Source organism: Bacillus sp. mrc49 (genome assembly GCF_002803435.1).
The window spans coordinates 57,672-111,790 of record NZ_PHNG01000691.1 but is presented as its reverse complement, the minus strand read 5'-3'; the positions used below and the strand labels follow the sequence as shown (position 1 = coordinate 111,790).

At 42.6% G+C, this 54,119-nt stretch carries 43 protein-coding genes, 1 pseudogene and 1 riboswitch (1 of these 45 only partly in view); of the genes and pseudogenes, 38 read left to right on the top strand and 6 right to left on the bottom strand.

All coding sequences use genetic code 11. The features are described 5' to 3' along the window. The 9 genes from yjfF to CVN76_RS14715 form a co-directional block, all read left to right on the top strand. Positions 1–913: galactofuranose ABC transporter, permease protein YjfF (gene yjfF, locus CVN76_RS14755; protein ID WP_100531893.1), on the top strand; the 913-nt coding region annotated here is incomplete at its 5' end. Positions 914–1,313: 400 nt separating this feature from the next. Further along, entirely contained in the window at positions 1,314–4,691 is a 3,378-nt protein-coding gene (locus CVN76_RS14750; protein ID WP_100531892.1) for a PA14 domain-containing protein, read from the top strand. 253 nt (positions 4,692–4,944) lie between these two features. Continuing rightward, on the top strand, positions 4,945–6,441 hold the full coding sequence (locus CVN76_RS14745; protein WP_100531891.1) for a UDP-glucose--hexose-1-phosphate uridylyltransferase: 1,497 nt from the start codon (positions 4,945–4,947) through the stop codon (positions 6,439–6,441). A 30-nt stretch (positions 6,442–6,471) separates the two neighbouring features. Beyond that, a complete protein-coding gene (locus CVN76_RS14740; protein ID WP_100531890.1) occupies positions 6,472–7,674 on the top strand; it encodes a galactokinase in 1,203 nt (400 codons plus the stop codon). A gap of 409 nt (positions 7,675–8,083) precedes the next feature. Continuing rightward, entirely contained in the window at positions 8,084–8,680 is a 597-nt protein-coding gene (locus tag CVN76_RS14735; protein WP_100531889.1) for a TlpA family protein disulfide reductase, read from the top strand. A 124-nt stretch (positions 8,681–8,804) separates the two neighbouring features. Then, positions 8,805–12,308 (top strand): family 16 glycoside hydrolase, encoded by a 3,504-nt coding sequence (locus CVN76_RS14730; protein WP_198512563.1) that lies wholly within the window; start codon positions 8,805–8,807, stop codon positions 12,306–12,308. Positions 12,309–12,500: 192 nt separating this feature from the next. Beyond that, positions 12,501–12,579: riboswitch (ZMP/ZTP riboswitch) on the top strand. A gap of 147 nt (positions 12,580–12,726) precedes the next feature. After that, entirely contained in the window at positions 12,727–13,926 is a 1,200-nt protein-coding gene (locus tag CVN76_RS14725) for a phosphoglycerate dehydrogenase (RefSeq protein WP_100531887.1), read from the top strand. Positions 13,927–14,287: 361 nt separating this feature from the next. Further along, positions 14,288–15,349 (top strand): M4 family metallopeptidase, encoded by a 1,062-nt coding sequence (locus CVN76_RS14720; RefSeq protein ID WP_100531886.1) that lies wholly within the window; start codon positions 14,288–14,290, stop codon positions 15,347–15,349. Between the two features lie 33 nt (positions 15,350–15,382). Next, a complete protein-coding gene (locus tag CVN76_RS14715) occupies positions 15,383–15,703 on the top strand; it encodes a protealysin inhibitor emfourin (RefSeq protein ID WP_061140790.1) in 321 nt (106 codons plus the stop codon). A gap of 50 nt (positions 15,704–15,753) precedes the next feature. Here the strand turns inward: CVN76_RS14715 and CVN76_RS14710 are convergent, their stop codons facing one another. Next, positions 15,754–16,284 (bottom strand): DUF4309 domain-containing protein, encoded by a 531-nt coding sequence (locus CVN76_RS14710; RefSeq protein ID WP_232732245.1) that lies wholly within the window; start codon positions 16,282–16,284, stop codon positions 15,754–15,756. A gap of 524 nt (positions 16,285–16,808) precedes the next feature. Here CVN76_RS14710 and CVN76_RS14705 point away from each other — a divergent pair. The 3 genes from CVN76_RS14705 (at position 16,809) to CVN76_RS14695 (ending at position 19,635) form a co-directional block, all read left to right on the top strand. Further along, a complete protein-coding gene (locus tag CVN76_RS14705; RefSeq protein WP_100531884.1) occupies positions 16,809–17,909 on the top strand; it encodes a DNA sulfur modification protein DndB in 1,101 nt (366 codons plus the stop codon). Continuing rightward, the gene (locus CVN76_RS14700; RefSeq protein ID WP_100531883.1) at positions 17,896–18,927 is read left to right on the top strand and encodes a DNA sulfur modification protein DndB; all 1,032 of its coding nucleotides are present in this window, start codon (positions 17,896–17,898) and stop codon (positions 18,925–18,927) included. The genes CVN76_RS14705 and CVN76_RS14700 overlap by 14 nt, the downstream gene beginning before the upstream one ends. Before the next feature lie 150 nt (positions 18,928–19,077). Next, the gene (locus CVN76_RS14695; protein WP_100531882.1) at positions 19,078–19,635 is read left to right on the top strand and encodes a competence protein ComK; all 558 of its coding nucleotides are present in this window, start codon (positions 19,078–19,080) and stop codon (positions 19,633–19,635) included. Positions 19,636–19,686: 51 nt separating this feature from the next. Here CVN76_RS14695 and CVN76_RS14690 read toward each other — a convergent pair whose 3' ends face one another. Then, positions 19,687–20,583 (bottom strand): LysR family transcriptional regulator, encoded by an 897-nt coding sequence (locus CVN76_RS14690; RefSeq protein WP_100531881.1) that lies wholly within the window; start codon positions 20,581–20,583, stop codon positions 19,687–19,689. 321 nt (positions 20,584–20,904) lie between these two features. Here CVN76_RS14690 and CVN76_RS14685 point away from each other — a divergent pair, with 321 nt between their 5' ends. The 8 genes from CVN76_RS14685 (at position 20,905) to CVN76_RS14645 (ending at position 31,681) form a co-directional block, all read left to right on the top strand. Then, positions 20,905–22,218: a GntP family permease gene (locus CVN76_RS14685; protein WP_100531880.1), complete on the top strand. Its 1,314-nt coding sequence runs from the start codon at positions 20,905–20,907 to the stop codon at positions 22,216–22,218. Positions 22,219–22,254: 36 nt separating this feature from the next. Then, positions 22,255–22,686, top strand: coding sequence for a lipocalin-like domain-containing protein (locus CVN76_RS14680; protein WP_100531879.1), 432 nt, complete (start codon positions 22,255–22,257; stop codon positions 22,684–22,686). 37 nt (positions 22,687–22,723) lie between these two features. Continuing rightward, a complete protein-coding gene (locus CVN76_RS14675) occupies positions 22,724–23,479 on the top strand; it encodes a 3-hydroxybutyrate dehydrogenase (protein ID WP_185113016.1) in 756 nt (251 codons plus the stop codon). Positions 23,480–23,749: 270 nt separating this feature from the next. After that, on the top strand, positions 23,750–24,019 hold the full coding sequence (locus CVN76_RS14670) for an excalibur calcium-binding domain-containing protein (RefSeq protein WP_100531878.1): 270 nt from the start codon (positions 23,750–23,752) through the stop codon (positions 24,017–24,019). Positions 24,020–24,214: 195 nt separating this feature from the next. Then, complete coding sequence (locus CVN76_RS14665; RefSeq protein WP_100531904.1) at positions 24,215–25,192, top strand: 2-hydroxyacid dehydrogenase; 978 nt, start codon at positions 24,215–24,217, stop codon at positions 25,190–25,192. Between the two features lie 422 nt (positions 25,193–25,614). Next, on the top strand, positions 25,615–27,954 hold the full coding sequence (gene helD / locus CVN76_RS14660) for an RNA polymerase recycling motor HelD (protein ID WP_100531877.1): 2,340 nt from the start codon (positions 25,615–25,617) through the stop codon (positions 27,952–27,954). A 176-nt stretch (positions 27,955–28,130) separates the two neighbouring features. Continuing rightward, a complete protein-coding gene (gene sspL / locus CVN76_RS14655) occupies positions 28,131–28,262 on the top strand; it encodes a small, acid-soluble spore protein L (protein ID WP_061140778.1) in 132 nt (43 codons plus the stop codon). Between the two features lie 248 nt (positions 28,263–28,510). Then, positions 28,511–31,681 (top strand): ATP-binding cassette domain-containing protein, encoded by a 3,171-nt coding sequence (locus CVN76_RS14645; RefSeq protein WP_100531875.1) that lies wholly within the window; start codon positions 28,511–28,513, stop codon positions 31,679–31,681. A 69-nt stretch (positions 31,682–31,750) separates the two neighbouring features. Here the strand turns inward: CVN76_RS14645 and CVN76_RS14640 are convergent, their stop codons facing one another. Together CVN76_RS14640 and CVN76_RS14635 are read right to left on the bottom strand one after the other, a co-directional pair. Beyond that, complete coding sequence (locus CVN76_RS14640; protein ID WP_100531874.1) at positions 31,751–33,019, bottom strand: ATP-binding protein; 1,269 nt, start codon at positions 33,017–33,019, stop codon at positions 31,751–31,753. Positions 33,020–33,388: 369 nt separating this feature from the next. Beyond that, entirely contained in the window at positions 33,389–34,183 is a 795-nt protein-coding gene (locus tag CVN76_RS14635; protein WP_198512562.1) for a DeoR/GlpR family DNA-binding transcription regulator, read from the bottom strand. A 369-nt stretch (positions 34,184–34,552) separates the two neighbouring features. On the opposite strand from CVN76_RS14635, the gene CVN76_RS14630 reads away from it, so the two are divergent. The 10 genes and pseudogenes from CVN76_RS14630 to CVN76_RS14590 all read left to right on the top strand — a co-directional run bounded on the left by CVN76_RS14630 (position 34,553) and on the right by CVN76_RS14590 (position 43,982). Further along, the gene (locus CVN76_RS14630) at positions 34,553–35,677 is read left to right on the top strand and encodes an MDR/zinc-dependent alcohol dehydrogenase-like family protein (protein WP_100531873.1); all 1,125 of its coding nucleotides are present in this window, start codon (positions 34,553–34,555) and stop codon (positions 35,675–35,677) included. A gap of 81 nt (positions 35,678–35,758) precedes the next feature. Next, positions 35,759–37,024 carry an MFS transporter gene (locus CVN76_RS14625; RefSeq protein ID WP_100531872.1) on the top strand — a complete coding sequence of 422 codons (1,266 nt, stop codon included), beginning with the start codon at positions 35,759–35,761 and terminating at the stop codon, positions 37,022–37,024. A 149-nt stretch (positions 37,025–37,173) separates the two neighbouring features. Continuing rightward, on the top strand, positions 37,174–37,656 hold the full coding sequence (gene rpiB / locus CVN76_RS14620; protein WP_100531902.1) for a ribose 5-phosphate isomerase B: 483 nt from the start codon (positions 37,174–37,176) through the stop codon (positions 37,654–37,656). Next, a complete protein-coding gene (locus tag CVN76_RS14615; protein WP_100531871.1) occupies positions 37,640–38,644 on the top strand; it encodes a dihydroxyacetone kinase subunit DhaK in 1,005 nt (334 codons plus the stop codon). The genes rpiB and CVN76_RS14615 overlap by 17 nt, the downstream gene beginning before the upstream one ends. Positions 38,645–38,657: 13 nt before the next feature. Further along, on the top strand, positions 38,658–39,308 hold the full coding sequence (dhaL, locus tag CVN76_RS14610) for a dihydroxyacetone kinase subunit DhaL (protein ID WP_100531870.1): 651 nt from the start codon (positions 38,658–38,660) through the stop codon (positions 39,306–39,308). A gap of 146 nt (positions 39,309–39,454) precedes the next feature. After that, complete coding sequence (gene glpX / locus CVN76_RS14605; RefSeq protein WP_100531901.1) at positions 39,455–40,426, top strand: class II fructose-bisphosphatase; 972 nt, start codon at positions 39,455–39,457, stop codon at positions 40,424–40,426. A gap of 141 nt (positions 40,427–40,567) precedes the next feature. Further along, a pseudogene (locus CVN76_RS32395) lies at positions 40,568–40,873 on the top strand (transketolase-like TK C-terminal-containing protein); the annotation flags it as partial. Further along, positions 40,809–41,267 (top strand): SRPBCC family protein, encoded by a 459-nt coding sequence (locus CVN76_RS14600; protein WP_100531869.1) that lies wholly within the window; start codon positions 40,809–40,811, stop codon positions 41,265–41,267. The pseudogene CVN76_RS32395 and the gene CVN76_RS14600, both read left to right, overlap by 65 nt. A 574-nt stretch (positions 41,268–41,841) precedes the next feature. Next, complete coding sequence (gene hemA / locus CVN76_RS14595) at positions 41,842–43,074, top strand: 5-aminolevulinate synthase (RefSeq protein WP_100531868.1); 1,233 nt, start codon at positions 41,842–41,844, stop codon at positions 43,072–43,074. Then, the gene (locus tag CVN76_RS14590) at positions 43,071–43,982 is read left to right on the top strand and encodes a DMT family transporter (RefSeq protein ID WP_100531867.1); all 912 of its coding nucleotides are present in this window, start codon (positions 43,071–43,073) and stop codon (positions 43,980–43,982) included. The genes hemA and CVN76_RS14590 overlap by 4 nt, the downstream gene beginning before the upstream one ends. Before the next feature lie 201 nt (positions 43,983–44,183). On the opposite strand, the gene CVN76_RS14585 is transcribed toward CVN76_RS14590, so the two are convergent. Then, a complete protein-coding gene (locus tag CVN76_RS14585) occupies positions 44,184–44,957 on the bottom strand; it encodes an alpha/beta hydrolase (RefSeq protein WP_100531866.1) in 774 nt (257 codons plus the stop codon). 343 nt (positions 44,958–45,300) lie between these two features. Between CVN76_RS14585 and CVN76_RS14580 the strand changes: the two genes are divergently transcribed. From CVN76_RS14580 to CVN76_RS14560, 4 genes are all read left to right on the top strand, one after another. After that, the gene (locus CVN76_RS14580; protein WP_100531865.1) at positions 45,301–46,050 is read left to right on the top strand and encodes a methionine ABC transporter ATP-binding protein; all 750 of its coding nucleotides are present in this window, start codon (positions 45,301–45,303) and stop codon (positions 46,048–46,050) included. Further along, on the top strand, positions 46,043–46,705 hold the full coding sequence (locus CVN76_RS14575) for a methionine ABC transporter permease (protein ID WP_100531864.1): 663 nt from the start codon (positions 46,043–46,045) through the stop codon (positions 46,703–46,705). The genes CVN76_RS14580 and CVN76_RS14575 overlap by 8 nt, the downstream gene beginning before the upstream one ends. Positions 46,706–46,723: 18 nt before the next feature. Further along, positions 46,724–47,551, top strand: coding sequence for a MetQ/NlpA family ABC transporter substrate-binding protein (locus tag CVN76_RS14570; protein WP_100531863.1), 828 nt, complete (start codon positions 46,724–46,726; stop codon positions 47,549–47,551). A 725-nt stretch (positions 47,552–48,276) separates the two neighbouring features. After that, positions 48,277–48,603, top strand: a complete 327-nt coding sequence (locus CVN76_RS14560) for a hypothetical protein (protein ID WP_100531861.1) — start codon at positions 48,277–48,279, stop codon at positions 48,601–48,603. Between the two features lie 89 nt (positions 48,604–48,692). On the opposite strand, the gene CVN76_RS14555 is transcribed toward CVN76_RS14560, so the two are convergent. Beyond that, the gene (locus tag CVN76_RS14555; protein WP_100531860.1) at positions 48,693–49,886 is read right to left on the bottom strand and encodes an MFS transporter; all 1,194 of its coding nucleotides are present in this window, start codon (positions 49,884–49,886) and stop codon (positions 48,693–48,695) included. Positions 49,887–50,208: 322 nt separating this feature from the next. Here CVN76_RS14555 and CVN76_RS14550 point away from each other — a divergent pair, with 322 nt between their 5' ends. The 4 genes from CVN76_RS14550 to CVN76_RS14535 form a co-directional block, all read left to right on the top strand. Beyond that, entirely contained in the window at positions 50,209–52,077 is a 1,869-nt protein-coding gene (locus CVN76_RS14550; protein ID WP_100531859.1) for a T7SS effector LXG polymorphic toxin, read from the top strand. Between the two features lie 26 nt (positions 52,078–52,103). Continuing rightward, a complete protein-coding gene (locus CVN76_RS14545; protein ID WP_100531858.1) occupies positions 52,104–52,577 on the top strand; it encodes an SMI1/KNR4 family protein in 474 nt (157 codons plus the stop codon). Between the two features lie 166 nt (positions 52,578–52,743). Then, entirely contained in the window at positions 52,744–52,863 is a 120-nt protein-coding gene (locus CVN76_RS31805; protein WP_232732242.1) for a suppressor of fused domain protein, read from the top strand. A 1,083-nt stretch (positions 52,864–53,946) separates the two neighbouring features. Continuing rightward, on the top strand, positions 53,947–54,119 hold the start of the coding sequence (locus CVN76_RS14535) for an ATP-binding protein (RefSeq protein ID WP_198512561.1). It continues 1,957 nt past the right edge of the window; the window shows 173 of its 2,130 coding nt (coding positions 1–173); its start codon is at positions 53,947–53,949; its stop codon lies off the right edge, out of view.

The window sequence follows — 54,119 nt, the reverse complement described above, 5'->3', positions numbered from 1 at the left end:
TGATAATGCATACTTAATCATTGTAGCTACCGGTCTGGCCTTCGTCATCATTACTGGCGGGATCGACCTATCCGTCGGGGCCTTGGTTGCCTTCATCAGCATGGTTTCTGCCTCGTTGCTGGAAGCAGGCGTCAATGGGTATCTGGTGATGGCCCTTTCGTTACTGATTGGAATCGCCTTCGGTGCCTTCCAAGGCTATTTCATTTATCGTTTCGATCTCCATCCCTGGATCGTCACACTAGCGGGGATGTTCCTGGCAAGAGGTGCAAGCTTCCTCATCAGCACGGATAGCATCGTCATCACCAATGATACGTATAGTGCCATTTCGCAAGCGAAGGTCTATTTGATTGGCGATCATTACATTTCAATAGGGGCGGTCGTTGCCATCATGGTTGTGGCTTTTGCAGTTTATATCGCCAAATGGACGAGGTTTGGCCGCAATGTATATGCCATTGGCGGCAATGTCAAATCAGCTGCGTTAATGGGCTTGCCTGTTAAACGAACAACCATCCTGGTCTATGTTTTTTCAGGGTTTTGCTCGGCTTTGGGCGGCGTGGTATTTACCTTATATATGTTATCGGGATATGGTCTCCATTTATTGGGGATGGAAATGGATGCGATTGCAGCCTGTGTCATTGGCGGAATCCTTTTAACCGGGGGGTTTGGCTATTTAATCGGTCCGACACTGGGTGTAATGAGCATGGGGATCATTCAGACGATCATTATGTTTCAAGGTACACTCAGCTCGTGGTGGACAAAAATTGCAGTCGGGTTTTTACTGTTTGTATTCATTCTCCTCCAACGGCTCATCGTCATGAAAAGAAGGAAAAGGAAAGTCATTCGACTCAAGAAAGTACCTAGCCATGTAAAAGTCCAGTCTCCATCACAGTCAGTTTCAAGTGAATACAAGTAGGTGTTCGAATCAGCATCGTTCAGGAAGTCCCAATGCTCTATCATTGGGGCTTCTTTGCTTGTCGTTCCAATCGAGAGAAATGGCCGGCCTTCGCTGCGTTATTAACCGATGCTGCCAATGGACCTAGCACATGTCATCCACATTGGTGACACCGACCTATCTGTTGGATAACGATATGGGACCCCCGATGTGTTCAGGCGGATGGAGAAAAAACAATTATCTGAAAAGTGTAAAATGTAACTGCTTTTTACAAATAATTTTTCTTGAAGGCTTGGTAAAGTAGTAAGGGAAAGGAGTAGATATCGATGCATTAGTTGAGTGGTGTTTCGGATTATGGATTTGGAAGCGGTAACATAATGTTTTGGCAATGAACGTACTTAGGGGAGGGAAACATTTCATTATGAAGAAGACATTGATGGGTTGTTTATTCGTTAGTTCTATCGTGATCGGCGGCCTTAGTGGGTCACCTGCTTCAGCAGCCGGGGATGCTGATGATGGGAACCACGGGCTGAAAGGGGAGTATTATACTTCAACCAAAGCCGGAGTATTCGATTTCAATCAATTGAAAACGACAATAATGGATTACAATATCGACTTCTCGGACCTTAATCCAGCACTCCAGCAATTCACGGGGCAAAGTGATGCCGCAGCCGTGAGATGGACTGGGAAAATGATCCCTGAGCATTCGGAGGATTACACGTTTTATATGAAAGGCGACAACGGGTTCAGATTATGGATTGACGGAAAACTCGCCATCGATTTTTGGGAAGATAAATGGGACATTGAACAAAAAAGCAAGGAGATTGCGTTAGAAGCAGGCAAGGAATACGACATAAAAGTTGAATATTTCGAACATGAGGGCGGAGCGAATTTAAAACTATTATGGTCGAGCGACAGTGTGGCAAAACAGATCATCCCTAGCAGTGCCTTTTATTTGCCTGAAGACTATGAAATGGACGGGACGGTTCAATCTGCACAAGTCCTTGAAGATGGCAAACAAGTCGAGCTGACATTTGCAAACCCATTAGATAAATTGCCTCGAAATCTTAAAGATCATGTCGCTGTCAAATTGAACGGAAGAGATTGGGAAATTGAGGATGTCGCTTTTAAACAGGATAGTAAGTCTACTGTCGTCATTCACACTAAACAGCCTATTTACGAACGGACAGGCAATCAAGTCCTGATCACCTATGATGGAAAAGGTGCCTTGCGCTCGGGTGGGAAGGATGTTCCAGCCTTTTTGAATAGGGTGGAAAATCATTCACAATTCAACATTGAAACAAAATGGGCAGATAAGGTCAATAAGGAGAACGTGCTGCCAGAATATCCAAGACCCCAATTGGCCAGGAAAGATTGGCTGAATTTGAACGGCGAATGGGAATTCCAAAGTGCCGCTGAAGGAGATTCGCTGCCGACAGGGAAAAAATTAAAAGAGAAAATCCTCGTGCCTTTCCCAGTCGAATCAGCTTTATCCGATGTCGAGAGAATGGAAGAACATATGTGGTATAAACGTGATTTCACCTTACCGGATAAATGGAAGGGCGATCATATTAAATTGAATTTCGGAGCAGTCGATTGGAAATCCACCTTATATGTGAATGGGGAAAAGGTAGGGACCCACACAGGCGGGTATGATGCTTTCAGCTATGATATTACAAAGTATTTGGTGAAGGGAAAAAATGAACTGATCCTGGAAGTGCATGATCCAACTGGCGGCGGACAGGCGAGAGGTAAACAAACGCGTGTGCCAGAGGGGATTTGGTATACACCAGCATCAGGTATTTGGCAAACGGTATGGATCGAGCCCGTACCAAAGGCCAATATAGCTTCGTTGAAAACGACACCTGATATAGATTCCGAACAACTGAAATTAAAAGTAAACGCAGCCGGAGTGAAAAACGAAACCGTAGAGGCCATCGTCTATAAAAAAGGCAAAAAAGTGAGCACAGTAACGGGCAAGGTAGGCAAGGATATTGCCGTTCCTGTTCCCAATGCACGCCTTTGGACAACAAAGGATCCGTTTTTATATGACTTGGAAGTGCGTTTAAAAAAGAATGGCAAAACTGTTGATACAGTAAAAAGTTATTTCGGGATGCGGGAAATTACCATTGGCAAGGTAGATGGTAAGCTGCGTCCGTTAATCAATGGGGAATTTATATTCCAGATGGGGCCATTGGATCAAGGATACTGGCCAGATGGTAACTATACAGCCCCAACAGATGAGGCATTGAAATTCGACATTCGCAAGACAAAGGACCTTGGTTTCAATATGATCCGAAAACACATTAAAGTGGAGCCAGCCCGCTGGTATTACTGGGCAGACAAAATGGGCATGATCGTTTGGCAGGATATGCCGAGTCTAGAAGGCTCATCAGCTGGAGGAAAGGCTACTGCAGATGAAAGGAAGCAATATGAAAAAGAATTCAAGGAAATGATTCAAGAAAAGTACAACCACCCTTCCATTGTGCAATGGACCGTCTTCAACGAAGGATGGGGACAATATGACACGGTGCGTTTAACGAATTGGGTAAAAGGGCTTGATCCTACACGTGTCGTAACCAATGCAAGCGGCTGGACGGATTATCCTGTCGGGGATGTCATCGATTGGCACACCTATCCGAACCCAAGGTCACCGAATGTCGAGGAAGATAGAATTGCGGTCATTGGTGAGTATGGCGGTTTAGGATTGGATGCACCAGGCCATGAATGGGGTACAAGTGGCTGGAGCTATGCGAAGCAATCCAATAAGGAAGAAATTACGGATACGTACATCGAGTATATCGAATCATTAAAAGGATATATTCATGGCAACGGGTTAAGCGGGGCTGTTTATACGCAAACAACGGATGTTGAAGGTGAGCTTAACGGGTTGCTCACATATGACCGAAAAGTGACGAAAATGGATGCAAAAAGAGTGGCTGCGGCAAATCAGTCGCTAATAAAATCCGCTTCACCAAAATACGTATTAAAGGAAGAAATAGATAAAACGAAAGCGGTATTGAATAGCGCAAAAATGGGCAGCACGCCTGGAACCTATCCGAATACGGCAATCTTTTTCCTGAAGAAATCGATAAAAAATGCCGAGGCGGTCTATGACAATAAAAAATCTACATCTGAGGAATTCTTTAAGGCGGTAGATCAGTTGAAAAAGGATATCCAAAGCTTTAAATACGAGGTGAACTCACCGATTGCCAAAAAAGCGAAAGTGGACCAATTTGATGGTGAAGTGCTGGATAAAAAGTGGTCGGTGTTCAACGAAAGCCTGCCTAATTGGAGCTTGAAGGAAAATCCAAGTCACCTAACGATCACTGCCCAAGCTGGTGATTCATTTCAGGAAAGCAATACACTTAGTAACCTCTTCCTGCAGAAGGCTCCAGCAGGCGACTTTGAGATAACGACGAAAGTTCATGCAGCAAACAGGGATAACCATGAACAAGCAGGTCTTTATGTGTGGCAGGATCAGGATAATTACGTGAGGCTTGGTCATGTCTGGGACAATGGATTGAAACTGGAAACGGCAAAAGAAGAAGCGATGAAATACAGCAAAGCCCAAAATCCGGCATCACACCCTGGTGATGATACATTATTCCTGAAGATTAAAAGAGTTGGCGATGTCTACTCCACCTATTATTGGGTGAATGGGAAATGGGAGAAAGCGGCAGATCCGATTACTGCCAAGCTGAAGAATGTGAAAATCGGCATCTATGCAGCAAGTCCTGTCAGCGGGAAAAATGTGAAGGCGAATTTTGATTACTTCACTGTTCAGGATATTCAATAAGAGTTAGATAGACGCCCCATGTGAAACCGCATGGGGTTGAATAAATTAGTCAGCATTTCGAATCACTGGTGAAGGGAGACTCTTCAGAAACCTGGCGAGGTATCATGTGTTAGGAAGGAAATGTGCCAGTGCAGAACAAGGCCGAGTCACCTCATCGGGGGATATTTGAAATGTGTCGATCCTTAAATCACGGCAATTATTCGAGCGGTGATTTTAGAGGAATTTACAGTTATGGAAAACAGGGGTGTGGCCTGTGAATATCTATCCGGACATTCAAAGTTTACTGGAATACGGGAAGAACAGTGGGTTGTTTGCAAAAGAAGATGAAATATATGTGCGCAATCGGATTCTTTCCTTATTGCGCATTAGTGAATGGGAGGAAAGTGCAGCAAGATCACCAACCACCTCCCTCGATGTCATGCTGGATCGAATCATCGATTGGGCTTACGAGCATGGAGAGCTCAACGCAAATACATCGATCGAGCGTGATATTTTCGATACGGAAGTAATGAATTGCATGTTGGCGCGACCTTCTGAAGAAATACGCACCTTTTTTCTAAATTACGAACAAAGTCCGGAACAGGCGACTGGCCGCTTTTATGAAAGGTCGGTGGCGTCGAATTATATCCGTGCCGATCGAATTGCAAGAAATAAGCAGTGGAAGGCGGCGACTTCATACGGAGAGATGGATTTGACAATAAACCTGGCCAAACCGGAAAAAGTTCCGAAAGAAATCTCCTTAATGAAGGATTCCCAGGAAACAGCGTATCCAACGTGTCCTTTATGCATTGAAAATGAGGGATATCGTGGAACACTGCGCCATCCTGCGCGGGCGACACATAGGATCATTCCGATATCATTGAATGGTGAGGATTGGTATATACAATACTCTCCTTACGTTTATTATAACGAGCATTGCATCGTATTAAGAAAACAGCATATCCCGATGCAGATCACGCGGGCGACGTTCGACCGCCTCTTGGATTTCACGGAAAAGTTCCCCCATTATTTTATTGGCTCGAACGCAGACCTGCCGATCGTGGGCGGCTCCATATTAGCGCATGATCATTTTCAGGGCGGGAGTTATGTATTTGCCATCGAAAAAGCGGAAATCGAGGAAACGCTACGGCCATCGAGCCATCCTTTCGTAACAATGGGAATCGTCAAGTGGCCGATGTCGGTTATAAGGGTCTGTGGCAGCAAAGGGGATGTGGCGGATGTTTCGGAGCATATTTGGCGGAAGTGGCAGGAATACAGCGACATTTCCGTTGACATTTTGGCCTATACCGGCGAAACGCCCCATAACACGGTCACGCCGATCGCGAGACGACGCGGAGATTTATATGAAATGGACATAGTCCTAAGAAATAATCGGACATCCGCAGAACATGCCGATGGTATTTTCCACCCGTATCGCGAGCTCCATCATATTAAAAGGGAAAATATCGGATTAATTGAAGTAATGGGCCTTGCCGTTTTGCCGGGGCGCTTGGCTTTGGAGCTGGAACAATTAGGCGAGCGCTTAATCACCCCGGCCAAACGGACCGAATGGGAAGACACGCTCCTCAAGCACTGGGATTGGTACAAGGAAATCCAACAGAAATATGACAACATCACGACGGGAAATGTCATGGGAATATTGGAAATCGAGGTAGGTCACAGGTTTCAAAAGATTCTTGAGCATGCCGGTGTATTTAAACGAACGGAAGAAGGAAAGCATGCTTTTTCAAACTTTTTAAAAACACTCTAACAACAATGGATGGAAGGTAGGTTATGAATTATGGATGCAAAAGAATTAAGAGGAAAGTTTGCTGAAAGTTTTGGCTACGAGGCAGATGTCCGGACTTTTTTTGCTCCGGGCCGGGTCAATTTCATTGGGGAGCATACCGATTATAACGGTGGCTACGTCCTTCCGGCCGCCTTGACGTTCGGAACATGGGCGGCTGTATCCAGGCGTGACGATGGCGTATACCGCTTTCGCTCGACGAATTTTGAAATGCAGCTGGAGTGCGGCGTTCATGAGCTGGTTTATAAAAAAGAAGATGATTGGGCGAACTATCCAAAAGGTGTATTACATGAATTGATCCAGTTAGCCGGTACGGAAAGTTCCAAGCACTACCATGGTGCCGACATTCTATATCATGGCAATATTCCCAACGGAGCCGGCCTCTCTTCGTCTGCATCGATTGAATTGGTGACTGGACTTGCATTAAGCAAATTGGCAGGCTTTAATATTCGGATGATCGAGTTAGTAAAATTGGCACAGCGCGCCGAAAACAATTTTGTCGGGGTAAACTGTGGAATCATGGACCAATTTGCTGTTGGCATGGGGAAAGAAGGCCAAGCATTGGCTTTAAAGTGCGATACACTTGAATACCGTTATATCCCGGTTAATTGCGACGGATATAAGATTATCATCACCAACACGAATAAACGGCGGGGACTGGCCGATTCAAAATATAACGAACGCCGTAGCGAGTGCGAACAAGGTCTGGAAATGATAAAAAAAGTAATGCCGCATGTGCAGGCTTTAGGCGATCTTCGCTCTGATGAATGGGAAAAGGTCAGGCATGTGATAAAAGATCATGTTATTGGCCGGAGGGTAGAACATGTAATTACGGAGAATGAACGAGTTTTAGCAGCCATGAAGGTACTTGAAGCAAATGATTTAAAAGAGTTTGGTGAATTGATGATAGCATCGCATGAGTCGCTCCGGGATTTATATGAAGTAACAGGTATCGAGCTTGACACCATTTTTGAGGAAGCGTCAAAAATTGACGGCTGCATCGGTACGTGCATGACAGGTGCGGGATTCGGCGGATGCACCGTCAGCCTTGTAAAAGAAGGAGCCATCGATATGTTCAAAGAAAACGTGGCTGAAAATTATACAGTGAAAACAGGCCTTGTGCCAGCGTTCTACATTTGTGAAATCGGCGGCGGGGCAAAAGAAAAGCATGAGGAAGAGAAGCAAAGCCAATTGTAGCGAAAGATGGTAATGGCTAGACGCCATCCAGCCGGCTTACCGTATGGAAGCGAAGCCGAGATGCGAGGAAAAGCAGTAAACCAGGTAAAATAAGAGCTTCATAGTGAACCCTTTTCGCAAACAACTAGATCATCCGTAAAGGTGGAAGAAGTTGAGTGCAAGCCTCGTTCATTCTATTAGATAGGAAATGTCGAACCTTCGCACCCCTTACCGAACAAGTAGGGGGTGCTGAAAATGATAGTCGCGTCAAGCGTTCCTCCTCTTTCGTTTACACAGCCAAACATGGGCTTTTTTTATGCGGAAAATCATAAAAATTCTATGTTTATTGTAAATACTTACAGAAGGTAACCATTTATGATGGATGTAATTGATTGCACTGCCATTATTAGCGGGCGAAGGAAGGTTTTTTATGAAGAAAAACGTATGGCTATATATTGCTCTCTTACTCGTTGCATGCTTTGCTGGCTTCCAGGCTGTAAATAATTTGACAGCCACCAAGGCAGAAGTAGGCGAGTCTCATGGTTTAGATGCCGAGGGCTTGGAAAAAATCGTGAATCGGGCCAATTCCGGACAAAAAAGAAAATCAACAAATGTCAAAGCACCCTCATTTACACTGAAAGCATGGGATGGCTCCGAGTATGTGTCAATCGGAGGAAAAGGAAAAAAACCGGTCGTCTTGAATTTTTGGGCGAGCTGGTGTGATGCCTGCTCGGTCGAAGCTGTGGAGCTTAAGAAGCTTCATGAGCAGTATAAGGACCAGATCGATTTCTATGGAATTAATGTGACAACGGAGGAACAGCCCGAAAATATTAAAGCTTTCGTTACGGAAAATGAACTAAAATACCCTATTTTGCTAGATGAGCATAAACACGCGGCCGATCTTTACGAGCTGCATTCGCTCCCCACCATGTTCTTGATTGATAAAGACGGTTATGTTGTTGATACCTTCCACCTTGTCGATCAGCTTGAGCTGGCAGAGAAGATCGAACGTCTCGCAGGGAAGTGAATGGCCCAACTCTAACAAAGGAGGTGAGCGATATGAGGAAAATCTACATAAGCGGAGGGGGCTAAGCTATGTCGATAAAAGTGAAAGAGTTGAATATTATTACATTCATAGTGAGGTGGAATCATTGAAAGGAAAATTAACGATCGTTCAGCTTCTTATTCTGACTTTATTCATATCGTGTGCGTTCCCCTTTTCGACGCAAGCGGCCATACCGAAAAAACATGAAATACCCGATTATTTCGCGGATCATTTCGATAAAACGATAATTAATGATAAATGGAATGTAATCGAGGGTCCATGGTCTATCGATTCAGGCAAGCTGACTGTCAGTAAGGGTGCGGGATATAAGGCCATCGCCAATCAGACATCCGTTCAAGATGTTACGGTTGAGACCGATATCAGCCTCGCGGATCACAATGGAGATGCCGGGGTATTATTCCGGGTTAACGGTGCCGTGCCCGGCGTTGATAATGTCAAGGGCTACTATGCGGGCATATCGGCAAACGGATCCGGTTCCGTGTTTCTCGGTCGTATGGACAATAATTTTACCGAATTGAAACGGACGGCGGTTACAATTGAACCAAAAACCTCCTATCAGGTAAAAGTGATAGCCGTTGGCAGCAAAATCCAAGTCTACTTGAATGGTGACCTGGTGCTTGAACAAACCGACAGCACATACAAAGATGGCAGTATCGGCATTAGGAGTTACAACTCCGAGCCTTTCTTCGATAACGTCAAGGCAAGTGTCCCGGACGGCAGCAGCCTATTCCTGGATAAGTTCGACAATGCTCCAAATCAGGCCATCCATTCTTGGAATATCTTGAATGGAAGCTGGCAGCTATCCTCAGGATCCTTAAGGGTAAATAAGGATGAAAACAATAAGATCATTGCTAAGGATAAGGTGTTCGATGATATGACTTTGGAGGTTAACCTGAAAATACCTGCCGATACAGAAAAGGGAGATGCCGGTCTGTTATTCGGGTTGAAGAAAGTGTACCCTGGAGATGCCAAAGCAAACGGCTTTTATGCAGCAATCGGAGGGGATGGCAACGTTACGCTTAATGAATGGAAACATAATAAGCGATTGGTACTGCAGTCAACGAAGGCGTTTGATCGCATCGAAGCGAATAAGCCTTATCATCTGAAAGTTGTAACAAGCAAAAATACGATTAAGGTCTACGTGAACGATACAGTCACTCCGGTGATCGAATATAGCGATAAAGGCAGGGCGCTTAACGTTAAAGGTGGAGTCGGATTGCAAGCTGACCAAGCCGAAGTGTCTTTTGATAACTTCATTGCCAGCGCATATGTCGTACAGGAAAGAACCTACAAAAAACCGGTCTCCAACAAAAAACCGCTCATTGAGACGCCATTTACCCCGCTGCCCCTAGGTTCGGTGCAGGCCAAAGGCTGGCTGCTCGAGCAGCTTGAGCTTCAGCGTGATGGAGCTACCGGCCATGCAGAGGATTTGTATGGTGAATTGGGAACGAATGCAGCATGGCTTGGCGGCAGTGCCCCGGAATCCGATTGGGAGCGGCCTGTTTATTATTTGAAAGGCTTGGTTCCACTTGCTTATACGTTGAATGACCAGGAACTGATTGCCACCTCGCAAAAGTGGATCAACGCCATTTTGGCGAGTCAGCGGAAGGACGGATCGTTCGGTCCTGAATCCAATGATGATTGGTGGCCGCGCATGGTTGCTCTATATGCGATGAAGGATTATTACGAAGCGTCAGGAGATAAGCGCGTCCTTCCATTCATGACGAACTATTTCAAGTATCAAGCCGCCAATTTGCCGGCACAGCCCCTAAAGGATTGGGGCAAAATCCGGGTTGGAGATAATATCGATACCGTCCTATGGCTTTATAACCGAACGAATGAGGCATTCCTGCTGAAGCTGACGGATACGCTTGCAGGGCAGGCCTACCCGATTGCGGACATATTCAGCAAAAATGAATTTCAAGACTTTGGCAGCGATTTTCAGCCGATCCATTCGGTCAATGTGAATGAAGCCATTAAAATGCCTTCCATTTACTATCAACGATCACATTCCAAAAGCGATCGGAAGGCTTTCAATGCCGGAGTCAAAAATTTAGATAATCATAATCAGATTACCGGCATGACCTCAGGTACGGAAATGCTAGCTGGAACTTCTTCCACACAGGGAGTGGAGCTTTGTGCGATTACAGAGCGGATGCAAAGTAACGAGGAAGCGGCGATGATCCTTGGCGATCCGCAAATTGGTGATGACCTGGAAAAAATAACTTTCAATTCCCTTCCAGGCGCGATGGATAAGGAAATCAAGAACCATCAATATTATTCACTGCCCAATCAAGTGGAGAGCAACCATGCAGATCATGGATTTAAGCAAAACTATTCCAATGGCATGATGCCTTCGCCGACTTCGGGTTATCCTTGCTGCCGCTTCAATATGCACATGGGATGGCCATACTTCGTGAAGAATATGTGGGCAGCATCTGCAGATGGGGGCATTGGAGTCATTGCGTATGGACCGAGCCAGGTATCTGTAAGACTGAAAAAAGCGGACATTACCATCAAGGAGAGTACCAATTATCCTTTTGAAGATAAAATCAAATTTAACATCAACACCTCAAGAACGGTGAAGTTCCCACTCAAGCTACGCATTCCCGCGTGGTCGGTGCAGCCTAGCATAACGGTGAACGGAGAGCCTGTTAAAGGTATAAAAGCGGGTGAGTATGTAAGTATCGATAGAAAGTGGCAGAGCGGTGATAAAGTGGTTCTGCAAGTACCGATGAAATTAAAAACAACAACATGGATCAATAATTCGATCGGAATTGAACGCGGTCCGCTCGTGTATTCCCTGAAAATGAAGGAAAATTGGCAGGTTAAAGACAAGCCGATTGCCCCAACGCCAGGTTTCGATGCATCTGCTTTAGGCTTTAATGAGTATACGGTGAAAGCTGATAACTCATGGAATTACGGCTTGCTCATTGATCGCGAGCATCCCGAGAAATCCATTGATGTGGTTACAGGGCCGATGCCAAAGAATCCATTCAAACAAGCGACGACCCCTGTTAAGTTGGTGGCGAAAGGTAAAAAAATTCCGACATGGGGCAAATCCCCCAATAATGTGGAAGCCGCAGAGCCGCCTGTAGGACCGATTTTCTCTAAGGAACCGACTGAAAACATTACGCTTGTGCCTTATGGAGCACAGAACCTGCGCATCACCTATTTCCCTGAAGTGACCGAGAAATTGACGGATACGGGTGCTGCAAAATATGAAGCGGAGAAAGCTGAACTTTCTCATGCATCGATAAGGACGAACGAACCCAATGCCTCGGAAGGGAGCTATGTAGGGGGGATGGATTTTGCCGACAGCCGTGTGAACTTCAATTCTGTCGATGTTCCTAAAACAGGTAAATATAACGTCGATATTTGGTTTGCCAATGGACTTGATCCCTCCACGGGAAAAATCATCGTCAACGGTAAAACACACGTATTGAAATACCAAAATACACGTAATTGGGGACGCTTCATGGCAACCAAATTGGAAGTGCCATTGAAAAAAGGCACAAACACGATCACATTCATGAAGGAAGAAGGGTTTTATGAATTGGATTATATCGTGGTTAGGCCGCAGCAATGAAGTGGTCGTTCATTCTAGCAGTGCACACCAATAAAATCGATTAATGAAAGGACCCGGTGATTCCAACACTGGGTCCTTTTCATAAGTGCCGCCCTTCTTGGCATGTTTTACAAAATTCAAATGAATGGAATGAAAAAAAATAAACTTTAAATTGAAGATTGCTGAATAATTTGATAAAATAAAATAAATGAAAAGACTATGTGCAACTGGCGAAACACGGATAACCGTGAGGGAACACATAGTGTCGTAGCCGTTCGCCTGGGCAGAGGTAAGGGATTATATCCCTTGCCTCTTTCTGTTTATTATCAGACAATAGTGAAGTCTAAAGGAATACAGATTTTCATGAACTTGGATAGCAGTTAGGCTTGAAATCTTGTTATCATCAAAACTATCATAATTGAAAAGAGGAGCAAACGACATGAGTACAATCACTTTAGAAAAAGCGAAAACGATCAAAACGTTAAATAATATTGCACAAAGCGGGTTAAATGTATTCAATAAAGATGGCTTTACGATTGATAATGACAGTGAAAACCCTGATGCCATCGTTGTTCGCAGCTTTAATATGCATGCAATGGAATTGGGTGCCGATTTGAAAGCAATCGCAAGGGCAGGGGCGGGAGTCAATAATATTCCGGTCGACAAATGCACGGACCAAGGGATTGTTGTTTTCAATACTCCTGGTGCGAATGCCAACGCAGTAAAAGAAATGGTATTGACATCATTGATGGCCTCATCTCGTAATCTCTTTGCCGGTGTTGCCTGGACAAAGACGCTGGATGGTGAAGGAGAACAAATTCCAAAGCTTGTAGAAGCAGGAAAGAAGCAATTTGTCGGTAAAGAAATCAAAGGTAAGACGCTAGGTGTCATCGGCTTGGGAGCGATCGGTGCGCTTGTAGCGAATGATGCACTTGATTTGGACATGGATGTCATCGGGTTTGACCCGTTCATATCTGTCGATACAGCCTGGAATCTATCCCGCAATGTACAGCGCGCGATGACGCTTGAACAGTTGTATGCTGAATCAGATTACATAACTGTACATGTTCCATTGACTGATGATACAAGAGGAATGTTCAACCAGGATACATTTAGCATCATGAAGCCGGGCGTTCATATTTTGAACTTCTCACGCGGTGAGCTTGTGAATGAAACCGATATGCAAGCGGCTCTTGAAGGAGGACAAGTCGGTCAGTTCATTACAGACTTCCCGAATGAAAATGTGCTGAACATGAAAAACGTCGTGCCGATCCCCCATCTTGGCGCTTCTACGCAAGAATCGGAGGAAAACTGTGCCATTATGGCCGCTCGTCAGGTGAAGAGCTTTTTAGAAACAGGGAACATTAAAAACTCCGTGAATTTTCCTAATACATCCCTTCCTTATACAGGTAAGAGACGTGTGGCAGTATTCCACGAGAATGTTCCTAATATGGTCGGGCAAATCACATTGGCTGTTTCAAGCTTGCATTTGAATATAGCTGACATGGTTAACAGAAGCCGAGGCGGCTATGCGTATACGATGATCGACCTTGACGGTGAAGTGAGTGGCGACCTCATTCCTGGTTTGGAGGAAAAAATCAAGCAAATCACGGGTATCGTTACGACTCGCATCATTTAAACATACATGAATGGCAGGAAGAGCTGATTGAAGTCTTTCTGCTCAGGTGAAAAGAGTCAGTGAGGGCCTCAATTCCTTTTTTAGGAATTGAGGCTTTTTTATATGTCGCTAAGGGTGGTGCAGCAGGAAAGAATAATAGGAGACTCATATTTTACCTGGAATTGCCGAGTTGGAAAGGGAGGGATATGACATAAGCGTGGCGAAAGTAATCTGTAGACATGTGCTGCACTTGAAGCGAGCACCCGGACAATAAGGCTTAACCTTAAAGGAATGATGTTGAAGGCTGGGCGCGTTAAGAAAAGCTGCACTCTTCAAAAAGAAACGGATATCGTTTTAAAAAAATCATGAAGGAGTGTCTAGTATGCACAAAAAAGGTTGTTCAAAATCGGTGTGCCAGTGTTTCATAGTACCTAACTATATTTTAGAGAATATGGCCCTGAATGATGTGGAAGCGGCACGGGTCAGTTTAGCGAAAAGCCGGCAAATGCGCAGGCGCAGAATCTTTAAGGAATTTGATATCAAAGGTGTCACCGCTTTAACCGATGCTGGTTCGGGCCGGCATGGTGAGTCGGCACGGCATGTATATGATTGCAAGGGCGGAACGAAGCTGAGGGTGAATGAGGCAAGGAAAGAAGGGGACCGGTCAGGCGGTGACCATGTGGTTAACCAAGCATACGATTATAGTGGAGTCGTCCGTGATTATTTCAAGGATGTCCTGCACCGCAATTCCATGGATAACGAGGGCCTTGATCTCATTCTGAACGTTCATTATGGGAATAAATTCACGAATGCCTACTGGGATGGCGATGAAATGGTATTTGGTGATGGCGATGGAATCATCTTTAGCAATTTTGCCGATTCACTCGATGTCATTGGTCACGAGCTTACACATGGGGTAACGCAGTTCACGAGCGGATTGGAGTATGAAGGTCAGTCAGGGGCCTTGAATGAACATCTTTCAGATGTGTTCGGTGTTACCATAAAGCAATATCATTTGAAGCAAACGGCGGCAGATGCCGATTGGCTGATTGGTGCCGATATAATGGGACCCACACTGAAGGGACAGGCGCTCCGTTCGATGAAAGCACCAGGTACGGCATTCAATAATAAGTTGATGGGTAAGGATTTGCAGCCGGATCATATGAGGAATTTTTATAAAGGCGAGCGCGATAATCATGGTGTCCACATCAACAGCGGGATACCAAACAAGGCCTTCTATCTTGTCTCGATGGAGATTGGAACGGACAAAGCAGCCTTGATCTGGTTCGATGCGATGCAGAATTTATTTGCGACAGCGAATTTCAATCAATTCGTCCAAGTTGTCATCAAGGCTGCCCAAAAGCTTGCTGATGGCGGAACAGTGCCTCATACAGCGATAAAAACGATTGAAGACGCATTTAAAACTGTTGGGCTGCCTGAGTAGGTAAATAGAAACGAACGGGAGGCAAAAACGGACATGCTCATCCAATTTAGCTGTGGCGGGGGAATGGCCAACCTCGATTTGAATGTGGTAATAGATACAGAAGAATTACCGCAGGGGAAACATGAGGAATTGCAGCATTTAATGGAAAAGGCCGATCTTTCCAACCTATCCTTAAGTAAAATCGCTGGGGCAAAAGCTCAAGGAGCGGATGCGTTTTCATACAAGCTGGATATCGCGGGGGAAACGAAGAAGCAATCCTTCTCCTTTACAGATGTGACAGCTCCAGAGAAGGTACGGCCATTATTGGATTATTTACGTAATTTGGCGATTGAAGTGAAGCTAGCGGAAGAATAACGAAAGGCTGCCGGGATTCCACGGCAGCCTTCTTCTATTTTACTTGCTCCTTATTTACTAGATTCATCCGCCGGTTCAACTGTATACATATTCAATATAGGGTTAGGGTTATTCCAGGCACTTTCAAACACGAAAATGATCTTATAATTCTCGTTATCCGTATAAGTGACATAGTACATCCCCTCTTGCTCCTTTGCACGATCAGGCTCTCCAAGCAAATTCTTTAACTCCAATAAATGAATCGTTTGCAGCTGCGGACTAAAATCATCAATGGCCGTGATCGTTTTTCTGCTTGTTGACCCGTCATAGAGGAAACGAACATGATGGCTCCAATAATTGGCTGCAACTGTACTTAGATCTTCCGGTTTGCCCCATGATTTTTCTGCTTTTTTCAACGAATCACCAACAGAAAAAGGTCTGCTGTTAATCGACTGCTGAGATTCAGAGGCTACCCTCATGATTTTGCCAATCAAACGATCAGGAGCGGACCTCGCCGTTTCTGAAGCTGCATGGACACTTCCACCGCTAAACATGACAGCCACAAGGATTAACATGGTGATGCAACGGACATAACCACTCATGTGTTTCAAGCTTGAACACCCTTTCTGCAATTGAAATTGACGAATTACTTAAATAGCATACGCCATTTTCCTGAAAAAAGAACACTCGTGCAGCACCTGCACATGTTGCTGGCATGATGGGATGAAATCCTTCAGGAAACGGCATGTACAAGCTTAGATGATTCCTTTTATGAAAGGAAGGATGATTACAAAGGCACAGTCCGACTCAAATTCCATTACAGATCAAACTTTATTTTTTGGTGTGGTGATTTCTTTACAAAAATGTCATCTTTTTTTACTTTTTGGCATGATATTCGCTATTAATTCACAAAATGGACACAAACTATTCACAAAATTAGGGTGGTAATGATTTAGATAGAAAAGGAAATTCAATATTATATCTTTTAAGTGAAAATTTGTAAAGGGTAAACCAGTCCAATAGATCATTGAGTCACAAAAAGGAATGAATTTTAGAAGTGCAAAAATGAGAGTAGTTTTACAAAAAATGCTTAAAATAGGATAATGGTCGCAGAGAGGTGATAATCATGACATATCAGGAAATGAAAGTGTCGATTTCAGGAAACAGTTTTACCCAATTCGGGAAGAGAATATTAATCTCACAAATTCAATTCTCGACATTGGAGGCCATTTTCGAGGTCGATGAGTCGGTTCAAAGGAAGCTCGATCATAAACGAAGGGCGGAAATCAGGGAGTTCATCATGGAATCCGTTTCCGAAGGGGATTTCTACTTCTCGCCGTTCATTTTCTCGAGCAGGGGAGCGATCAAAGAAGTGCCCGAGGGCGGGGAACTGCCGCCAGGAAGTAAAATCTATATACTGGATGGCCAGCACAGAACGTATGCCCTCATTTCGGCCATCAGTCATTTAAGGGCACGCAAGGAAACGGAGGAAGAAATCGGTCACTTCTCCGAGGCAAAAAAGCTTCAAAGCCAAATTGATAAGCTAAAGACCTACCCCGTCACGATTCAAATTTATTTAAACCTCGAAACGAAAGAAGAAAGACAGCTATTCAATGATATCAATACGAAGCGAAAAGAGCCGCATGTCGGCTTGGTGATGAAATACGACCAGCGCGATGAATATGCTGAACTGACAAGAATCATCGCCGGAAAATTGGAAAGCAAGATGGAGATAGAGACTACGTTGTCCAGAATAACAGTGAGCAGTTCCGCCTTGACCTCGCTGACGATCATGAGGCGCTGTCTCATCGCTTTATTCGAAGGGAAGTTGACCGTCAACACCAGTAAAGCCAAGCTTGAAGAGCTCTCAAAGGACGAAATCCTTACGGTTGCCCATGCATTTTTCGAAGCATGGCTGGAAATCTTTCCGAAGAAGATGACAGACCGGAAGACATTCACTTCAGGCTATTCCGGCATTCAGATAGCCCTTGCCCAAACAACCCAGCAGCTTCACAAACATCATGAAATCCCCTATGAAGAAGCAATCGATCACCTGCTGCGGCTGAAGACGTCCTGCACTTGGAAGCATGGTGACGAACTGTTTTCACACATCTACGACCCCGTAAAAAAAAGAGTCAAAAACCATTCCACCACGAACGCCATCCAGAAAACGGCTCTCCAGTTCAAACGGAAAATCGAAGGAGGATGGATCCATGATACTAAGTGAATTGGACCGGAAGCGAAGGACGATTGTCTCCTATTCGGTCATGGAACTGGTCGACATGTATCGCAATGGTCAAATCGCCACAAGGGAAACGAACCAGCCGCGCATCCGATCTATCAAGAATTATCTTTTGGAAAATGCATTAACGAAACAAATCTACCTGCCTCCGCTCGTTGCCAATTGCAGGGAAGGAACCCTCGCCATAAAAGAAGCCAATCAGCTCTCGATCATCGATGGAACTCAACGAATAGCGGCCTTCGCCCAATTGGAGGACAGTATCCTTAAAGCATTAAAGAAGGATGAAGAGAAAGTTAAACAAGCATACAAACTCGATTCAATCATGAAGGACACCTCAATTGCCGTCCAGGTATTCGAAGGGCTTACAGAGGCGGAGGAATCACAGTTATATTTGGATCTTAATCTAAAAGGCAAGAAAGTGGCCCTATCGAAACGAATTTCATTCGACTCGCGAAACAACCTCAATGTCATCACCAATCAGGTGCTTCATACCCACCAAGCATTAAAAACAGCCGGTGTCGAATTCGAAAAACGTTCCATCAACCGTCCGGCAAACAAGAACCTGCTTTCCCTATCGCAGCTAAGGCAGGTCATCGGCATCTTCATGACGGGCAGGGTATACGTAAACATTGAAGAGAAGGTATCTTCCTGCCCGCTTGCAAACAGCGAATACATTACCCTCGTTCATCTATATTTTAATGAACTATTCGAATTGTTCCCGCCTGAACGAATGGGGGATCACGCGCAATGCATGCTCGCCAGCTATCCGCTTTTCGTTGCGGTTGCCTTATATGCGAATGATAAGATGGAAAACCAGACTATCGAACAAAGAAAACGGTTGATTTCCACAAGGATGTCAAAGCTGAAAGCGGTGGACTGGAGGCCGGCGAATCCGATTTGGATGGAATTTAGCGGAACATATAAAGGCAGACCGTCCGTATTTCAGCTAAGCAACGATAAACACAATATCAGAGCGATGGTTCGTTGGCTGTATACCCTTTAAGGGAGGTGAGGAAAATGTGAAGGAGCCAAAAAACCCCTAGGTGAGAAAGTCATGGGAGACAGTCACCTAAGGGCATCGAGCAGGCGTATACCTGACTCTATGTCTTAGTATACTCCTAAAAAATCATTATGGAAATGGGGAGTGAACGGAATGATGATACGAAAAAAATATGTAATGAATAAGGAAACCGTAGCGATGATGGAGCACTATGATTCGAATGGTGCGGAGCAGGCGATGGTGGTGGAAGGGGAAAACACGTTCCTTGTTGCACAGCCGCGCCTTGACATCCTCAATCATACGCTCAATCACTTTGGACTGGATCTTGATGGCGGCCTTGCAGGAGCCAAATCTGTGCTGGGCGGAAAGTACAGATTGCCAGTCTGCATCAACGCCCAGCTTGGCATGGTCTGGTTTTCCTCCCGCTCATTCCGATTAGGCGGGGGCGTCTGGTTTTCCTACATTCACGTCCATGACCTCGAGGAAATGAACGAAAAAGAAACCCTGGTCCATACAGGCTATGGACATTGCCTTCCTGTATCCTTAAGCAAAAATCAACTCATCTTCAAAAGGGACCAAGCATCCTATCTGCATACCACCTTCCACGAACGCTCTTTAGGCAAAAAAACCTTTTATTACGAGCCTGGAAGCGGAGTCACCTTTTGCAAGGAACCTGGGGAGCTGCATTACAGGGTGAAGCGGAAGGAATAATGAAATCCGAGACGAAGACCGCCGAATCGGCGGTCTTTTGCTTGCAATAATTCATTGGTCTTCCCTGTCTGCCAGTTTCGTTTTAATGAACTCAATCCACGTTCGGGTAGCGAAGGAGATGTAGTCCCCCTTTTTCCAGGCAATTCCCACTTGCCAGTTAATAGCGGGGGTTAGGGGAATCGTAATCATCTCCTTATTACTAATATCCATCTCTTCCAAGTCACCTTTGGGGAGGACCGTTATGCCTTGATTGAAGGAAACCATTTCCATGATGAACTTCCACTGCGAGGTTTCACAAATGATATTCGGTTCAAAGCCATTCAGACTGCAGGCCTGCATGATCAACTCATGAACCTCATAGCCTTCGCGAAAGATGATGAAGCTTTCATCCTTTAAATTTTCCCAGGAGACCGTTTCTTCTTTCGCAAGTCGATGGCTTTGATGAACAACAAGGCGTAAATCGCCTTTCATGAACGGAATGCTCTCAAAATCATCCTCGATGGGCAAAGGCATCACCACTAAATCAAGTTCACCTTGAAGTAAGGTATCCTTTAGATAAAGGGCGCCATCCTCGACGAAACGGACCGTGATGAAGGGATATTCTTTGTGGAATTGGGCCATCAGTTCAGAGAAAATCTCCGTGCCGAGTGTTGAAAAAATGCCCATTTTTATATTTCCCTTTTTACTATTCTTGATATCATCCAATTCATCATAAAAATGCTCAATGGATTGGGAAATGCGTTGGCCATATTGATAAAGTAATTTTCCTGTATCGGTCAGTTCGATTTTTCTGGTGGTTCGGGTTAATAGCTTAGCATCCAATTCTTTTTCTAAATCCTTGATGGATTTACTAATATTTGGCTGCGATAAAAATAAATGTTCAGCCGCTTTGGAAAAGCTGCCACGATTCACGACTTCGGTAAAATACTGTATTTGTTTGAAATCCATCTAAACACGCCCTTATTTATTACTAATACTTATATAACATATCATTATTATATATTTCACTTATATGTATGGGAATATTATATTTGAATAGTAGCGAGCTAAACGATTTATGAATCCAGTGGTTCGGGATTGGAAACAGTAAATTGATCATGTCTAAGGGGATATGAAAGGGTATGATTTTGAGCTGAACGGACCTACCATGAGGAAATGAACTCTTGGGCACTATCACTGGCAACCGAATGAACAGGTTCATTGGTGTTTTCTTCATGAATGTTCCATTGTGGCTTGCTGCTATTTCTTACAAAAAGGGGAAAACAAAGTATGGGTACAATCGGTATTTTAATTGCGATTGCTTTAATCGTCCTTATGGCAATGAAGGGCTTTAGCATCGTTTTTATTGCCCCGCTTGCCTCCATTATCGTCATCGTGACGAATGGCATGAATTTCTTTCCTTCTCTAATCGGAACTGAAACGTCATTCATGACAGGGCTGACAGGGTTTTTAATCAATTATTTTGGCGTATTTTTATTAGGTGCGATTTTAGCGCAATATATAGAGAAAAGCGGTGCGGCACAAGCAATCGCACAAAAGGTTTTATCCATCACTGGTACGGAAAAGCCCTTTTCCGTTTTAATTGCGATTTATGCGATCAGTGCGATTTTAACCTTTGGCGGCATCAGTTTATTTGTCGTCTTATTCGTCGTCATTCCTTTAGCGAAGCCATTATTCAAGCAACTGAATATCGGTTGGAATTTAGTCGTGATTCCCGTATTTCTGGGGATTGGAACATTCACGATGACGATGCTTCCCGGGACACCCTCGATTCAAAACGTCGTCCCAACGACATACCTCGGCACGACTTTAACAGCAGCGCCGTTAATGGGAATCGTTGCAACCTTGATTTCCATTGTCATCGGGGTCATTTATTTGAGGTATACATTGAAAAAAAGCTTGGCAAACGGTGAAACCTTTGAACCCTATGCAGAAAAGGATGAAGAAAAGATCATCTTAAAAGAAAAGATACCTTCTTTCATCATTAGTATTTTACCTATACTGGTACTGATCATCATTATCTTTACAGGCAGTGCCTTGAAGGTTGCCAATATCGTATTGATTGGCTTGGCGGCAGCGATAGTAGTTGCCGCTGCATTATTCCATAAATACATTCCCTCACACAAAGCGGCACTTAGCTTAGGTGCGAATGGCTCGATCACGCCGATTTTCTTTACGGCCGCGGCCGTAGCCTTTGGTGTCGTGATCACCATGGCACCAGGTTTCAAGTTGATTTCCGATTTCATATTAGGGATTCCGGGGAACCCATTGATTAGCTTATCAGTCGCCTCAGCGGCACTCGGCGCGATAACAGGCTCTTCATCAGGCGGCTTGGGGATTGCGATGGAAGCATTTGCGCAGTCCTATCTGGCGCTGGGAGTGAATGCGGAAGCGATGCATCGCATTTCAGCGATTGCCTCATCCGTATTTACAGCCCTCCCGCATGCAGGAGCTATCCTATCAATGTTCGCATTAACAGGCCTGAATCATAAAAACGCTTATAAATACTCATTTTATAGCACTACAATACCAAACTTCTTTGCGCTGATTGCCGCATTGATACTTGGGATCATTTTTTATTAAGACAAAAGGATATTCCAATGAAGGAGGTGATGAAGGATGGAGAAATCAATGCGTAAACAAGTGATCGGTACATGGGCATTGGTATCATACGAAACGCAAGATGCGGCCGGAAACACGATTTATCCATTGGGTAAGGATGCTAAAGGATTCATTATGTATAATCCAGATGGATATATGTCTGCGCAACTGATGGCATCTGGTCGCCCTGCTTACAAATCCGGGGATCTGCACACAGGGACACCGGAAGAAATGGCAGAAGCAGCACATGGGTACCTGGCTTATTCAGGTCCGTTTGAAGTGGATGAAGAAAAACAGGAGTTAACACATCATATGGATGTCAGCATGAATCCAACCTGGCTCGATCAAGCGCAGCCGCGGCTGGCGAAGATTGAAGGTGATCATGTGGTCATTTACAATGCTCTTCACCCAGAAGACAAGCTGATATGGAAAAAAGTGACGAAACACTGAGGATCAAACGAATATACGACAAAGGGAGATCGAGATCATGACTAACGAACGCACAGTAATCGTAACAGGGGCAGCACAAGGGATTGGGTACGCTATTGCAGAATCATTCATTAATAATGGCGATTTTGTAGCTATTTTCGATTTAAACGAAGCAGCAGCGATTAGTGCAGCTGAAAAACTAGGCAATGCAAAGGGCTATAAAGTAAACGTGGCTGACGAACCAAACGTTCAAGCGGCTGTTCAACAAGTCATCGCTGAACGCGGCACTGTAGATGTACTAGTCAATAATGCGGGACTTCAATTCATTTCTCCAGTGGAAGACTTCCCTGTTGAAAAATGGGATCTTGTCAATGATGTCATTCTAAAAGGAACGTTCTTATTGACCAAGCATGCGCTCCCAGCCATGCAAAAACAGAAAAAAGGACGCATCATCAATATCTCCTCAGCTCATGGCAGAATTCCTGATGCATACAAATCCGCTTATTGCGCCGCTAAGTTCGGCCAAGTTGGTTTTACGAAAGTAACCGCACTGGAAAATGCTTTGAAAGGAATCACCTGCAACACGATCATGCCTGGTCCCGTGCGCACGGAGCTAATTGAAAAACAACTGCCAATACTTGCAGAACAAGATGGAACGACCGTAGAAGAAGCACTGAACCATCATATCCTAGGCAAACAATGGATCAAACGCTTACTCGAACCATCTGAAATCGGCGCAACAGCCGTATTCCTAGCCTCAGATGGCGCCGCTGCCATCACAGGTGAAGAAATCGGTGTTGCAGGCGGAATTTAATGATCGATAAAAAAGGGAATGATTTCTTTTGAAATCATTCCCTTTTGTTATACCTGCATCTTCAACACTGAGTGCCGCTTATTGTTTCGTTTGCGATAACAGCCCACGTTTGTATAAATCTAAATGATCCCGCCTTCATAGCTAATCGGCCTGCAGTCTATTGAATGTAATTTTAAAACTTCATTAATATGGGAATATAGTTGTTGTAAAAAAAGATATGATCCATTATGATTAGTAAAAAGTTAATTTTTAGGAAGGGGATTACATATTTTGAAACGTTCAATTACTATTTTACTATCTTTAGGCCTGGTTTTAGGGGTGTCTTTTGGAGCTAATGATGTTGCCGGTGCCAAAACAAAGGTGAAGACCTACAAAAACTGTACCGAATTGAATAAAGACTACAAAGGAGGAGTAGCTCGTACATCTTCCGTTAAAAATAAAGGTGGAAAAACGAAATATAAGCCCCATGTTTCAAAGGAACTATACGATGCCAATAAAAAAAGTGATCGTGATAAAGACTTGATCGCTTGCGAAAAATAAAACTTAGTTAAAGGAGACCTTTTAAAAGAAAGGTCTCTTTTTATGTTGCTTGTAACAAAAACGTCTGCATATAGCAATAAGTTCAAAGCATGCAATGGTCTGAATTCATTCAAATTACTCTTATTCTTTATTGAAAAAATGGTAGATTATAGGGAGGGGGATTTTGCCTACTTTATTGGAAGCGAGGGATCAAAGATGAAGCCAAGAGTAATCATTTACAAGAAAGTGGATCAAGAAGTGTTGGATTATATCCAAAATACATGTGAAGTCGTATATTTCGAGAATCTTGATTCGCAAAATTATCCTGAATTTCTGCAAGAGTTGAAGAAAGCACAAGGGATATTAGGGTCTGGATTAAAAGTGGATAAGCATTTACTGGACCAGGCACCGGAATTGAAAATCGTCTGTAATTCCTCGGTCGGCTACGACAATCTTGATGTAACGGAGCTGTCTAATCGTGGAATTATGGCGACGAACACGCCTGAGGTCTTAAATGAAACGGTCGCCGATACGATTATCGGATTGATGTTATCTGCAGCGAGAAGAATGCCTGAGCTCGATCTATTGGTTAAGTCAGGGCAATGGACATCTTCAATGGGCGAAACATGGTTTGGAGTGGATGTACACCATAAGGTATTAGGCATAATCGGTATGGGCGGAATAGGATCTGCCGTTACAAAAAGGGCTCGTTTTGGCTTCGATATGGATATCTTATATCACAACAGATCTAGAAATGAGGAAGCGGAGCAAAAGTTTGGGGCTACATACTGTACGATGGAAGAATTGTTAAGGGAGTCTGACTTTGTCTGCTTGATGACACCACTTACTCCCCAAACCGAAAAATTGATGGGTGAACAAGAATTCAAGCTGATGAAAAAGAGCGCCATTTTCATCAATTGCTCAAGAGGGAAAACGGTTGATGAGGATGCCTTGGTCACTGCGCTCAAAACAGGTGAAATTCGCGCGGCAGGACTGGATGTTTTTGTACAGGAACCTGTCCAGGAAGACAATCCGTTGCTGTCGATGAAGAATGTCGTTACCTTGCCGCATATCGGTTCCGCAACATCGGAAACCCGATTGAAAATGGCGATGCTGGCCGCAACCAATCTTGTATCTGGGATAAGGGGGAAAATTCCGCCCTCCTTGATCAAAACGGGTATACAGGTAAAGTGACTTGTTAGATGGCGTTTATGAATGAAACTGGATAGCCTTATTTAGGGCTATCCAGTTTTAATCCGCGGATGTTTGCTTCGGCATGTTCCGAAGCAAATCGTGATGCAGTGTCGTTGCAACCATGAAATTAGCGGGAAGCGAAACGCGAGGTTTGCAAAGCTAACAGCCATAAAAATAACCAGTCAAGCGAGGCTCAACTGGTTACTGACTTTAGATTAGAATGTAATTAGATTAGAATGTAAAAGATGATTAATTTAGGCAACTGATCGGAAATATACATTGATATAAGTGTGCGATTGTGATAAATTAGTATAGAAACACATTTATGATAAATACAGAAACAGTTTACCCCTTACTATAAGTATAAGGTAAAACCCACCTCTAGTCAACCCCTATTTTTATTTTTCGAAGGAGTGTCTGATATGAACAATGAAACTCGGCAGGAGCAGGAGCGTTTGGATGAGGTGCTCGAAACAATTAATCAACAAATCGGCAAAATAGAAGGAGAGACTTCACAACGCAAAAAAGAAGTTGTGAATATCCGTAAACACTTTTGGGATGACCTAAAGGTGAATGTGGATACATTCGATGACTACCTCGAGACCATCATCGGCTTAAGGCAACAGGCTCAAGCCTTGTCAGTAAGCGAAGGTGAACATAGATATACCTCAAAGAGATTATCGACATTGCGCCGCATGAAGGAAGCGCCATATTTCGGCCGGATAGATGTCACGGAAGAAGGGTCTTCGCTTACGGAGCATATTTATATAGGGACCTCGACCCTTACTGATCCATCAGGAGAAAACTTCATCATTTACGACTGGAGAGCCCCGATTTCAAGTGTTTATTATGACTATCCTCCCGGTCCGATGGAATACGCTACTCCCGGAGGCGTGATTAAGGGGATGCTGGAGAAAAAGTGGCAATATATCATCAAGGGTGGCGTTGTCGAATCCATGTTCGATACGAGTCTCACCATTGGAGATGAGATCCTGCAGCAGGTGCTGGGCAAGGGAAGGGATAAGCATATGCACAGTATCGTCTCCACCATTCAACGGGAGCAAAATAAAATCATCCGGAACGATCGCGGACGCCTGCTCATTGTTCAAGGGGCCGCTGGGAGCGGTAAGACATCGGCTGCCCTCCAACGGATCGCTTACTTGCTTTATAAGAATCGAGATAAATTAAAGGCGGATCAAATCATTCTATTCTCTCCTAACTCCATGTTTAATAACTACGTATCCAATGTGTTACCGGAACTTGGCGAAGAAAATATGCAGCAAGTAACATTCCAGGAATACTTGGACCATCGTCTGGCTGACTCGTTTCAAGTTGAAGATCCTTATGAGCAGTTGGAGTTTTTATTGACGGAAGCGGATGATCCTTCCTATAGCACCAGGACAGCGAGTATTCAATTCAAGGCATCACTTCGTTTCTTTGAAATCATCAAAACATACAGACAATCACTGGAACGATCTGGAATGATCTTTAAAGGTGTAAAGTTCCGCGGGGAAACGCTCGTCTCCGCCAAACAAATCACAGAAAGATTTTATAACACAGACACCACACTAAGTTTTCATAATAAGATCGATAAGCTGAAAGAGTGGTTAGGCGAGTTGCTTGATGAAACGGAAAAGCTTGAGCTTAAAAAACCTTGGGTTGAAGAGGAAATCGAGTTTCTCAGCAAAGATGACTATCAAAAGGTATACAACCAAATACAAAAAAAACGCGGCGATACTGAAGATTCCTTTGATGATTATGAGCAAGAGAATGAATTGCTCGCGCGGATGATCGTCCGGAAGAAATTGAAGAAGTTGCGCAAACGGATAAAAGCCCTTCAATTTATCAATATTAAAGGAATATACAAGCAACTTTTTGACGAACAAATAAGGAACGAACAATGGAAGGGCGATAACACACCTGCCGAAAGGGGAATATGCCTATCCACGCAAAAAATGCTCGACGAAGGTAAGCTTTATTACGAAGACGCGACTCCTTTTTTGCTGTTGAAGGAGCTCATTCAAGGATTTCAGACGAATACGTCGATAAAATATCTGCTTGTAGACGAAGCACAAGATTATTCCCCGTTTCAATTCGAGTTTTTGAAAAGGTTGTTTCCTTCTGCAAGGATGACCGTGCTCGGTGACTTTAATCAGGCGATATTCGCTCATGCCAGTGAAAGGGTGAATTTCGAGACGCTTACAAGTTTATATGGAATGGATAAAACAGAAAGTATCACCTTGGAACAAAGCTACAGATCGACAAAGCAGATCATCGAATTTACACGGGAACTAATTCCTGAAGGCCATCTCATTAAGGCAATTGACCGTGAAGGAGAAAAACCTTTGCTGACCCAAGTGTCCAGCCGGGAGGAATTGCACGACAAAATTGTATCCAAAGTCAAAGACTGGCAAAGTCGTAAGTACAATACGATCGCGATCATATGCAAATCTGCTGCGGAAAGTGCCGCTGCATTCAAAGCGCTAAGTCCCATCAAAGATATGAAACTCGTCCAGAGAGGGACAAATGAATATGAACAGGGCGTTGTCGTTATCCCTGCTTATTTGGCCAAGGGCATCGAATTTGATGCTGTCATCATTTATGATGCATCTGCGCAAACATACGGTGATGAAAGCCTGCGTAGATTGTTCTACACCGCATGTACGAGGGCTATGCATAACTTACAGGTATATTCGGTTGGCGAGCCTAGTCCTTTCTTGCTCAACGCTGCAGCGGACAGCTTACTTCCGACAACCAATTAACGAAGAAGCTGATTGATTTTAGAAATGTTTGACCCTGTATAGACTTAGTTCTATGCAGGTTTTTTTATGGATCATTTTAAGCTCCTCCTATCATGGAACGTATTAAAATACAGAAAGGGCGGATCTCATTTTTAATTTATAACGGTTCGGACATAATAATCGTGGAGGTGAAGGAAATGAGCAAAAAGTCAGGAAGAGGCCGAATCGCACCAAGTGTTAACCCGCAGGGACATGGAAAAGATGTCGAATTCTCCACAGAGCCCAAAAGCGAGCTTGAAAATAAGGCAAAAAAGTCCAATACAAAATAAGCGTATTTAGTAAAGCAAGCCCTTCTCTTTAATCGAGAGGGGCTTTTGAAGGGGAAATGCGAGACAAAAGCTGTAGCTAGGCCCACTCACAACGGAATGAAACCAATTTTATTCCATATTCATACGTTTTCAAGGCTGGGAAATGTGAAAGAATATAAGGATGGGGTTACCGTTAAAAAAATACCAAATACAGATAGCGCTGTGCTAACATTAAAGACTGGATAAATATAAATGGAGAGGATCCACAGATGAAAATAAACCAATTAATAGCGAACAATATTAACGAACTGGATGCAGCATTGCCAGGCGATCAATCCTTGGGGATTGCCGGGTTATCTGGTTCAGGGAAAACGACCTTTTGTCAGGCCATAGGGGAAGAATCGAAGAAGCGTCTCGTTTCCTTATTGCCGAAGTCTGAATATCAATATTTATTTTCTGATATCATGGAAACCAATTTCAGCGCCATCAAGATGGAGGAAATGCCGCTGGTCCTTTTTCTTGGAAAATCGTCCATTTCATCCAATCCCCGTTCGACCATTGGCACCCATACTGGTGTGTTTAAAGAGATTCGTGTTTGTCTTGCTGAAAAATTCAATCTTTCTCCAGAAGTTTTTTCCTTTAATAATGCTTTAGGCTGGTGCACCGCTTGTAAAGGACGCGGCACGACGAAGAACGTCGAATGTCCGAAGTGTGAGGGAAAGCGCTACAATCCAGAAGTCGAGCAATATACGATTGAATTATTCGATCGCCCGCATACTATTTCCGACATCAACGAGTTAAGCATCGAATCAATCCTTTCACTTTCAGAGATCTTACATATTAGTGAAGCCAAACAGCATATTCTCCAAAATATAATCAATATGAATATTGGTTATTTAAGCATGAACCGGATCATGGGGACCGTGTCAGGCGGAGAATTAACCCGGCTTTACTTGGCTGAATTCATGGCAACAAGCGAAAATACCGTGATCATCATTGATGAAATCTCCGTAGGGCTTGATCATCAGACCCTTTTGAAAATATTGGAACAGATTAAGTCATTAGGTGAAAAGAATCAAATATGGCTCATTGATCATTCAGACACGGTGTTGGATAGCACGGACGAGCAATTGTTCTTTGGACCCGGCAGCGGGAAATATGGCGGCAAAATTGTGGAGGAATCACCTCGCCCCAAGCCGATCAGCTGGGAACGAAATGAGGCAACGCCAAATGAATTCTACCAATTTCATGATCTTTACTGCCGAAATATACAAATGGAAGAAATCCAGCTTCCAAAGAATAGACTCGTTACCTTTACGGGTGAGTCGGGCTGCGGGAAATCCACACTTGTCAATGAATGTATCGCCAAAGATTTTCAGGAGCGCTATCCAAAGGATAAACTCGTCATGGTCGGGCAGGACCGAAATAAATCGATTACCAGTCGCTCAACTGTTGCGACGTTTCTTGATATCAAGAAGAAGCTCACCAAATACAGGGATGAAATTGATGATATCTTTCAGCGTTCGATCGAGGATATCATCGAAGAACTGCCAAATGAGGACATCGCCCATAAGCGCTTGAGCTTATTGATCAAGCTTGGGCTTGGGTATTTGACGTTAGAGCGAAAAACCCAATCGCTATCGACTGGTGAATTTCAATGTGTCCACTTAGTTTCGGAGCTGTTCGCGAAAACGAGGAACCCGCATACGCTGTTCATTTTTGACGAGCCTTCAAAAGGGTTATCGCAAAACATTTTAAATCAATTCATCGATAGCATCAGGGTCATCCTCGAGGATGAATCGGTCTCGATCATCATGATTGAACATAATCGGTATATGCTGGAAAGCTCGGATTATATCGTGGATTTCGGTAAAAGACAGCTTGCGCCAGTCCGGCATCTTGATGTTTTCAGCCATGATGAATACTATCGCCATAACAATATCGAAGGTCTAGATGAGCCACTGCATATCTCCTCTGCACTCCGGTCAAAAAGCGGCATCCATTATTTGCAGGAAAACCAATTGGACCATTTCAAAAGGGCAGAGAACATCTATAAGGGCGGCATCCTAAAAAGCTTGTCGTCGATGGCCCGCTTGATTTATGGGGAATACGAATCTGACACGATCGCACCCGTGATCGCGATCGATCTTGAACGGCACTTGTACAGCCAATATACGTTTCTATTTGAATTGGGCGGCATGATCAATCATCTGGTCGCGTCACATCCGACCAATAAAGATACAAGAAGCTTCGATTTTTATTCTAAAGAGAATCATTGTCCAAGCTGTTCGGGCCGCCGTGTCATTGAAAAATTTGATATCGATGTTGTCATTCAAGATAAAAACGTACCTTTCTGGGATGGCTTATTACATCCAGACGTGATGGAAGTATTGAAATATTATCAATATCCAAAGCTGCAATTTTTGTTTGATGAAATCAAGAATGAGCTCGGTCACGACATGAGTAAAAGCTATAATGATATGACTGATGCAGAGAAGCAGACGTTCTTATATGGATATTGGGAAAAGTCCTTTTATGATAAAGCAGGCAAGGCCTCTCGTACTTGGGAAGGCTTCAATCTCATCATCGGACGTTATATGTTCATCTCGAAATCGATCATTAAAGAGCAGATGAAAGCATCTAAAGAGAATATCACCTGCCCGATCTGCCTTGGAACGATCTTGAACCATCATAAAAAGCTGAAATTTGCCGACATGGACATCCGTGAAATCATCCAACAGCCAATGGATGAAGTCATCAAAATAGCAGGGAAGCTGCCAGAGCTGGAAAAACTAAAAGCGATTGTAGGCGGCGATATCGCATGGACGGAGGATGTTTCATTCCTTTCCCGGGAAACGCAAGCCGCATTGAAAATGCTTGAGCTGGAACTGGCAAGCTTCCAAGGCTATGAAGTGGTCCTGCAAAATGCGCTGCCATTCTGGAGCGACATCACAGGCAGCATCGAAGCCATCAGCAGCAAAAATCAGATCACCATCTGTGATTTTGCCAATATTAACGAAACAAGGGAAACAATCATTGATAAATATTTCACTAATGGCAAATATAAAAAACTAACCTATGTTTATGAGGCGTTTGGCTATAAGAAAATCGTGACGCAAATCAATAAAATCAAAGCAAGTCATAAATGCCCGTTTTGTAATGGGAAGAAAGTCATCTCCGAGGATGGCCTCCATGACGGGGTCCATAAATTAACGATACCTTGTGTGAGCTGTCATGCTAGTGGCATTGATGATGAAGGACGTAAAGCGATCGTCGAAGATATCGATGTGGAAACCTGGCTGACAGGGAAGGTAAGCGATGTCGTGGCTGAAGGTGAACGTACCGAAGCCGTTGCCGATATTCCGATTTTCAACCGGATTCGTGAATTGAACAAACGTGACATGATGGCGGTTCATACATGCCTTGAACGGAAAGCATAAATAAGACGGCAATCCAATGAAAAAAGTCCGCCATGAACGGCGGACTTTTTATATGAAAAGATTGTTTACTTATTTTGCAGAAGTATCTTCATCATAAACAGGAAGTGCTACAGTGATCGTTGTTCCTTTATTCGAAGCGCTATTAATATGAAGCGTGCCATTCATCGTTTGGATCGTTTTGACAGCCACCATCGAACCTAGCCCTGTCCCTTTCTCTTTGGAACTGTAATAGGGCTCGCCAAAACGATGTATTTGTTCTTTGTTCATGCCGATTCCAACGTCCTTTATTTCGATAATGATGTCGTTATCATTAACATAGGAAACGATACGAAGTTCCCCGCCGCTCGGCATGGCCTCTATCCCATTCTTGATGAGGTTGAGGAAGCATTGCTTGAAATGCTGAGTATTGCCACGAGTGACACCTGGGGCCAGCTGTTCGGATATCGTAACTAAATTCATGTTAGCTAATGGTCTAATCATTTCTATGACATAGCCTATTTCACGGTCGATGGAAATGGAATCGACCTTTTCAATGGCAGGTTTGGCGAATGCCAAGTATTCACTAATGATGGATTCCGCACTATTAAGCTCCCGAACAACATGCTGGATATATTGCTCTTTTTCATCTTGGGTCAGATCGGGTGCTTTTAGCAGCTGAACGAATCCCTTCACAACCGTTAAAGGGTTTCTGACTTCATGAGAAATGCTGGCCGCAAGCTGACTGACGACTTCCATCTTTTCAAGCCGCACCATTTGTGTTCGGATTAAAATCGCATCCTTTAGAATTTCCATGATATACACAGCTAAACCGATGATGAAAGGAGGAAGAATGATGAAGTAAAAGATATACGCCTCCGTTATTCGAAAAGAATCAGACATAGCGAGTGCAAGCAAGCTTGTTAGGATGCCTAGGAATACAATCAATAAGATCGAGCTATTAAGCTTACTTTTTCTGTTATACGCATTGAATTTAGAAGAAAATAGAGCAGTAATGACGAATATAAGGATATAAACCATTAAAGTAAGGAGATTGAACCCATTCATAACAAACCTGCCAGTCAAGAGAATGACCAATAGAACGGCCCCGACAGGCCAACCGCCATAAAGTGTCCCGATTATAAAAGGGATTTGCCTGAAGTCATGAACACAATATTCATCGATATAAATTGGGAACTTCATACATAATATGATCGGAATGCTCATGCATGTAGTGATGAGGACCTTGCCATACTGACATAACCTTTTGCCGTGATCTAATAAAGTGGAATAAATTAAAATGCTTACCAGGATATAAAAGAGATTATCTAGAATGTGTTGATTAATATAAGTGAAATTCATCGGATTCTCCTGAAAAATTACAATTTGGTCTACCTACAAGAATAACACTAAAAAGGAGGATTTGAATAAAGTAATTTATTGTAAGAAAGATATTTTGAAAAAGAAAGATTTCTTCGCAATGTAAGTAAACGATCGTAAATCAATAGAAAAAGGCTTTGGAATCCACCATTCCAAAGCCTTTATTTTTGTTTGGTATTCATCCATCCATTATCATGACAGCGATGGGGCGCACTTCGAGTTGCTGCCTAATGGCTAATTCTTGTTCAACCTAGGCAAATAAAGCTCTGTCTTGCTTTATTATGTTGTTAAAACGGTATATTCACTTCCACTGGTTAAACCGCATGGATAAAGTTCCCATGGAGGAAGGGATTAATTAACGTGTTCGTCTGTTGATACCATTATGACCTTAACATTTTGTTCTTCGAGTTTCTTTGTGTAACTTCCTGTCATATCAAAATCAGTGATTATCGTATCTATTTGATTGATTGAAGCGAATGAGGCAATCGAATTTTTATTGATCTTAGTATGATCAAGTAAGGCAACCACCTTGTTGGAGGCGCTGACCATGGCTTTTTTCAGTTCTACCTCATATACACTGAAATCCGTTAATCCTGATTCGAAAGTAAATCCATTAGCGGACGTAAACATCAGATCAATATTAATTTGGTTAAGAATATTTATTCCTAAACTGCCTTCTAAGGAAAAGGAACCTTTTTTTATAATACCTCCCAATAATATCACGGTTATATGGGGATTTTCATTTAACTCTAGTGCAGTATTGATGCCACTTGTTACAACGGTCAGTCTAATTGGCATTTCTTTGATCGTGCGTGCAAGTTCAAGAGTGGTTGAGCTTGAATCGAGCATAATGCATTGCCCGTTTGAGAGAAGCTCAGCAGCTTTCTTTGCAATGGCAGCCTTTTCATAGCGGTTCTTTAATTCCCGTGTAGTAAAGCTTGTATCGCTATCTTGTTTTTCGGATAGTATGGCTCCTCCATGTGTTCTTTTTAGAAGGCCTTCTTCCTCCATTTTCGATAAATCCGTACGTAATGTCGCTTCAGATACTTTAATTTCTTCTGAAAGCTCTTTTATTGTTACCCGATGCTGATCTGTTAGTTTTTCGAGTATGATTTTCCTTCGTTCTGACGCAAACATTTTTTTCATGTTATCACCTATATACCAAAGTTATTTTATCAATTTAGTTGCAAAAGCGAATTACTAGTTAAGTTATACATATATAAGAAGCATTATGATTCAAAAGATGCTGAATGGAATCGACTAATTGAATTATCTTTCAATATTATCATACATCATTTTTTTGTATTTATCTAAAGTAATTAAAAAACGAAAGAAAACGAAAGATAAAATGAAAATAAACGATAATAAATATTGACCCTTCAATAATAAATGTAATATACTGAAAATGGGAAACAGAGAAAAACTGTAAAAATTATGAGGCTTGACTGAAAATTTTCATTTTACACCGATTATGTAAGCGTTATCCAAGAAAAAATAGTCGAGGAGAGATGTTGAATGGTTCAAAGTCATGAATCAGCGGTACAAGAAGATAAAAATAATCAATCAATCCCTGCAACAATGAAAGCGGTTGTGGCCTATTCCCCAGGTGATTATCGCCTTGAAGAAGTCCCTGTTCCGCAAATCGGAGATGGTGAAATTTTGGTCAAAGTTGAGGCATGCGGTATTTGTGCCGGAGACTTGAAAGCGTTTGACGGAGCGCCGAGCTTTTGGGGAGACGATCAGCAGCCGGCATACATTAAAGCGCCAATGATTCCGGGTCATGAATTCATCGGTCATGTTGTCTCACTTGGTGAGGGAGTCAAAGGCGACTTTAAAATTGGTGACCGTATTATATCCGAACAGATCGTTCCTTGCTGGGACTGTCGCTTCTGTAACCGAGGTCAATACTGGATGTGTGAAAAACATGACTTGTATGGTTTCCAGAACAATGTAAATGGCGGTATGGCCGAATATATGAAATTCACAAAAGAAGCGATTAATTATAAAGTGCCGGAAAATCTTCCCATTGAAAAAGCAATTCTGATTGAACCTTATGCGTGTTCCTATCATGCCGTTGAGCGGGCACAAATTCAATTGGGAGATGTGGTTGTACTGGCAGGGGCTGGAACACTCGGACTGGGGATGATAGGTGCAATTAAAAAATCAGGACCTGGCAAATTAATTGTCCTTGACCTGTTTGAAGAGCGTTTAGAAATGGCAAAACAATTCGGTGCGGATATGGTATTGAACCCAGTAAAAGATGATGTAAACGCAATTGTAAAACAGTTGACGGACGGTTATGGCTGCGACATCTACATTGAAGCGACTGGAGCACAAAAATCCGTTGAACAAGGGTTGAACATGATTCGTAAACTGGGGCGTTTCGTTGAATTCAGCGTGTTTAAAGAACCGGTAACAGTGGATTGGAGCATTATCAGTGACCGGAAAGAACTTGATGTACTCGGTTCTCACCTTGGTCCATACTGCTATGAGCCCGTTATTAAAGGCATTGCAAACGGTGATCTTCCTACAGAAGGCGTTGTCACACATGAGCTTTCACTTGAAGAATTTGAAAAAGGATTTCAACTGGTGAAAAGCGGAAAAGAGTCATTAAAGGTCATCTTAAATCCAAATCTATGAAACTATCATAGGCGAATAGGTTCCTTCTTCGTTTCGGAATCTATTTTTGTAAATGAAAAGAGATGAAGAGGAGGAAAAACGATGAATCAGGGACTATTAGGGAAGCTGGGGATGGATTCCAAAATGGCAATGGGGTATCTTGGTGTACTGCTGTTTATGATGGGTGACGGTTTGGAATTAGGATGGCTATCTTCCTATTTAATCGATAATGGATTAAGTGTTCAGCAATCTGCCCTTCTATTTAGTGTATATGGTTTCGCTGTTGCCATTGCTGCCTGGCTTTCCGGCGTCCTAGCTGAAGTATTGGGTCCTCGCAAAGCCATGTCCTTCGGGGTGGCTCTATTCATAGCGGGAACGCTCGTTTTTTTAACGGTCGGTCTCCCTACAATGAATCTGGCAATCATGATTCCTACCTATTCACTTCGGGGGCTTGGTTACCCTTTGTTTGCCTACTCTTTCCTCGTTTGGCTGACATATTACGCGCCGGCAGAAAGGCTAGGAACGGCTGTCGGCTGGTTCTGGGTCTCGTTTGCCGGAGGATTGAATGTTCTTGGAGCTTATTACTCCAGCTTTGCCCTTTCTTATCTAGGAGAATTGAAAACGCTTTGGAGTGCCCTTGTATTTGTGACACTTGGAGCCATAATTGCCATTTCCTTAAACAAAGATGAGGAAAGTAATAGAAGGAAATTCGATTCTAAAGCGGAAGCACTTAAATATGTTTCCAAGGGAATTACGATAGCATTCGAGCGCCCGAAAGTCGGGCTTGGAGGCATCGTTCGTACGATCAACACGGCAGGGGCATACGGATTTGTAGTGTTTCTTCCAGCTTATATGATGGAAATTGGATTTACCCGAACTGAATGGTTACAGATTTATGGTGCATTATGGTCCAGTAATGTGATTTTTAACCTGATATGGGGTATTATCGGCGATAAATTCGGTTGGCGTAACACAGTTATGTGGTTTGGTGGTGTAGGATGTGCTGTATTCACAGCGGCACTCTATTATACTCCTTTATTTCTTGGAGCGAATTACTTGGCGGCAACACTTGTTGCCATTTGTTTCGGTGCTTGTCTTGCTGCATACGTTCCCCTTTCCGCATTAATCCCATCACTAGCCCCGGATAACCGCGGAGCTGCAATGTCCATTCTGAACCTGGGTGCTGGTCTGAGTACATTCGTTGGTCCGGCTCTTGTCGGTCTTTTCATTGGAAGTGTCGGAACTGTAGGCATCATTTGGATCTATACAGGATTGTATTTGATCAGTGCGTTCATGATGAAATTTGTTACATTACATAAAAAAATAGAAACAGTGGATACGTCTTCTAACGTGCCAGTAGTGCAATGATTGGGCGATCATCATCATTTTCTATCGAATTTCACCCGTGAACAAAGATATATGCAAACAAATGATAATATTTATCGATTCAATAATGAAAAAAATGAAGCTGAGAATGACGATAATAAAGCGGAAATAAAATGAAAGGGCGTTGTATAATGAAAATTGGGTTAGGTTCTGATCATAATGCTTTTGATATGAAAGATAGTTTGAAAGATTATATTCAAGAATTGGGGCACGAAGTTGTGGATTACGGTTCTGAAGATTCATGTACCGAGATTGATTATCCAGGAGTAGCTTTTCAGGTAGCTAATGACATTAATGAGAAAAAATTGGATCGTGCCATTTTAGTTTGTGGCACAGGTATCGGAATGGCAATTGCGGCAGGAAAAGTCCCAGGCATTCGTGCAGCTCTTTGCCATGACACCTATTCAGCGGAACGTTCGCAAAAAAGTAATGATGCACAGGTGTTAACAATGGGTGCAAAGGTGATTGGAATCGAACCAGCTAAAAATATAGTGAAGGTGTATTTAGAGTCTGAATTTCCGGGTGGTAACTCAGCAAGAAAAGTTCAGCAAATAATGGATAAAGAGCAGGATTTTTTGAAAGGAGCTGCAGCAAAACATGAAAAAGCTCATTAATGATCCAATGAGAGTTGTGGAAGAAATGATTGAAGGATATGCAAAAGCTTATCCGAAACATATAAGGCAATTAGCTGAAAACGACCGTGCACTTGTTACGGCGAAGGAAACAAGAGACGGAAAAGTAGGCGTACTCATCGGCGGTGGATCGGGCCACGAACCAGCATTTATTGGGTATGTGGGTGATGGCATGGCTGATGGTGTTGCCGTAGGGAATATTTTTGCTTCTCCTCCTCCGGATCCCATTTTGGAAGTGACGAAAGCCATTGATAAAGGAAAAGGCGTTATTTATATATATGGCAACTATGCAGGGGACGTAATGAACTTCGGCATGGCCGCAGAACTGGCTGATCTTGATAGCGATATCCGTGTTGGTTCCGTGCTTGTAACGGATGATGTAGCTTCCGCGCCAAAAGAAGAAAAACAAAAACGCAGAGGGATCGCAGGGGAATTTTTCGTCACGAAGGCAGCGGGGGCTGCAGCTGATAAAGGATATAACTTGGTTGATGTTGTACGAGTGGCTCAAAAAGCAAACGATTACACACGGACAATGGGCGTTGGTTTAACGCCGTGTTCACTACCACAAACAGGAAAGCCGAGCTTTGAACTTGCTGATAACGAAATGGAAATCGGTCTTGGTCACCACGGTGAACCTGGAATCGAAAAAGGTGACTTGCTGCCGGCTGATCAAGTGGTCGAACGCCTTATGCATGACATTTTGATAGACATGCCAGTTGTATCAGGAGAAAGAGTAGCTGTTCTTGTAAACGGATTAGGCTCCACTACAAACATGGAATTATATATAATGTTTAGACGTGTAGAACAAATTTTAAGTGACAAAGGCATTATAATACACCGTTCCTATGTAGGGAGCTACAGCACATCTCTTGAAATGGGCGGTGCGTCCGTTACAATTACAAAATTAGATGAAGAATTGGCAGAATTTATAGACCACCCTGCAGACTGTCCAATGTATGTCCAAAAATAAGGAGGAGCTAGCGATGAAGATAACAGCTGCAGAATTCAAGACCTTTTTGAAAAACGTTGTAACGATGATTGAAGAACAAAAAGATTACTTGTGTGAATTAGACCGGAAGCTGGGTGATGGTGATCATGGAGTCACGATGTCCATTGGCTGGCAGGCTGTTAACGAAAAACTGGATGGCGAACTGAAAGACGAGGAGGACTGCTCAAGAATTAGCATTTTAGCAGGCCGTACGTTTTTAAGTGCTGTAGGTTCATCTGTTGGTCCTCTATATGCAACTGGTTTTATGAGGGGGGCGAAAGCATTTCAAGGAAAGTTGGAACTTGGAGATCAAGAATTAAAGGATTTCTGGGTGGCTTTTGTGGATGGAATCAAGGAACGGGGCAAAGCGGAAGTTGGCGATAAAACGATGATAGATACCCTGCATCCAGCTGCTGAAAGCTTGCAATCGAATTTTGCACATACGAATGACTTCGTTGCCTCTTTTACGGAAGCGGTGAAAGCGGCAGAGCTAGGAATGGAGTCAACAAAAGGAATGCTTTCTAAGCGCGGACGTTCAAGCCGTCTTGGTGAACGATCACTTGGGACGAAGGATCCTGGTGCCGCTTCTTCTTACATGATTCTCTACACATTTTTAACAACCATCAAATCGGCTCAAACAGTATAATTCACCGCATCCAATAAAAAAAATTCACCGCATATCGAAAATATTTTGATTGTTTCGACTTATGGAAATGACAAAATATGCGGGTGAATCTCGCTTGTGTATGAATAAAAATACAAACTTATGAATGATGGAGGAGCTGATTCGTGTTGTCTATTGTGAACATTAAGCAAAAAGAGGATGTTCAATCACTAGCCGGTGACTTTTTGGCTGTCGCTCAAAAAGCGGCAATAGCGGCCTATCCTTGGATTGGAAAAGGCAATAAAATTGGTACGGACCAAGCCGGAACGACAGCAATGCGCGATGAGATGAACCGCATAAATATGAATGCATCAATTGTCATTGGCGAAGGTGAAATGGATGAAGCACCGATGCTGTATATCGGTGAGAATCTTGGTGCCGGCACTGAACCTCAAGTAGATATTGCCGTTGATCCGATAGAGGGGACGACCCTCGTTTCAAAAGGGCAAGATAATTCGCTGGCAGTTATTGCTGTAGCTAAACGTGGCACCCTCTTGCATGCACCGGATATGTATATGGAAAAAATGGCAGTCGGCCCGGATGCGAAGGGCTGTATCAATATCGAAGCCTCCCTTACAGAAAACATGAAGTCTGTCGCAAAGGTACTTGGCAAGGATGTAAGTGAACTGACAGTCATGATGCAGGAACGTACGCGTCACAATCATTTAATGAAACAAGTATTTAATATCGGAGCAAAAGTTCGATTATTTTCAGATGTGGATATTACAGGAGCAATAGCTACAGCGGTTGACGAATTGGATGTAGATATACTTGTCGGAACAGGCGGTGCCCCTGAGGGTGTGATTGCTGCAGTTGCATTGAAATGTCTTGGCGGTGATTTCCAAGGCCGGCTTGTTCCCAAAACTGAAAAGGAACTGGTACGATGTAAGAAGATGGGGATTGCCAACCCCCATGCTCTGTTGACGATGGATGACATCGTAAAATCCAATGATTGTTTCTTTGTCGCAACAGGGATTACAGACGGCCCTTTATTAAAAGGGGTCCGCAAAAGGAACCATAAGCTGATAACACACTCTTTCGTTGCGACAGCGGAGCAGTCGCAGTTTATTGAAGCGCACCACAAAGCTCCATTCACTTGAAAATGGAGGAACCGACATGACTGCTGCACTAACACGTCAAGAGTTACCGACCCTTGTAAGAGCAGGCGTATGAAAGTGTGAAGTGCGGGGTTTATGTTTTAGCTGATCAAAAGAAACGGCGTTGGCTAGCTACTTGCCTCCAGTTCTGAAGTGGCTCTTCCTGTTGCAGCTCAACATACACTAGCAAAAGAAGGTTTTGAAGGTACTGTTGTCAGTATGCCAAGCTGGGGTCGGTTTGAACAACATTCCAATGAGTATAATACCTTATGTCAAATCGTAAAAGGACACTTTTACGATTTTTTTGATTTTACCTTCTTCTTTAAATTAAACTGTTTGGATTTTCCTGAAAAAGTAAATATAATCGAGATAGAGGTGATATACAGTGAAATCGTGGAAAAAAGAAATCGAAATAAACGCTCCAATCGAACATGTATGGAAGTATCTTGACGGTTCTGTAGAAAATATGCAAAAAATCATGCCCCAAGTGATTGAACAAAAGCCCATCAAAATAACGGAGCAAGTGGTCGGGAGCATATATCGCCAAAAATATAGAGAAGGCAAACGAACAGAAGAATATGATATCGAAACACTCGCGTATACCAATGAAGCGGATGAGAAAAAGCTAAAAGTAGGCTTCATCCTTGCCAAAATGTTTGAAATTACAGCTTTATATGAACTAAATAAAATCAATGACAGCAGAACTTCCTTTACATACACAGTCACCAGCCGCCCGTTAAAATGGTACCTGAAATTGTTATTACTATTCGCCACCGACAAAGTGGTCGTTGAATTTTTGGAACGTGTCAAGAATGTAGCTGAAGCGGAGTCCAGTGGAGGATGAAAAAGGATCAATAAATATACATTCATACTCTATCAAACCCCTGGCATCTCTTGTGTCAGGGGCTTTTTATTTGTGGGGGAAGGTAGAGCAGGATAAACCATATAAAGAAGTTGAAGAATAGCCCATTTAATTTTATTTGAAATTTGCTGGGGGGAAGAATCCAACTTGAAAGACATTGTCGAGTAGGCTTCTTTATGTTGTGAATAGTTCTGGATGGAGGTCGCTTTTATGTTTTCCTAGTGGCCACTTCAAATTCAAGGGACAAACTGGTCTCCATTTGCTAGCAGGACAGATTAGAAGCAAAAGGTTCAAGGTACTTGGGTAAATAGAACGTATTTTTATTACATTTTATTGCTGAATAGCATTTTTAATGAGGGGGATAGGAGTATATGATTAAATATCAGAATATTATGTATGTTAAAATAATAATTTTAATTGACATTTTTCTTTTATTTGGTAATATTTCTTTATTATTCCATTTAAATTATTTATATAATCACTTATAAATTGCCAATTTGTCATTCTATTAATAATTTAAGTGGGTAAAAAATAAAATGACTTAGGTGGTTAAATCATGTATGAGAAAATCATTAACGGTGAGTTACATAAACTAAAAGAAAGCGGGCAATATCGCAGCTTTGTCACGTTGAATCGTATAAATGGTCAATATCCCTTAGCCAAGTTAAATGGTGACGAAAATGGTAAACCGGTAGTGGTATGGTGCAGCAATGATTATTTAGGGATGTCCCAGCACTCACTAGTAACGGATGCCATGCACGATGCAATTGAAATGTATGGGGCTGGCTCTGGTGGATCTCGTAATATAGGAGGGACACATTATCAATATGCGGAGCTGGAAAAAACGCTTGCAGAATGGCATGGCAAAGAATCGGCTCTTGTTTTCCCTACGGGTTATGGGTCAAATGATGCCACGCTACAATGTCTATTAAAGCTTTTCTCAAATTGTATCGTGTTTTCGGATGAACGTAATCATGCGTCCATTATTAATGGTATTGGCAGTGCTAAAGTTGAAAAATCGATATTTAAGCATAATGATGTAGCTCACTTAGAAGGATTATTGGAAGGACAACCCCTTGATCGGCCAAAGATCATTGTTTTTGAATCGGTTTACTCAATGGATGGGGATGTTTCGCCGATCGAAGAGATTGTAGCCCTTGCTGAAAAATATAACGCGATTACTTTCCTCGATGAAGTCCATGCCATTGGAATGTATGGACCCAGAGGTGCAGGGATTGCTGCAGAACTTGGCATTGCCCATAAAGTGGATATCATTCAAGGTACTATGGCCAAGGCCATTGGCGTAATAGGAGGGTATATTACTGCTTCTGCTTCATTAATCGATGCGGTTCGTTCGTTTGCATCAGGCTTCATATTCACCACGTCCCTGCCACCCGCAGTTATAGCGGCTTGTCACGCGAGTATTCAACATCTGCTATCATCGGATAAAGAGCGGATCTTACTGCAAGAGAAGACAAACACTTTAAGAGAGTATCTAACGAAGGCAGGCATTCCGATAATGGCAGCAAGCGAGACTCATATTCTTCCGGTTTTGATCGGAGATGCGAAGAAATGTAAGGAAGCAGCCGAGAGACTGCTTGAGAACCATCAGATATACTTACAACCTATCAATTCACCTACAGTAGCTGTCGGTACAGAACGCTTTAGGGTGAATGTCACACCCAATCACACTGAAGAACAGATAGCCCATTTAACCATTGCTTTAACGGAGGTTTTCACTTATTTTGATATTCCTTTTTCCAAAAGATTGGATTCAGTAAACATATGACCAACTTTATGTACATATTTTGTTTAGTAGTATGGGGGCTTAATTTTATTGCAGTAAAGATACAAGGTACACCCGTTAGTTTAGAATTATCTTTAACCTATCGTTTAAGTTTGACGGCAGTCTTATTCTTGATTCTGTTGTGCATTCTTAAACCTGCAGGTAAACCAAAGAAAAAGGATATCCCATATATTATCGTATTTGGAATATGTAATTTTGCCTTGAGCTATTTATGTCTTTATTACGCGACTATCTTAAGTTCGGCAGCCATGGTTACATTGATATTTTCATTGAAGGTTATTTTAACCCCCATTGCTCTTCGGATTTTTTTGAAAGAGCCTTTGCATTTCCGTATCTTGATTGGCGGAATAATCGGTGTGCTGGCTGTGTGCATCGTTATTTACCCAAGCTTACATGACATTCATGGTTTTCAGGATATAAAAGGTATCATGATTGCCGTTCTTGGGACCATCCTGACTGCATTGGGCGATGCGAGCTCAGCTCGAAATGCCAAGAAGCAGGTGAACCCAATCTATGCTAATGTACTTGGGTTTGCAGCGGGGGGCATTCTTTTATGGGCAATCGTGTTCATTAAAGGACAAGCTGTTAGTCTGCCGACATCCCTTTCATATTTATCTGCTTTGTTATATTTAACGATATTCGCCTCCTTTGGGGCCTGGCTGTTCTACCTAAAGCTTGTAGATAAAATAGGTGGAGCGAAAAGCGGGTACATGGTGGCTCTTTTCCCGGCAATAGGAGGTTTGGCTTCAGTAATGATTGGTGATTCCGATCCCTCCATTTTCTTGGCTGCTGGCTGCCTATTCAGTTGCATAGGGGCTGCGATTGCATTGGGAGTGGGCACGCGCAAGGGGAAGGTAAAGCTGAAAGAAGAAAATTCGATTCACCAATAAGGGTTTTGCTGTACCTATGCTAATGGCAATCAATTTATCGATGAAAGGCTGTTAATCAGTCTCAAAATCATGCTTATGTCGTGCCGACCATCATGAGCGGGGCCTTTCGATTCGCCAATGGCTGAAGACCGTTGTAAAAAAGAAACCGCCAATGCTTGGTGAACATCACCAGTCTTGGCGGTTTTTGTGATAGTCAACGATTCAACTGTTTATGCCAAATAACCGGCGAAGTGCCTCGATGAAGTAGTTGGAGAAGAATAGGTCATCATGAGTTCCTTCTGGATTCAACTCAAATAATAGATTGGACTCCAAATAGCCTTCCTTGATGAATTCAAGGTGGGCCTTCTTCGTATAGTCGACCATATGCTTTTGTGCCGTTTCTTTATAAATGCCCTCCAATTCGCCAACATATAAATAGAGCTGATGATTCTGACGATTCACAGTTGGTTTGCTATAGCTTTTTCCTTGTCGTTCAATCTTTTCCCCCTGAAGATAGCGAAGAACATCCTCGTACCAAAAGGAAGGAGATAAGGAAATATATTGATGGAATACCTCAGGATGATAGTAGGAGGCGAAAATTGAAACGAGTCCTCCCAAGGAGCAGCCGGAAATGGCTGTATGTGAAGGCTCGGGATTCGTTGCGTAATGGGCATCTATATAAGGCTTTATTTCGGTTACAACGGTATGTAAATAAGCGTGCGCCTGACCTCCAAAGTCAATACCTTGCGGGGCAAGCGAGGGGGCCGCCCATGGCGTATAGTCATCGTTGCGATGGATCGGGGCAATCCCGACGACGATCAGTGGTTCAATTTGACCGGAAAGAATCAAATGATCGATATAGTTTACAGCTTGCATGGCCGTTTTTCCCCCGTCATGCATATAAATCGTACGGTATTTCTTGGTTTGATCGTAACCAGAGGGCAGAATGACACATACCTCATGGTCGGCCACTTTTTTATTAAGGTATCGAATCATGCATGTGCCTCCATATTCTTCAAATAGTTGATAATGATAACCATTATCAACTATGATTATAATACACTTGCCATCATTTTGAAAGGCATTATGCGATTCATGGAGTGAAAACTTGTATCTGGTAAGATTGATGATAATCATTCTTATCTAATTCGATTATGAGAAAAGCCAAGAATGTGTTCGTTTTGGCTTTTTTAAAATGGAAAGAGGGAGCTGAAAGGGATTGGGAGTCATTAACTGTTAATTTGTGTCTTTGCAATTGGTCCTCATTAATTGATAAAATAATGTGTCTTGATGAAAAGATAATGAGGAGCGATATACTTACAATGGAAAGTGGGATTTTATGATCAACCTGCATCAAGTGAGTAAGAAGTTTTCACAGTTTCAGGCAATTAAGTCTGTCACTTTGACCATACCAAGAGGGGAAATTCATGGCATAATCGGGGCAAGCGGAGCAGGGAAATCAACGCTGCTGCGACTGATGAATTTGCTGGAGACCCCAGATGCGGGCGAGGTGGAGATAAACGGCCAAAGGCTTACAACATTGAACGATAAAGCACTTCGAGAGGCAAGGAAGTCGATCGGGATGATCTTTCAGCATTTTAATCTTGTCGCAAATAAAACGGTCCATGACAATGTGGCAGCTTCTTTGGAGCTGGCAAGTTACCCAAAGAAGGAACGTCGGGGCCGTGTGGCAGAGTGCCTTCGATTCGTCGGATTGGAGGGGGAGATGGAGAAATACCCTGCACAATTAAGCGGGGGGCAAAAGCAGCGGGTTGCCATTGCACGGGCATTGGCAAATAACCCGCAAGTGCTGTTATGTGATGAACCGACCTCGTCCCTTGATCCAAATACAACGGCTGAAATATTAGAGGTGCTGGCGAATATAAACGAACGCTTCGGTGTGACGATTGTGATTGTCAGTCATGAACTGGATGTCATCAAAAGTATATGCAACCGTGTAACGGTCATGGCGGCTGGAGAGATACATGACACTGTCATGATCGAACCGACGGGGATTGAGAAAAGCGATAATCGTCCAGAGTACTTCATCGAACAATTAGCTGAGAAGGGCGGGATCGGTCATGCCTGAGATTTTAGTGCAATATGAGGCAGAAATCTGGCAGTCGATTGCCGCAACGATTACGATGGTTGGTGTGTCCATTTTAGCTGCAATCGTGATTGGATTGCCGGTCGGGACCTTGCTGTTTCTTTGCCGGAAGGGCCAGCTGCTTGATAACCCGTGGGCTTTTTCGATTTTGAATTTATTGGTCAATATTATTCGTTCTTTCCCATTTTTGTTATTGGTCGTTTTTTTGATCCCGTTTACAAGACTCTTGATCGGCACAGCCATTGGTACGGCAGCGGCTTGCGTTCCATTGGCGATCATTGCGATTGCCCATTATTCACGTTTGGTCGAGCAATCTTTATTGGATGTGCCGAAGGGTGTGATCGAGGCAGCCATTTCCATGGGGGCTTCCGTGAAGGATGTCATCTTCAAATTTCTATACGTGGAGGCGCGCTCAGGGCTGGTCCTTGGACTGACGACATCGATTATCAGCTTCATTTCCTATTCAACGATCATGGGAGTGGTCGGAGGCGGCGGTATCGGCGATTTCGCCATCAGGTACGGCTATCAGCAGTTTCAAACAGAGCTGATGATTTATATGATCATCATTATGATCATTCTCGTACAGCTGATCCAATTCATTGGCACAGCTGCAGCCAGAATGATCGACAAAAGATAAATAATGGAGGAAACCATCATGAAAAAAATACTCTTTCTCATGGCAGCAATGATGCTGCTTTTAGCAGGATGCGGCAAGGCGAATGAAGGAAAAGAGAAAGAAAAGGCGCAAAAAGAGGAGAAGGAAGAGGTAACATTGAAAGTGGCCTCACTCATCCCGCCGATGACGGAAATACTAGAGCTTGTTAAACCAAAGCTGGCAGAGGAAGGCATTAACCTCGATATAGTCGTATTGAGTGATAATGTCCAGCCGAATACCGCACTAGCGGCAAAAGAAGTCGATGTGAACTTCTTCCAGCACGTTCCGTATATGGAGGAATTCAATCGAAACAAAAATGCCGAGCTTGTTCCAGTGAAACCGATTTACTTCGCCAATTATGGTGTATATTCCAAGGAATACGACTCCATGGATAAAATGCCGGAGGGTGCCGTCATTGCGATTGCAAACGACGTGTCGAACATCGATCGGTCATTATCATTGCTGGCACAGCATAAAGTGATCAAGTTGAAGGAAAAAAAGGGCCCATACTATACGATGGCTGATATTACGGAAAACCCGAAAAACTATAAATTCAAAGAAGTGGATTTATTGATGCTGGCAAGAACGTATGATGAAGCAGATGCGATCGTGATCACACCCGCTTACGCTGCACCGCTTGGGCTGACACCAAAAAATGACGCTCTTCTTACGGAGGGTGTTGAAAATGACTTTGCGATTACCTTGGTGGCGCGCAAGGATAACGTCGACTCCGAACCGGTACAAAAGCTGGCAAAGGCCATGACAAGCCCGGAGGTACGCAAATTCTTAGAAGAAAAGTATAGCGAAACGGCCATACCGGCCTTTTGAATTTAATGTTTGTCCTATAAGTCCAATTTCGACTTATAGACGCCCTATCTTTAGCAGGTTGAATACTAGCTTTACTAGGCGAGTTGTCGAGTAAGCACCTAAAATCGACGGAAAGTACAGCAAACTTCATCAAGCACAATTTCAATGGGTGTAATAAATCAAACCTCTGACTTTTGTCAGGGGTTTTTAATTTGTGGGGTTATCGCAGAAAACAAGCTGGAGGTTCCAAAAATGAAATTCTCTATTTCATTTTTGGAACTGACCGGCCATATGATTTTGTTATCATTATGCCAGTAAAGGAGGCGGTGGGAATATCGATCCTAACGTATCTTCTTGTTGGCTTGTATATGACCGGAAAAGGTTATTATTTAGACGGACACGCTCCAGAAATATTGGTTTTTGGAAGTATGGGTTTTTAGAGCTTACTGTATTAATTCAGGCGGTTTGAATGCTAGCTTTACTAGAAGAATTGTCGAGTAAGCACCTAAGATCGGCGGAAAGTACAGCAAATTTCATCAAGCGCAGCTTCAATGGGTGTAATATATCAAACCTCTGACTTTTGTCAGGGTTTTTTCATTTATGGGGATCCAAGTATCGCAGAAGCAAGCTGGAAGTTCCGAATGTGAAATTCCCTATTTCATTTTTGGAACTGACCGGTCATGTTATTTTGTTATCATTATGCCAATACAAATCAGTAATCGAGGGTTTGGGGGAGGCTTAAGAAGATGCTAACAGAAAGTATGAGTGTCTATTTATATGAGCCGTTTTACATATCGATTTTATTGCTGCTGCTTGGAATCGTATATATAGGTATTTTAGTATATAGTTTTACAAAAGTTACATTTACTATCCTAGGCTATGGTTTAATGGGAATATCGATCATAACGTATCTTCTTGTTGGCTTGTATATGACCGGAAAAGAATATTATTTAGATAAGGATGCTCCAGACATATTGATTTTTGGAAGTTTCGATTTTTTAGAGCTTACTTTATTAACCTATCCTTATATATTTCTTACCTTGGCGGCGGTTCTCGGTAAAAAAGGCGAGTAATTAAATCCTTGCAAAGTAAAAGAAGTATCAAAGAACTCCATGTTCTTGATACTTCTTTTTTCTTATTCATGACGTTCGTAAGCTTTCTCTTACGCTGCCTTCTTTTGTTGTTTTTGGTCCAAGCGATAACTTAGGAACGTTAGCAGACTTGCACAAATGGCAACGAGCCCACCGACCCATGTCACATTCAGCAAACTTCCCTGATGGTAAACGACTCCGCCGAGTGCGGAACCAAAGGCGATACCGACATTGCTTGCGACTGGCATCAGGGAAGCGGCCAGCCCCGTAGCTTTTGGTTGATAAATGCCGGCAAGGTCTATCAAATAAAGCTGGGTGGAGGTTGTTAAAAGGATGGCCATTAATGACATCAACCCAATATTAATCAACCCAATGATCAAACTATTCGTGGTCCAATATAAACCGATCAGAACGACTGCCTGCACGAGGAACACGAACCGGAGGCGTCCGATCGCATTGTGGCTGGCAATTTTCCCGGCGAGTATGTTGCTGAAAATGGAAATGAATCCGTAGCCGAACAGTATCAAACTGATGGAACTGCTTGGTGCTTCCATTCCTTTCAGGATCGGAACAAGATACGTATAAACGGCATACGTCGCGCCAAAACCAAGAGATGGAATGAAAAAAGCCATCAAGATTCGCGGATGTGTCAGCAAAGCAAATTGCTCACGCATTGAACTGCGAACGGTACTGTGCATAACAGGCAATACGAAAAAAGCTGCCAAAAACGCAATAGCTCCGAGAAAAGTCGTTAACAGGAAGGAGGCATTCCAATTGTACCAATCAGCAATGACCGTGCCTATCGGTACCCCAATCACGTTTGCGAGCGTAAAACCGCCAAAAACGAATGATATCGCCAGTCCGCGTTTAGCAATCGGCATGGTTTCACTGGCAACAGTCATCGCAAGCGAAATCAACACGCCTGTTACGATCGCCGTCAGCATCCGAAGGGCAAGGAGCATGGTGTAGCTCGACGAAAACACGCATAAAGCATTCAGGATGATGAACGAACCGATCAGAAACAACATCCATTTACGCTTTGGAAAATGACTTGTTGCCGACATCACGAGCGGTGTAGCAATGGCAAATGTAAGCGCAAACGCAGAAACGAGTGTACCTGCTTTGGCATTGGTGATATGGAGACTCGAGGAAATATCGGTCAAGATCCCGACGATGACAAATTCGCTTGTCCCGAGAACGAAGGTTAATAAAGTAAGTGTTAAGATGAGCAACCAATGTCGCTTCGTTAATTCTGTGGTGTGCATAAAAACCTCTTTTCTTAGCTGAATGTAAATGTGTGTCACAGAGCAGATAAACAATTTACCTATCATACCACAAAACATTTTTACGTGGAAAACCCTCGCTTAGTTAGCTTGGGTTATTTTTTGGTAAAAATTCATTATTTTACTGTAACTTGTGATGTTTAAAAGGGAGAATCCCGTGATTTTTCAAGAAATCCCCTTCATTTCTTGAATAAATGAAGAAACTCTTCTAAACTATATTTAATCCACAATTTAACAGTAGATATAATCCATACATACGAACGAAATCCAGTTAGTAGAAAAGCAGTTGAAAGGACTTTCCACTATGTCGCTGATTTACGAATCTCAAACACTTGTATCTGCCATGCAAAAGCGTGTCGGACAATATAAGGACCTGAAAGAACAGCTTACGGAATTGAAAAAAGGATTTCAAAGCATCGTCCATTTGGATAATGAGCTGCAAGGGCAAGGCGCGGAGGCCATCAAAGGGTTTTACCAAGCGCAGATCGATGTCGCCGATGCCTGGTTGCGCCTGATCGAGCGGCAAATTGCCTTCTTTAGTGGCATTCAAGGCGATGCAATCGAAGCGAACTTGAATGAAACCGTGGTCACGGTCCCTTTTTTAGAAGGAGAACTACAAAACGCCAATCGCCATGCCAAGGAAATGGTCACGGCCCAAAAAAATGACCTAAAAAAAATCTTTTCAGAAATTGATGACATCATTCAATTACAGTCTTTTTCCGATGACACGTTCTTTGACAACATCGAAAAAGCCGAAACGAAACGGAACGAAACGATCCACAAAGTAAACGAAATCGACCACAAGTGGACAGCTGAATACGCCAAATCCGAACAAGAACAAGCCGCATTAACGGCACTCATGGAGCAACTGGAAGCATCCAGCACAAGGGGAGGACAAGTATCCCCGCTCTACTTTAATGCAACAGCCTACAAAAATAGCGAAGCCTATAAAAACCTGGAAGTAAGGAAGCAAGAAACCGCACAATATCTCCAGGTGAAGCAAGCGGAAGCGGAGAATCGCCGAATCAAAGACCTGAAGGCCCAGCTCGATCGTGTCACAGATCCAGACGAGTACCTCAAAATCGCCAAGCAAATCGGCTACGAAAACCTAGCACCCACCCAGCAACAACTGGTCATGCAGCTAGAAAACGCCAAACAAACCGCAGACATCGCCAAAGGAATCGGCGTTGGCCTGTTCGACGTCGGAAAAGACTTCGTCACAGGCATTTATGACCTCGTCACAGACCCAATGCAAGCGGTCGAAGGCGTAGCAAACTCGATCCTGCACCCGATTCAAACCTATAAATATATCTCCAAAGCCATCTCGGATTCATATGAACGAGACATGATAAATGGCGACGCCTACTCCCGCTCCCACTGGGTAACCTATGCCCTCGGAACAGTCGTCACATCAGTGGTTGGAACAAAAGGCGCAGGAGCCATAACGAAGACAGGCGTAGCCACAACCAAAGCCGCCGCAGTAAAAGGCGCAACGAAGGCAAAAGAACTCGCCACCATCCCTAACCTATTGCCCTACAACCCAAAAAACCAACTGTCGATGGCAGGCGGGGTGCCTTATAATGTGGTTGATGGGGTTGGGTTGAAGGAACGGTTGGTTAGGATGGCTAGGGTGGAGTGGAAAGTTAATAAGGGCACGGGTAATGGAAGTAAGGGAGTAAGTGAAGCTAATTTTAAAAATATAGACGAGTTTATTAATGGAAGTAAGAACTTTGATAACGTTATAGATGACTATGCAAAAGTATATAAAGAACATGTGGAATCTAATAGACCATGGTCTTGGGATGATAATGTTCCAGGTGGAGATAGTTTATCTTCATCTCAAAGAAGAAAGATAAAAGAAATGGCAATATCAAATGGTCATATTCCCAAAATAACTGTAAATAAAGTAGAAGGTATGAGATATGGATTTGCTGATTTTGCAAGTGCGGATCTTGTTAAGGAAACAGTTCATCTGCCTGAAGAGTTTTGGAAGTTGTCAGATAAACACCAATTTAAATGGTTAGATGAACAAATTGGTGGAACTCAAAAGGGAATGACTTGGCATCATACGGAAGTGCCTGGTAAGATGGAATTAGTTCAATTTGGCATTCATAATATCACACCTCATAATGGTGGAAGAACAAAAGGTATGTGGGCAGATGCTCCAAGATAACATAAAATTGAGGAGGTATAAGTATTATGGAAATTAAAGATGGTTCTGTTATTTATCCAGTACCAGACGATACTTTGTTATCTGAGAAAGAAAGAAAATGGAGAATTAAATTACCTAGTGCATATAAAGAATTTATTAAAAAGAATAATGGAGCTGTTCCGATAAAAGATAGTTTCGTCTGTAATAATCATAGTTATGTCATAGATAGGTTTTTGTGTATACTAAAAGTGACTGGCCAAAGTGATGATGAATTTTATGATATTGGTGTTGTTAGAACGCAGTTAGAAGAGAGAATTGTTTTTGATGAAGATTTAGTAGGGGTAGAATTATTGCCAATAGCAGTTTTATTTGCGGGTGATTTTGTATGTTTAGACTACCGAGGGAATAACGAAGAACCTTCTGTTTGTGTTTGGAATCATGAAGAGTCTGCAGATTTATACCCCGTGACTTATTTTGCGAGTAATAATTTTGAAGAGTTTCTAAAAACTTTAGCTAAATAATAATGAGAAGCATTAGATAAAGGATTTGATTCTTGTATCTAATGCTTTTTATTTTAGTTTATTAATGAATTTTTAAAGTGTTTATAGAAAATATTGGTTAGTAGTAATGTAGTAGGAAAAAAGTGGTAGAACTAGGGAATTCGGTCAATTTGAAATAGTTGTAAAAATGAAAGGTCAAAACCATTATTGGCCTATTGGGTGGCTAAGGAAAGTAGCTGATATACCACATATTTATGATGGATGGCTTGCAGAAGGGGGTATTCTTCCAAATGGAGAACCCTCATAGCCAGTTGAATCAAATACAAAGTTATTATGCATAATGGCATGTTGTCCCCAAGAATATGAGATAGATAACATTCGTATTAAATAGGACATATCTATATACTAGTTCCAATTTATGTAGAAGAAATAAATCTTACATTTGAAAAAGGCCAGGAGTACTTACTTAAAAGAAAGAGTGAGAAAAGGATCTAAGATATATTGGACATACATCAGGAAATTGTTGGTATATAGTATAAGTTGTAGACAGGGAAATGAAAGGAAATATTTTTAGATAAGTTTTATTAGTATAAAGAAATAAATTATGAAAATAAGAACGATAACTAGGTAAGGGGAATTTTCTTAATTTATAAAATAATCTTACAGGGAAAATTACGAATTAATAAAAGATCGTTTGGTTTCGTATTAGGTTTGTCCTGAAATATTCATAAAGCTAACAAAAAAGCATTTGATTGTCTTTTAGATAACAAGTGTTCTTTTTAAAGTAGAAAATCAAAAAGCAGTTAAAATTAAATTCTATGAGAAAATAAATGCTTCTTTTATGAAATTCGAAATTCACGAAAGATGTACATCATTGAGCGTTATTGGAGGGGATTTAGCAGGGGTGTATTACAAACTTTATTTGATGCAATTGGTTGATATGTTTTAACTTTATTCTACAATTACTAAATGCAGATGACGATCTATGGCCACAAGAGTTATAAGATATAGATAGATGGGGATAACGAATTTTTTTGTCCTTATATGAATTGTAACAAGTTGGTGTCGATGGCTCTCATAATTGTATGTCTAATTTCCTTACAGATCACATATCATAAATAAAGATAGAACTATAGTATTATTAAACAGGATGATGGTAAGACATCAGGTTAATATTAGATTTAAAACTGCCGATAAATTATTTATGAAGGAGAGAATACAATTTATTAAATTTTATAAGGTGAACCGTAATATCGGTAACTACCTACTGTTTGTAAAAATAGTAAAATAAGTATTTTTAAAATTAAAAAGTATTATAAGGTGTAAATAAAAGTATATAATGATTTTACAAAACTATTATTATTCATTCTTAGTATACTGGAGTGATTGGGTGGAGAATCTTAAATTTACAATAGAAGATAGAGAAATTGCTGAATTGTTGGGAAGACAGAACTTTAGTACTAAAGAATCTGCAATCTTTGAATTACTGAAAAATAGTTATGATGCAGGAGCTAAGACTTGTGATATTTATATTAATAATGATCATATAAAAATTATAGATAA

Coding starts and splice junctions, on each gene's coding strand:
- CVN76_RS14750 (WP_100531892.1), top strand. CDS start 1,314: ATGAAGAAGACATTGATGGGTTGTTTATTCGTTAGTTCTATCGTGATC.
- CVN76_RS14740 (WP_100531890.1), top strand. CDS start 6,472: ATGGATGCAAAAGAATTAAGAGGAAAGTTTGCTGAAAGTTTTGGCTAC.
- CVN76_RS14735 (WP_100531889.1), top strand. CDS start 8,084: ATGAAGAAAAACGTATGGCTATATATTGCTCTCTTACTCGTTGCATGC.
- CVN76_RS14725 (WP_100531887.1), top strand. CDS start 12,727: ATGAGTACAATCACTTTAGAAAAAGCGAAAACGATCAAAACGTTAAAT.
- CVN76_RS14720 (WP_100531886.1), top strand. CDS start 14,288: ATGCACAAAAAAGGTTGTTCAAAATCGGTGTGCCAGTGTTTCATAGTA.
- CVN76_RS14715 (WP_061140790.1), top strand. CDS start 15,383: ATGCTCATCCAATTTAGCTGTGGCGGGGGAATGGCCAACCTCGATTTG.
- CVN76_RS14710 (WP_232732245.1), bottom strand. CDS start 16,284: ATGAGTGGTTATGTCCGTTGCATCACCATGTTAATCCTTGTGGCTGTC.
- CVN76_RS14705 (WP_100531884.1), top strand. CDS start 16,809: ATGACATATCAGGAAATGAAAGTGTCGATTTCAGGAAACAGTTTTACC.
- CVN76_RS14700 (WP_100531883.1), top strand. CDS start 17,896: ATGATACTAAGTGAATTGGACCGGAAGCGAAGGACGATTGTCTCCTAT.
- CVN76_RS14695 (WP_100531882.1), top strand. CDS start 19,078: ATGATGATACGAAAAAAATATGTAATGAATAAGGAAACCGTAGCGATG.
- CVN76_RS14690 (WP_100531881.1), bottom strand. CDS start 20,583: ATGGATTTCAAACAAATACAGTATTTTACCGAAGTCGTGAATCGTGGC.
- CVN76_RS14685 (WP_100531880.1), top strand. CDS start 20,905: ATGGGTACAATCGGTATTTTAATTGCGATTGCTTTAATCGTCCTTATG.
- CVN76_RS14680 (WP_100531879.1), top strand. CDS start 22,255: ATGGAGAAATCAATGCGTAAACAAGTGATCGGTACATGGGCATTGGTA.
- CVN76_RS14675 (WP_185113016.1), top strand. CDS start 22,724: ATGACTAACGAACGCACAGTAATCGTAACAGGGGCAGCACAAGGGATT.
- CVN76_RS14665 (WP_100531904.1), top strand. CDS start 24,215: ATGAAGCCAAGAGTAATCATTTACAAGAAAGTGGATCAAGAAGTGTTG.
- helD (WP_100531877.1), top strand. CDS start 25,615: ATGAACAATGAAACTCGGCAGGAGCAGGAGCGTTTGGATGAGGTGCTC.
- sspL (WP_061140778.1), top strand. CDS start 28,131: ATGAGCAAAAAGTCAGGAAGAGGCCGAATCGCACCAAGTGTTAACCCG.
- CVN76_RS14645 (WP_100531875.1), top strand. CDS start 28,511: ATGAAAATAAACCAATTAATAGCGAACAATATTAACGAACTGGATGCA.
- CVN76_RS14640 (WP_100531874.1), bottom strand. CDS start 33,019: ATGAATTTCACTTATATTAATCAACACATTCTAGATAATCTCTTTTAT.
- CVN76_RS14635 (WP_198512562.1), bottom strand. CDS start 34,183: ATGAAAAAAATGTTTGCGTCAGAACGAAGGAAAATCATACTCGAAAAA.
- CVN76_RS14630 (WP_100531873.1), top strand. CDS start 34,553: ATGGTTCAAAGTCATGAATCAGCGGTACAAGAAGATAAAAATAATCAA.
- CVN76_RS14625 (WP_100531872.1), top strand. CDS start 35,759: ATGAATCAGGGACTATTAGGGAAGCTGGGGATGGATTCCAAAATGGCA.
- rpiB (WP_100531902.1), top strand. CDS start 37,174: ATGAAAATTGGGTTAGGTTCTGATCATAATGCTTTTGATATGAAAGAT.
- CVN76_RS14615 (WP_100531871.1), top strand. CDS start 37,640: ATGAAAAAGCTCATTAATGATCCAATGAGAGTTGTGGAAGAAATGATT.
- dhaL (WP_100531870.1), top strand. CDS start 38,658: ATGAAGATAACAGCTGCAGAATTCAAGACCTTTTTGAAAAACGTTGTA.
- hemA (WP_100531868.1), top strand. CDS start 41,842: ATGTATGAGAAAATCATTAACGGTGAGTTACATAAACTAAAAGAAAGC.
- CVN76_RS14590 (WP_100531867.1), top strand. CDS start 43,071: ATGACCAACTTTATGTACATATTTTGTTTAGTAGTATGGGGGCTTAAT.
- CVN76_RS14585 (WP_100531866.1), bottom strand. CDS start 44,957: ATGATTCGATACCTTAATAAAAAAGTGGCCGACCATGAGGTATGTGTC.
- CVN76_RS14580 (WP_100531865.1), top strand. CDS start 45,301: ATGATCAACCTGCATCAAGTGAGTAAGAAGTTTTCACAGTTTCAGGCA.
- CVN76_RS14575 (WP_100531864.1), top strand. CDS start 46,043: ATGCCTGAGATTTTAGTGCAATATGAGGCAGAAATCTGGCAGTCGATT.
- CVN76_RS14570 (WP_100531863.1), top strand. CDS start 46,724: ATGAAAAAAATACTCTTTCTCATGGCAGCAATGATGCTGCTTTTAGCA.
- CVN76_RS14560 (WP_100531861.1), top strand. CDS start 48,277: ATGCTAACAGAAAGTATGAGTGTCTATTTATATGAGCCGTTTTACATA.
- CVN76_RS14555 (WP_100531860.1), bottom strand. CDS start 49,886: ATGCACACCACAGAATTAACGAAGCGACATTGGTTGCTCATCTTAACA.
- CVN76_RS14550 (WP_100531859.1), top strand. CDS start 50,209: ATGTCGCTGATTTACGAATCTCAAACACTTGTATCTGCCATGCAAAAG.
- CVN76_RS14545 (WP_100531858.1), top strand. CDS start 52,104: ATGGAAATTAAAGATGGTTCTGTTATTTATCCAGTACCAGACGATACT.
- CVN76_RS31805 (WP_232732242.1), top strand. CDS start 52,744: ATGAAAGGTCAAAACCATTATTGGCCTATTGGGTGGCTAAGGAAAGTA.